The sequence below is a fragment of the Halobacteriovorax sp. JY17 genome (assembly GCF_002753895.1).
GTDB lineage: Bacteria > Bdellovibrionota > Bacteriovoracia > Bacteriovoracales > Bacteriovoracaceae > Halobacteriovorax.
Genome location: NZ_NJER01000001.1, coordinates 807,399 through 865,069, shown reverse-complemented (window position 1 = coordinate 865,069; position 57,671 = coordinate 807,399). Strand labels below are relative to the sequence as shown.

Annotated in this window: 52 protein-coding genes and 3 rRNA genes (2 of these 55 cut by a window edge); 35 read left to right on the top strand and 20 right to left on the bottom strand. The window is 37.8% G+C overall.

Annotated features, from left to right (window positions below):
* The 3 genes from CES88_RS03900 to CES88_RS03890 form a co-directional block, all read left to right on the top strand.
* On the top strand, positions 1-705 hold the 3' portion of the coding sequence (locus tag CES88_RS03900; protein WP_290731219.1) for a M28 family peptidase. The gene continues 429 nt to the left of window position 1, outside the view; only the last 705 of its 1,134 coding nucleotides appear in the window; its start codon lies beyond the left edge, outside the window; the stop codon is at positions 703-705.
* 45 nt (positions 706-750) lie between these two features.
* Positions 751-1,902 (top strand): tRNA 2-thiouridine(34) synthase MnmA, encoded by a 1,152-nt coding sequence (gene mnmA, locus CES88_RS03895; protein WP_290731216.1) that lies wholly within the window; start codon positions 751-753, stop codon positions 1,900-1,902.
* A gap of 68 nt (positions 1,903-1,970) precedes the next feature.
* Complete coding sequence (locus CES88_RS03890) at positions 1,971-3,293, top strand: M23 family metallopeptidase (protein WP_290731213.1); 1,323 nt, start codon at positions 1,971-1,973, stop codon at positions 3,291-3,293.
* Here the strand turns inward: CES88_RS03890 and CES88_RS03885 are convergent, their stop codons facing one another.
* From CES88_RS03885 to CES88_RS03865, 5 genes are all read right to left on the bottom strand, one after another.
* The gene (locus tag CES88_RS03885; protein WP_290731211.1) at positions 3,294-4,910 is read right to left on the bottom strand and encodes an alkaline phosphatase; all 1,617 of its coding nucleotides are present in this window, start codon (positions 4,908-4,910) and stop codon (positions 3,294-3,296) included.
* A 132-nt stretch (positions 4,911-5,042) separates the two neighbouring features.
* The gene (locus CES88_RS03880; RefSeq protein WP_290731208.1) at positions 5,043-5,537 is read right to left on the bottom strand and encodes a peptidylprolyl isomerase; all 495 of its coding nucleotides are present in this window, start codon (positions 5,535-5,537) and stop codon (positions 5,043-5,045) included.
* Between the two features lie 98 nt (positions 5,538-5,635).
* Positions 5,636-6,205 (bottom strand): hypothetical protein, encoded by a 570-nt coding sequence (locus CES88_RS03875; RefSeq protein WP_290731204.1) that lies wholly within the window; start codon positions 6,203-6,205, stop codon positions 5,636-5,638.
* Positions 6,206-6,241: 36 nt separating this feature from the next.
* Positions 6,242-7,165 carry a CoA transferase gene (locus CES88_RS03870; protein ID WP_290731201.1) on the bottom strand — a complete coding sequence of 308 codons (924 nt, stop codon included), beginning with the start codon at positions 7,163-7,165 and terminating at the stop codon, positions 6,242-6,244.
* The gene (locus CES88_RS03865) at positions 7,155-9,233 is read right to left on the bottom strand and encodes a DUF255 domain-containing protein (protein WP_290731198.1); all 2,079 of its coding nucleotides are present in this window, start codon (positions 9,231-9,233) and stop codon (positions 7,155-7,157) included. The genes CES88_RS03870 and CES88_RS03865 overlap by 11 nt, the downstream gene beginning before the upstream one ends.
* Before the next feature lie 224 nt (positions 9,234-9,457).
* Here CES88_RS03865 and CES88_RS03860 point away from each other — a divergent pair, with 224 nt between their 5' ends.
* The 10 genes from CES88_RS03860 (at position 9,458) to rrf (ending at position 23,183) form a co-directional block, all read left to right on the top strand.
* Positions 9,458-10,381 carry a lytic transglycosylase domain-containing protein gene (locus CES88_RS03860; protein ID WP_290731195.1) on the top strand — a complete coding sequence of 308 codons (924 nt, stop codon included), beginning with the start codon at positions 9,458-9,460 and terminating at the stop codon, positions 10,379-10,381.
* 85 nt (positions 10,382-10,466) lie between these two features.
* A complete protein-coding gene (gene cmk, locus CES88_RS03855) occupies positions 10,467-11,159 on the top strand; it encodes a (d)CMP kinase (RefSeq protein ID WP_290731193.1) in 693 nt (230 codons plus the stop codon).
* Positions 11,156-12,250, top strand: a complete 1,095-nt coding sequence (locus CES88_RS03850; RefSeq protein ID WP_290731190.1) for a glycosyltransferase family 9 protein — start codon at positions 11,156-11,158, stop codon at positions 12,248-12,250. Before cmk ends, CES88_RS03850 begins: the two co-directional genes overlap by 4 nt.
* Entirely contained in the window at positions 12,250-13,269 is a 1,020-nt protein-coding gene (locus tag CES88_RS03845; RefSeq protein ID WP_290731187.1) for a PfkB family carbohydrate kinase, read from the top strand. Before CES88_RS03850 ends, CES88_RS03845 begins: the two co-directional genes overlap by 1 nt.
* Positions 13,262-13,780 carry a DUF4416 family protein gene (locus CES88_RS03840; protein ID WP_290731184.1) on the top strand — a complete coding sequence of 173 codons (519 nt, stop codon included), beginning with the start codon at positions 13,262-13,264 and terminating at the stop codon, positions 13,778-13,780. Before CES88_RS03845 ends, CES88_RS03840 begins: the two co-directional genes overlap by 8 nt.
* Positions 13,781-14,199: 419 nt before the next feature.
* The gene (pheS, locus tag CES88_RS03835) at positions 14,200-15,264 is read left to right on the top strand and encodes a phenylalanine--tRNA ligase subunit alpha (RefSeq protein WP_290731181.1); all 1,065 of its coding nucleotides are present in this window, start codon (positions 14,200-14,202) and stop codon (positions 15,262-15,264) included.
* A 15-nt stretch (positions 15,265-15,279) separates the two neighbouring features.
* Positions 15,280-17,703, top strand: coding sequence for a phenylalanine--tRNA ligase subunit beta (gene pheT, locus CES88_RS03830; RefSeq protein WP_290731179.1), 2,424 nt, complete (start codon positions 15,280-15,282; stop codon positions 17,701-17,703).
* 495 nt (positions 17,704-18,198) lie between these two features.
* Positions 18,199-19,755: ribosomal RNA gene (locus CES88_RS03825) — 16S ribosomal RNA — on the top strand.
* A gap of 243 nt (positions 19,756-19,998) precedes the next feature.
* A 23S ribosomal RNA gene (locus tag CES88_RS03820) occupies positions 19,999-22,928 on the top strand.
* A gap of 138 nt (positions 22,929-23,066) precedes the next feature.
* A 5S ribosomal RNA gene (gene rrf, locus CES88_RS03815) occupies positions 23,067-23,183 on the top strand.
* The 16S, 23S and 5S rRNA genes sit together here, the layout of an rRNA operon.
* Before the next feature lie 167 nt (positions 23,184-23,350).
* Here the strand turns inward: rrf and CES88_RS03810 are convergent.
* Positions 23,351-23,755: a VOC family protein gene (locus CES88_RS03810; RefSeq protein WP_290731176.1), complete on the bottom strand. Its 405-nt coding sequence runs from the start codon at positions 23,753-23,755 to the stop codon at positions 23,351-23,353.
* A gap of 120 nt (positions 23,756-23,875) precedes the next feature.
* On the opposite strand from CES88_RS03810, the gene rimM reads away from it, so the two are divergent.
* The 7 genes from rimM to CES88_RS03775 all read left to right on the top strand — a co-directional run bounded on the left by rimM (position 23,876) and on the right by CES88_RS03775 (position 27,884).
* Positions 23,876-24,418 carry a ribosome maturation factor RimM gene (gene rimM / locus CES88_RS03805; RefSeq protein ID WP_290731173.1) on the top strand — a complete coding sequence of 181 codons (543 nt, stop codon included), beginning with the start codon at positions 23,876-23,878 and terminating at the stop codon, positions 24,416-24,418.
* Positions 24,418-25,167, top strand: a complete 750-nt coding sequence (trmD, locus tag CES88_RS03800; RefSeq protein WP_290731170.1) for a tRNA (guanosine(37)-N1)-methyltransferase TrmD — start codon at positions 24,418-24,420, stop codon at positions 25,165-25,167. The genes rimM and trmD overlap by 1 nt, the downstream gene beginning before the upstream one ends.
* Entirely contained in the window at positions 25,167-25,730 is a 564-nt protein-coding gene (locus tag CES88_RS03795) for an RNA methyltransferase (protein ID WP_290731167.1), read from the top strand. The genes trmD and CES88_RS03795 overlap by 1 nt, the downstream gene beginning before the upstream one ends.
* 210 nt (positions 25,731-25,940) lie before the next feature.
* Positions 25,941-26,303 carry a 50S ribosomal protein L19 gene (rplS, locus tag CES88_RS03790; protein WP_290731164.1) on the top strand — a complete coding sequence of 121 codons (363 nt, stop codon included), beginning with the start codon at positions 25,941-25,943 and terminating at the stop codon, positions 26,301-26,303.
* Between the two features lie 63 nt (positions 26,304-26,366).
* Entirely contained in the window at positions 26,367-27,044 is a 678-nt protein-coding gene (locus CES88_RS03785; RefSeq protein WP_290731161.1) for a ribonuclease HII, read from the top strand.
* Positions 27,025-27,321, top strand: a complete 297-nt coding sequence (locus CES88_RS03780; RefSeq protein WP_290731158.1) for a hypothetical protein — start codon at positions 27,025-27,027, stop codon at positions 27,319-27,321. The genes CES88_RS03785 and CES88_RS03780 overlap by 20 nt, the downstream gene beginning before the upstream one ends.
* A 32-nt stretch (positions 27,322-27,353) precedes the next feature.
* Positions 27,354-27,884, top strand: coding sequence for a hypothetical protein (locus CES88_RS03775; RefSeq protein ID WP_290731156.1), 531 nt, complete (start codon positions 27,354-27,356; stop codon positions 27,882-27,884).
* Here the strand turns inward: CES88_RS03775 and CES88_RS03770 are convergent.
* The gene (locus CES88_RS03770) at positions 27,875-28,261 is read right to left on the bottom strand and encodes an STAS domain-containing protein (protein ID WP_290731153.1); all 387 of its coding nucleotides are present in this window, start codon (positions 28,259-28,261) and stop codon (positions 27,875-27,877) included. The genes CES88_RS03775 and CES88_RS03770 overlap by 10 nt on opposite strands.
* Before the next feature lie 109 nt (positions 28,262-28,370).
* Between CES88_RS03770 and rsmI the strand changes: the two genes are divergently transcribed.
* From rsmI to CES88_RS03755, 3 genes are all read left to right on the top strand, one after another.
* Positions 28,371-29,189 (top strand): 16S rRNA (cytidine(1402)-2'-O)-methyltransferase, encoded by an 819-nt coding sequence (rsmI, locus tag CES88_RS03765; protein WP_290731151.1) that lies wholly within the window; start codon positions 28,371-28,373, stop codon positions 29,187-29,189.
* 70 nt (positions 29,190-29,259) lie between these two features.
* The gene (locus tag CES88_RS03760; RefSeq protein ID WP_290731148.1) at positions 29,260-30,423 is read left to right on the top strand and encodes an HD domain-containing phosphohydrolase; all 1,164 of its coding nucleotides are present in this window, start codon (positions 29,260-29,262) and stop codon (positions 30,421-30,423) included.
* A 31-nt stretch (positions 30,424-30,454) separates the two neighbouring features.
* On the top strand, positions 30,455-31,219 hold the full coding sequence (locus tag CES88_RS03755; protein ID WP_290731145.1) for a 3',5'-cyclic-nucleotide phosphodiesterase: 765 nt from the start codon (positions 30,455-30,457) through the stop codon (positions 31,217-31,219).
* Here CES88_RS03755 and CES88_RS03750 read toward each other — a convergent pair.
* Positions 31,216-33,546, bottom strand: coding sequence for a hypothetical protein (locus CES88_RS03750; RefSeq protein ID WP_290731143.1), 2,331 nt, complete (start codon positions 33,544-33,546; stop codon positions 31,216-31,218). The two genes, CES88_RS03755 and CES88_RS03750, sit on opposite strands and share 4 nt — an antisense overlap.
* A 241-nt stretch (positions 33,547-33,787) precedes the next feature.
* Here CES88_RS03750 and accD point away from each other — a divergent pair, with 241 nt between their 5' ends.
* The 7 genes from accD to CES88_RS03715 are packed head-to-tail and all read left to right on the top strand — an operon-like array spanning position 33,788 to position 40,989.
* On the top strand, positions 33,788-34,636 hold the full coding sequence (gene accD / locus CES88_RS03745) for an acetyl-CoA carboxylase, carboxyltransferase subunit beta (protein WP_290731140.1): 849 nt from the start codon (positions 33,788-33,790) through the stop codon (positions 34,634-34,636).
* Positions 34,637-34,642: 6 nt separating this feature from the next.
* The gene (locus tag CES88_RS03740) at positions 34,643-35,866 is read left to right on the top strand and encodes a Mur ligase family protein (RefSeq protein ID WP_290731137.1); all 1,224 of its coding nucleotides are present in this window, start codon (positions 34,643-34,645) and stop codon (positions 35,864-35,866) included.
* The gene (locus tag CES88_RS03735) at positions 35,823-38,213 is read left to right on the top strand and encodes an OstA-like protein (protein WP_290731134.1); all 2,391 of its coding nucleotides are present in this window, start codon (positions 35,823-35,825) and stop codon (positions 38,211-38,213) included. The genes CES88_RS03740 and CES88_RS03735 overlap by 44 nt, the downstream gene beginning before the upstream one ends.
* A 2-nt stretch (positions 38,214-38,215) precedes the next feature.
* Positions 38,216-38,788 carry an aminodeoxychorismate/anthranilate synthase component II gene (locus tag CES88_RS03730; RefSeq protein ID WP_290731131.1) on the top strand — a complete coding sequence of 191 codons (573 nt, stop codon included), beginning with the start codon at positions 38,216-38,218 and terminating at the stop codon, positions 38,786-38,788.
* Between the two features lie 8 nt (positions 38,789-38,796).
* Positions 38,797-39,462 (top strand): hypothetical protein, encoded by a 666-nt coding sequence (locus CES88_RS03725; protein WP_290731128.1) that lies wholly within the window; start codon positions 38,797-38,799, stop codon positions 39,460-39,462.
* A gap of 58 nt (positions 39,463-39,520) precedes the next feature.
* Positions 39,521-40,300: a 5'/3'-nucleotidase SurE gene (gene surE / locus CES88_RS03720; protein WP_290731125.1), complete on the top strand. Its 780-nt coding sequence runs from the start codon at positions 39,521-39,523 to the stop codon at positions 40,298-40,300.
* 35 nt (positions 40,301-40,335) lie between these two features.
* On the top strand, positions 40,336-40,989 hold the full coding sequence (locus CES88_RS03715; RefSeq protein ID WP_290731122.1) for a M23 family metallopeptidase: 654 nt from the start codon (positions 40,336-40,338) through the stop codon (positions 40,987-40,989).
* A 2-nt stretch (positions 40,990-40,991) separates the two neighbouring features.
* Here the strand turns inward: CES88_RS03715 and CES88_RS03710 are convergent, their stop codons facing one another.
* From CES88_RS03710 to thrS, 12 genes are all read right to left on the bottom strand, one after another.
* Positions 40,992-41,585, bottom strand: a complete 594-nt coding sequence (locus CES88_RS03710; RefSeq protein WP_290731119.1) for an exonuclease domain-containing protein — start codon at positions 41,583-41,585, stop codon at positions 40,992-40,994.
* 1 nt (position 41,586) lies between these two features.
* Positions 41,587-42,456: a hypothetical protein gene (locus CES88_RS03705; RefSeq protein WP_290731117.1), complete on the bottom strand. Its 870-nt coding sequence runs from the start codon at positions 42,454-42,456 to the stop codon at positions 41,587-41,589.
* A 60-nt stretch (positions 42,457-42,516) separates the two neighbouring features.
* Positions 42,517-42,765: a 2Fe-2S iron-sulfur cluster-binding protein gene (locus CES88_RS03700; RefSeq protein WP_290731115.1), complete on the bottom strand. Its 249-nt coding sequence runs from the start codon at positions 42,763-42,765 to the stop codon at positions 42,517-42,519.
* On the bottom strand, positions 42,753-44,006 hold the full coding sequence (locus tag CES88_RS03695; RefSeq protein ID WP_290731113.1) for a hypothetical protein: 1,254 nt from the start codon (positions 44,004-44,006) through the stop codon (positions 42,753-42,755). Before CES88_RS03695 ends, CES88_RS03700 begins: the two co-directional genes overlap by 13 nt.
* Positions 43,999-44,364 (bottom strand): hypothetical protein, encoded by a 366-nt coding sequence (locus tag CES88_RS03690; RefSeq protein WP_290731111.1) that lies wholly within the window; start codon positions 44,362-44,364, stop codon positions 43,999-44,001. Before CES88_RS03690 ends, CES88_RS03695 begins: the two co-directional genes overlap by 8 nt.
* 235 nt (positions 44,365-44,599) lie before the next feature.
* Complete coding sequence (locus tag CES88_RS03685) at positions 44,600-45,220, bottom strand: 3-oxoacid CoA-transferase subunit B (RefSeq protein WP_290731107.1); 621 nt, start codon at positions 45,218-45,220, stop codon at positions 44,600-44,602.
* Complete coding sequence (locus tag CES88_RS03680; RefSeq protein WP_290731104.1) at positions 45,220-45,915, bottom strand: 3-oxoacid CoA-transferase subunit A; 696 nt, start codon at positions 45,913-45,915, stop codon at positions 45,220-45,222. Before CES88_RS03680 ends, CES88_RS03685 begins: the two co-directional genes overlap by 1 nt.
* On the bottom strand, positions 45,915-47,099 hold the full coding sequence (locus tag CES88_RS03675; RefSeq protein WP_290731101.1) for an aminotransferase class III-fold pyridoxal phosphate-dependent enzyme: 1,185 nt from the start codon (positions 47,097-47,099) through the stop codon (positions 45,915-45,917). The genes CES88_RS03680 and CES88_RS03675 overlap by 1 nt, the downstream gene beginning before the upstream one ends.
* Before the next feature lie 9 nt (positions 47,100-47,108).
* Positions 47,109-48,212, bottom strand: coding sequence for a C45 family peptidase (locus CES88_RS03670; RefSeq protein WP_290731097.1), 1,104 nt, complete (start codon positions 48,210-48,212; stop codon positions 47,109-47,111).
* Positions 48,212-51,268: an aminotransferase class III-fold pyridoxal phosphate-dependent enzyme gene (locus tag CES88_RS03665; RefSeq protein ID WP_290731093.1), complete on the bottom strand. Its 3,057-nt coding sequence runs from the start codon at positions 51,266-51,268 to the stop codon at positions 48,212-48,214. The genes CES88_RS03670 and CES88_RS03665 overlap by 1 nt, the downstream gene beginning before the upstream one ends.
* Positions 51,269-51,301: 33 nt before the next feature.
* The gene (locus CES88_RS03660) at positions 51,302-52,291 is read right to left on the bottom strand and encodes a D-alanine--D-alanine ligase (RefSeq protein ID WP_290731090.1); all 990 of its coding nucleotides are present in this window, start codon (positions 52,289-52,291) and stop codon (positions 51,302-51,304) included.
* Between the two features lies 1 nt (position 52,292).
* Positions 52,293-54,047: a threonine--tRNA ligase gene (gene thrS / locus CES88_RS03655; RefSeq protein ID WP_290731087.1), complete on the bottom strand. Its 1,755-nt coding sequence runs from the start codon at positions 54,045-54,047 to the stop codon at positions 52,293-52,295.
* Positions 54,048-54,277: 230 nt separating this feature from the next.
* Here thrS and CES88_RS03650 point away from each other — a divergent pair, with 230 nt between their 5' ends.
* The 5 genes from CES88_RS03650 to nusA all read left to right on the top strand — a co-directional run.
* Positions 54,278-55,552: a winged helix-turn-helix domain-containing protein gene (locus CES88_RS03650; protein ID WP_290731084.1), complete on the top strand. Its 1,275-nt coding sequence runs from the start codon at positions 54,278-54,280 to the stop codon at positions 55,550-55,552.
* A 7-nt stretch (positions 55,553-55,559) separates the two neighbouring features.
* Entirely contained in the window at positions 55,560-56,105 is a 546-nt protein-coding gene (locus CES88_RS03645; protein WP_290731081.1) for a hypothetical protein, read from the top strand.
* 17 nt (positions 56,106-56,122) lie between these two features.
* The gene (locus CES88_RS03640) at positions 56,123-56,545 is read left to right on the top strand and encodes a GNAT family N-acetyltransferase (RefSeq protein ID WP_290731078.1); all 423 of its coding nucleotides are present in this window, start codon (positions 56,123-56,125) and stop codon (positions 56,543-56,545) included.
* Between the two features lie 180 nt (positions 56,546-56,725).
* A complete protein-coding gene (locus tag CES88_RS03635; RefSeq protein WP_290731075.1) occupies positions 56,726-57,244 on the top strand; it encodes a hypothetical protein in 519 nt (172 codons plus the stop codon).
* A 27-nt stretch (positions 57,245-57,271) separates the two neighbouring features.
* A protein-coding gene (gene nusA / locus CES88_RS03630; protein ID WP_290731073.1) for a transcription termination factor NusA crosses the window boundary here: on the top strand, positions 57,272-57,671 show its start. The gene runs 1,004 nt beyond the window's last position; the window shows 400 of its 1,404 coding nt (coding positions 1-400); its start codon is at positions 57,272-57,274; its stop codon lies off the right edge, out of view.

The following is a 57,671-nucleotide window of genomic DNA, read 5'->3' as shown; positions in this document are numbered from 1 at the left end:
AAGGGAAAGAATATTATCTGGGAAAAGAAGGGAAGTATTGCTCCTAATGAAGTAATTCTTCTAGGGGCCCATTACGATACAATTAGTTACGATAAAGAAAATCTGGTCATTGATTTTTCTGCGCCACAGCCAGGTGCTGATAATAATGGATCAGGTGTCGCGACACTTCTCTCTCTCATTGAAATACTTACAGAAGTGAATACGCCAAAGACTGTTAGAATAGTGTTCTTTGATTATCAAGAATTTGCTTTTCTTGGGGCAAGGGCCTTTGTAAGTAAGTATAAAGAATCTTTAAAGAAAGAAAAATTCGCGGGCTTTGTAAATCTTCTCATGCTTGGTTATGACTCTAAGAGAAATGATAAGAGCTCTAAATTTAATAACTTTAAAGTTTACACGAGAAAAGAATCAGATCCTCTTTACGGACTTGATTTAAAGCTTGCCAATAAATTAGTAAACGCAGGAGATAAGTCTCTCTCGGGAATGCGCTTTGAAATTAGCGCAAATGGTTTTAATAGAAGTGATCATGTGAGCTTTTGGGAGGAGGGGTTTCCTGCTGTGACTTTCTCCGAGAATTGGGAGGACGACCCAAATAAGAAGAATCACACGTCGAATGATTTTGTTGAGACTTTAAATTTCAAAAGCTTAGATAGGGCATTTCGCTTCATTAGTGCCAGTATTATCGCTTGGACATACGATATAATTTAATCATACTCCCTTTTCCTAATGGGGTTTTCTTGGTAGATAGACCCTATGAGTACAGGAAATATATCAAATCAAACAAAGAGTAATGAGGAGACAACCATTATTGTGGGAATGTCTGGCGGAGTTGACTCTTCTGTATGCGCTGCTGTTCTAAAAGAGCAGGGCTACAATGTTATTGGTATGTTTATGAAGAACTGGGAAGAAGAAGACGAAAATGGTGTTTGCCAATCATCTAAAGAGTACGCAGATGTAATAGCTGTCTGTGAGAAATTAGATATCCCATACTACTCTGTTGATTTTGTAAAAGAGTACCGAGACAATGTCTTTAAGTATTTCCTTGAAGAATATGAAGCGGGCTTTACACCAAATCCAGATATTCTCTGTAATCGAGAGATCAAATTCAAAGTCTTTTTAAATAAAGCTCTAGAGCTTGGGGCCGATTACTTGGCCACAGGTCACTATTGTCAAAATAAAATCATTGCTGGTGAGAATAGATTAATAAAAGGAAATGATCCTGGAAAAGATCAGACTTACTTTCTCTACACTATGAAAAAAGAGAAACTTGATCACGTGGTTTTCCCTATCGGACACTTACCAAAAACCGAAGTGAGAGTCCTCGCTGAAAAATACGATCTGGCAACTAAGCATAAGAAAGATTCCACTGGCATCTGCTTCATTGGCGAGAGAAATTTTAAGAATTTTCTTTCAAATTATATTCAAATAAAGCCTGGAAAATTTGAAACTCTAGAGGGAGAAGTTGTAGGGGATCATACTGGTTCTGCTTACTATACGATCGGACAGAGAAAGGGACTAGGTCTCGGTGGCCCAGGTGCTGCGTGGTTTGTGGTTGGTAAGGATACCCAGAGAAATGTTGTCACCGTTGAGCGCGGTGAGGACCATCCAGCGCTCTTTTTTGACGAGCTTTGGGCAAATGAAATATCTTGGGTGGAGAATGAATTTTCGCTAGATTTACCACTTAAATGTAAGGCCAAGATTCGTTATCGCCAAGCAGACCAGGATTGTACGATTCTAAGTATTGAAGATGGTGTAGCGCATATTCAATTTGATTCTCCTCAAAGAGCTGTGGCCCTTAGGCAATCCATTGTTTTCTATACCACAATGGAAGGTGAGGAAGTTTGTCTTGGTGGGGCCATGATTTCAAGAGCAGGTAAGTCACACTATGAGCAGTCAAAAGTCTAAGTAATCCATAAAATTCTTATAAAGTTATTCTTTCAAAATCCGATAATTTTGTTATGCTATTTCCTAATATGATAAAAATTCTAATCTTCATTCTAGTATCTAGTTGTCTCTATAGCTGTGACAGTGCAAAGAGCGTCGAAGCTACTCCATTTATAAGCCCTTTGAGACCTCTACAAATAGTAGACACTGTAAGAAACGGTGAAGTTAAAAGAGGACAGGGACTCTATCAAGCACTTAAGAGTGTATCTATTGATAATGCTCAGTCTCTTAAATTAATTAATGCCTTAAGAGATGAAGTGGAATTTTCAAAAATAAAAGTTGGCGATCAGCTTCAGGCCACATTCGATCATAATGAAAACCTAAAGAAGTTTTCATTCTCTCAAAACCTTGTCGAGACTCATACTGTTACCCTAAATGATTTAACTGGTCATTGGGATTACTCCCTAACGACTCTAGATACTTTCTGGAAACCAAGAACAATAGAGGGAAGTCTTCAGCCAGGGTCAACTCTTGAAGAAGATCTCATTACACAAGGACTTCAACCCTCTGTCGTTAATGAAGTGGTAAATGTTCTTCTGTGTAAAGTGAACTTTAGAATGAATGCTAGAAAGGGAGATCGCTATAAAGTTCTTCTTAGTGAGAGAATGTATAAAGACAAAATCGTAGGAACGAAAGTCCTCTTCACATCTTATGAAGGAATTAGGGCCGGAAGTCATCAGGCCTTCTTCTACGAAGATGAAGAGAAGGGATCTACTTACACGGCCCACTATACTGAGGACGGACAGGCCCTCATTAATTCTGGACTTAGATACCCGCTTTCAAGATTACATATCCGTTCAAGTTATGGATGGAGAAGACATCCTGTTACAGGGCATAGAGCTATGCATAGGGGAGTTGACCTTAGAGGAAGAACTGGAGAGAGAGTACATGCTGTCTCTGCTGGAAAGGTTGTCATTTCAAGCTTTAATGAATTTGCTGGAAATAAAATTGGTATTAAGCATAGAGATGGATCAACTTCTTTCTACTATCACCTCTCTACTCGAGGAGTAAAAGTAGGTGACTGGGTAAGATCTCATCAAGTCATTGGAAGAGTTGGAGCGACGGGGAGAGTGACGGGGGCGCACCTTCACTTTGGTTTTAAAAGGCCAAATGGAAAATGGATGAATCCATTAAATAAGAGAATGATCGCAACACCTAAGCTTACAGGTGATAAATTTACAAATCTTACTCATCAAATAGCTCTAACTAAGGGAACACTGGCGGATCTTGAAGTGAGTAAGAAGTCTCAATACTTGGTCGCGAATTTAAATAAAATTAGAAGAAGCCCTAGTAATGAAGAGCGTCTTCTAAGTTCAATAACAAATTCCTTTCCTGAATATGAGTATCAATAATTACTTTATAACTGTCTTATAATCTTTCTTAAGTCCAAGGGCTTTTATTGTCTTTCGTCCTACTTCCGTTGAGTGAAGAAGACCGTTAAACTCATCTGTTAAACTTCTAGGTCCTACTGTGATCATGGTGACAGGTGTTGAAGTATGAGAACCTGTGGCCCAAACAGCATTTTGCTTATGCCCAAGAATACGAGCAAAGATATTGGCCCGTACAATATTTCCATAAGTATAGAAGGCCGCAAAGTCTTCTATGTGAGGAACTTCTTTTAGGCTAAGGTTTCCATGATCAGGTCTATAGAATTCGTTCTTTGAACTTCTCATTAATTGATCAATATCTTTGTCTGAAAAGGCATAACCCATGTGAGTCTCAAAATACTCTCTCATATTCTTCTTTGTTTGCTTTTCCTTTGGCCATCCTTTCACATCTATCATTAGATCTAGTGTTGATCTAGATTGACGGTAGAGCTTGTCTAGAGTTGAGAAATCACCATAGTTATACTTAGGCCTATAGTCTTCACCTTTGAATTTTTCCCCCGTAATTTTTACTGGTTTTAAAACATCGTATCCACTATAGCTAAAACCAAAACCACCTGTTTCATGATCAGCTGTGACAACTAGGAGAGTATCTTCTCTTCCTTTCATCCACTTATGAAGAAGCCCAAAGAGTTCGTCCGCTCTAAGCATTTCATGAAGTAGAAGTCCCGTGTCGTTTCTATGTCCGGCCCAATCAATTTGACCCGCTTCAATCATAAGAAAGAATCCTTTCTCACTACCATCAAGATTATCTAGGGCAGTCTTCGCCATTTCAGTAAGAGTTGGAATCTGTCTCTCCGCTTTATCTTTATTCTGTGTATTCCAAATTCCATCAGGCATTGAAGAACTTTCAAAGAGCCCTAGAACTTTTCCCTTTTCTGCCTTTGATAAAGACTCTCTATCAAAAACCAGTTGATAATTCTTATCACTGGCAAAATTAAGTAAATTCTCTTCATCCTTTCTCTTAGAATTTAGAGAAATATAAGAGGGAACGAGGTTTCTAAGTTCTTCGTCTTTTTCTGCACTCTTTGGAATAAAGTATCTAAGTCCACCTGAGAGCATAATGTCTGGGCCAACTTCTAGCATCTCTTTAGCAATTGCGCTCTCATCGCTTCTTGAAATATTATGAGAGGCGTAAGAGGCCGGAGTCGCGTGAGTGAGTCTTGTATCTGAAACGAGGCCTGTGCGAAGACCTTTCTCTTTTGCTAATTCTAAAATTGTCTTAGAAACTTCTCCGTTGTCATCAAGACCTACAACTTCTGGAAGGGAGTATTCCCCTGTTGAGTACTGAGTCGCTGAGCAAGATGAGTCTACCACTAAATTCTTTCCAGGATTTGTCATAACAGAGCTTGTTCTCCCCACAGACATAAGTCTTTCAAGATTAGTCACTCTATTTTTAAAGTGAGGCTCTTTTGAATGTTTGGCAAAGAGTTGTAGCATTGAGAGTTGTTGAGGTCCCATTCCATCACCAATGACAAAGATGACATTCTTTATTTTTCCGTTCTTTTGATAGTAGTCTTGCTCTTCTTTTTGACAAGAAAGACATAGAAGTAGAATGAGTGAAGCTGCGAATACTCTTTGCATTAGTAGTCCCTTAGTAAGTAATTTTCTACTATTCTACTAAAGATTCTTAAATTTTCTATAGGTAATATATATTGATTTGATTAGGGAGGAGTGTTTGCCCTCAAAAGTGAGTTTTTTTGAGGGCGAATTTTTTTAGTGTTCGTGACCGCAACCTGAACCTTCTCCATGTACGTGACCATGAGTAAGTTCTTCTTTAGTTGCTTCTCTAATACTTACAACTTCAACATCAAAGTTAAGATTGATCCCTGCAAGAGGGTGATTACCGTCAAGAGTAAGACCATCTTCTTCTTTTTCAATTACTGTTACAATTAGTGGGTGTCCACTTTCTGTTTGAACTTGAAGTTGTTGACCAATTGTCATTTCATCAAAATTAGGAAATTGAGACTTATCAATTTTTTGAATAAGTTCTTCTTCTCTTTCCCCATAGGCTTCTTTTGGCTCAACTCTTACGCTTACTTTATCGTTTAGAGACTTACCTGTTAGGGCATTTTCAAGTCCTGGAATAATATTTTGCTTACCGTGAAGGTAACAAAGAGGTCCACCTGTATCAGAAGTATCAATCGTTTCACCTCCGTCAGTCTTTAGAGTATAGTTGATTTCTACTACGTGATCGTTTTGAATTTTCATAATTTACCTTCCGTTACAATTTTTTTATTTATATCAAATTTACAGCAAAATGACCAACTGTGTTCGGCTTTCCCTGTACAGATGCTGAATATTTGAGGTTAGTACTTTCTAAGTAAGTCTCTAATTTTGATAATATCGGCCTTTCTAGAGTGTCTATCTAGAAAAATGGCCTTTCCTTGACTATTTTTGGCAAATAATTCGAAGTAACCTTTATTTTCAAAGCCTCTAAGCTCTGGTTGAGCTCTCATTTTGGCTACATTGGGAGAGTCCATGAAGTGGTGAAGCTCAATAGCATCACGATTTTCTAAATGAATAACTTTCTTCATTACTGGAATCCAGAAAACTTTATGGACAACTGTAATGAGGGAATCTTTTTTGATGATTGATTTCTCATAGAAATAGAGTGCCAATAGAGTGAGAGGAAGTCCGTAAATTACAACAAGAACGGCATAGGCCAAGATCATATTGATCTGATCACCCGTTGCTATGAGTTTATTAATTGGCGCTGCCACAGCAAGATACATGGCCCCAATAACCACGAGTATCGCTACTAAATAGCCCCAGAAAATCATAGGAAGTCCATAGGACTTTATAGTGATGGAGGCCTCTTGAATTTTTACTCTATCAGTTTCTTCTTCAGAAACTGGAAACATATACATTAATCCCATGGGCGAAGATTAGTTAAAACCTAGTAAATTGGCAAGTTAAATCAATGATAGACAGAAGTCGTGGCGCTCAGTAATTTTCTTAATTTCCTTTTGCGTAAGAGATAGGAAGCACTTAGAGATCGCTCTAAACACTTTGTCATCTTGATGATTAAATCTCTCTTCTTTAGGAATATTAAGTTCGAATACTTCACAGAATTCTATCCAAAATTTTTCTTCCACCGCAGCAAGGGCCACATACTTATCATCAGCTGTTTTATAGAGAGAGTAACAAGGGTAGAGTCCGTTGTGGAGAAATTTTGTGCGAAGATGTCGACTTGATCTTGGCCAAAAAGCATTGAAGATCTCTTCGGTACTTTCAAGTAAGTAAGTTGTATGAAAGATGCTCTTCCCGCTTTCCCTGACCTTTAATAAGACAGCAAGTAAATCTGTCGCAACTTTGTGTCCAAAGTTAATCCCAGCAATAGGAAGAAAAGGAGGATCAACAATATTTTTAGTTTTTCCTTCGACATATAGTGAGAGAAGGCCCGTCATCGCCAGAGCATTAAGGTCATGCATGGCCGTTTTAGATTCTTTAGAGGCCTTCATGTCGACAACTGCGATTGGGCGCTCTAGCTTTAAGATTGACTCTGAATCAATTCCTAAACTCTTTTGAACTTTTTCTGGAAGTCCATTGATTATTCCCGAAGACTTTTGAAGGAGAAGTCTAATTTCTTCTTTTATCGTAGGAGATTTAAAGTCTAGGCGAAGAATTTCTTTCTTGCCGTTTAATTCTTTATACCAATCTTTAAAACTTGCATCGAATTCTGCAAAAGCGCCTGCACAGAAAGGATCTTGAAAAATATGATCTTCAACTTTGATCACTCTTGCTCCAAGTCCTGCGAGAATTTTTCCCGCAAGTGGACCAGGGAGTCTGTGACCAAAGTCTAAAATAGTAATGCCTTCTAAAATATTATTCGTCATCGCTCTCAGCTTCGTCCGGAGAACTAGTAGGTCTTAGAGTTTCAATAAATTCCTCAAGCCCTGTTCCTGTAATCTCGCACTCTGTTAGATTACAAATTTCCCACTTATCTTCACTATCTTTTCTATAGTCTAGAACAAAGCGACTAAGGAAGTATGGCATGAAGTTTATGTACTGAGGATTTTCTAACCACTCCACAGGAAGTTTAACTACTCTATAAGCGCTATCTGGATAACTAAGCGCCCTTAGGGCCTCGCCGCAACTGAGTGGATTCTTTAAGGCCTCGTGAGTGAAGTCTTCTTGAATATCTTTAATCTTGTCTAAGTACTCTCTATCACCAAGGAGAATAGCGGCTCTTCTTACAATATGAATAAGAGTTGAGGCAGCAGACTTATAGGATTGATCCATGGAGTTTACGAGTTGATTTGGATAGAGTTCGTGCTCACTAGAAGAGATTGCTCTTGTATAAACCTTATCACCATCGATAAATTCTTTAAGGACATACTCCAATGTATCTGTGAAGTTCTGTTTGAAAACAGGGTTGCCAGTCATTTCATAAACTCTAAGTTGAGTCTGAGCGAAGTTTACATAATCTTCTAAGTAAGGAAGACTGGCCGCTCTTGTTGTCGAATGGCGAATTCTCATTCCCTTCTCGTCTTTAGAGACTAGAAAATTGGTGTAAAGTCCTTCAAGAGTAGTGTTAAAGAGTGAAGACGCTTTTTGGCGAATAACATCGATTTGGCAGTATTGCATGACATCGACTAGAGCAGAAACCATCATGAAGTTCCAGCTGGCAACACCCTTGTTATCAGTCATTGGTGGAATACGCTGCTTTCTTTCATTTTGCAGAGACTTCTTCACTTTTCTAATGGTGTTCCAACCTTCTTGAGTAAAGAATTCTGAACGTAGGTCATAATTTAAAGAGATAACATTAAGGCCTTTATCAAAATTTCCTTCCTTCGTAATATTAAACCACTTCTTAATAGTTTCACTATTGTCGATAAGACTTTCATTTTCATCTTCAAAGTTTTTAAGAGCATCTTCAAATTCTTCTAAAGAAAAAGTGTGAAAGAGTCCTTCAACACCTTCTGCGTCGGCATCTTGAGCGGTAAGAAAGTGTGACGATTCTCCGAGCATTTCTGCTTCTAGGTAGTCTAGGGTTTGAATTAAACTATCGAAGATAATCGGAGAAGGGTAGAGAACGCTCGCTTTGGAGAGAAGTCTTAAAAGACCAGCTTGATCGTAAATCATTTTCTCAAAGTGAGGTACAAGCCATTTTTCATCTGTCGAATATCTGTGAATTCCTCCGCGTGCGTGGTCATAGATTCCACCCATGAGCATTCGTTCAAGAGATTTAATAATATGCTCACCCTGATCTTTTTGAATCATACCTTCAAGCATTTGCTCGATGGCCCATTCGTAGAAAGCAAATTGAGGAAATTTAGGAGACTGTCCATATCCACCATTCTCTTCATCCGCAAATTGCTTAACGGCGTCCATAATTGCTGCTGGAGGTGGGAAGTGTCCTTGATATTCAACCTTATCTTTTGGAATAAGACCTTTCGCTATGGCCTCAGTGACATTTGTTGCATTAGTTTCAATCTGCTCATGCTCTTCATTAAAAGCTCTAAGTAGTTCTGCTGTTAATTCTTTAAAACTTGTTTGACCTTCAACTGCATTCTTTGGAAAGTAAGTACCCACAAAGTATGGTCTCATATCTGGAAGAAGAAATGCCGAGAGAGGCCACCCACCACTTTGAGTAAAGAGGTGACAGGCCTGTTGATAGTAATTATCAATATCTGGTAATTCTTCTTTATCTACTTTTATATTGATAAAATTCTCATTCATAAAGTCAGCGGTCTCTTGATCTCCAAAAGACTCCGCGGCCATGATGTGACACCAGTGACAAGTTGAATAACCTACGGAGAGAAAGATTGGCTTATTCTCGTCCTTGGCCCTTTGAATAGCTTCAGGTCCGTAACTAAACCAGTGAATCAAATTATCTTTATGTTGAAGTAGGTAGGCCGATTTCTCTTCAGATAATCTATTATATGTAGTGTCTTGCGTCATTATATTGGTCTCCATTTATAAACTAGAAAGATATTTTAAAGGATAAATTGGCTCAAAACCACCTAAAATCTCGAAATTTCGTTAGCGATGTGCGTTTCCTTCGATGAACACTGGGTAAATTCTATGTACTGGGCTAGACAGACCAATTTAGTGGGGGGTAAAAGCCTCTGCGTATGTTTAAGAATTCACAAAAAGTACATTCCTTTCTAGACGAAAGTCTGCAGATGCTTTCTCGCGTTATGAGTTCAGGGGCAGCCAGATCATCTCTTCGCTATTTAAATACTCTGGCAATTTTCATTGTAGTGGGAATTATTTTTTCTAAAGAAGCTTCTCTTGAGTCTCAAAGTCAAAACTTAGAAATGAAAAAGCCAAAGAGTGAATCAGCTTACTTCTTAGATGAGAAAACTTTCTATCAATTTCCAATGGTGCAAGATTCTTTTGGAGGAATTCCTCTCGATCAAATGGAGCTCTACTCTAAGAAAGAAGCGAGAAGTTTGATTCTCTCTGCAGTAAAAAGTGGTCGTCTTAAAAAGAGGCTCGCTAGATATATTACAAAGACTATGGAGATCTGCGAGCAGTATCAAATAGATCCTTTTTGGGCGCTTAGTGTGATGTGGACGGAGAGTCACTTCAACTTAAAGGCCACCAGTTCAGTTTCGGCAACTGGACTTATGCAAATTATGCCAGCGACGGGAGTTTTCTTAAGCAAACTTTTAAATATGCCAGTTAAAGAAACTGTAGTTTATGAAAATATTAAAGATCCACATCTAAATATTGAAATGGGTGTTTTCTATTTAAAGCGTCTACTCAAAATGTTTAAGGGAAATTACCGGCTCGCCACTGTGGCCTATAATATGGGGCCGGGAGGCGTCTATAGAAGACTTAGAAATAAGCAAGAAGTTGGTGTGAGAAATCTCTACCTCGATAAAGTGAGAAGGCATTATAAATTAATTTCAAAGAATTTCTCAAAGAAGTCGTCTAAAAAATATCTCTCACTGAGAAAGACTTTAGTAGTCGAAAATCCAAAAACAGCCTACTTATACACACGATTATACGAAGTTGATCAAATTTTTCACTTTGTTGAACTCCCAAGCTTCGATTACCGTTTGGCCCTTAACTCAATTGGTCAATCTCAGAAATCTCTCTAAATTCTCACATAGCGTCTAGTTTTGCTCTGACTAAAGTGGTAGATTATTTACCCGTTGTGTCTTAATTTTCAAGGAAGTAGAAAAAATGTCTTTTTCAAAAGTCATTGCTATAGATGGACCTTCTGGTAGCGGGAAGTCGACTATTGCTAAAAAATTAGCTGAAACGCTTGATGTTCTTTATATAGATACTGGCGCCATGTTTAGAGCGCTTGCATATTGTTGTGATCAAAGAAATATTTCATTAACTGCTGGTCCTGAAATGGATGAGTTTCTATCAAGTATTAATCTAGAGTACGGGAAATCCTCTGACTTTCTGATTGGAATTGATGGGGAGAACCTCTCTCTTAAAATCAGAGAGCATAATGTTTCTAAACTTGCTTCAATCATTTCTCAAATTCCAAAAGTCAGGGAATATCTCTTAAATTTTCAAAGAGATCTCGCTAGCCGAGTGGTTTGCGTAATGGAGGGGCGAGATATTGGAACAGTTGTTTTTCCAAATGCCTTTTGTAAATTCTTCGTGACTGCCTCAGTTGAAGTCAGGTCTAATAGGAGACTTAATCAGCTTCAAGAAGCTGGTGAGTCAGAGCTCTCTCTCGAGCAAATAATGATAGATGTAAAAAAGAGAGATGAGAGTGATATGAACCGAGAAGTTGCTCCTCTAAAGATGGCGGAGGATGCTGCTCTTGTTGACACTAGCGAAATGGAGTTAGTAGAAGTTCTAAGTTCGCTTAAAAGCTCTGTTCTAGATAAGGCCAAGGGGATAGGAATCTCTTTGTGAAAATCTTAATCAATAGAACAGATGCTCTCGGCGATACTATATTGACTGAGCCTATAGCAGCTCTTCTTAGGTTAAAGTTTCCAGAAGCAGATATTAGATTCTTAATCTCTCCAATCTCAGCTCCGTTATTTGAAAATCATCCCTATGTTGACGGCGTTTTTCTATATAGAAAGAAAGCTTCACTACTCAATAGAATGAAAACCCTAGGAAATATTATTAGAGGCTTTAGGCCTGATATTTATATTTTTGTAGGCGGTGATCAATTCGTCAGCCTCTATATGTGGCTTAAGAGAATTGAAAAGAGGGCAGGGCTTATTTCTAAGTTACCTAGTTTTTTATTTTTAAATGCTGGAGTCAGGCAAAAGAGATCTCTCGTGACGATGCATGAGAGCGAGTATAATTTAAACCTTCTACGTGGGCTTGGAATTGAGCACGATGTAAAAAAAGAATTCGATCTCTCTCCAAAGATTACGATTAATGAAAAGGATAGAGACACTTCTCTTGAAAACTTTAAATTAGCGATTGAAAAAGAAGGGCTAGACTCTTCCCTTGAAAATATATTTATTCATCCAGGAATGACGGGACATACTCTTAATTGGTCTTCTAGGAATTACGGAAGACTTATCGATAAAATGGAGAGGCGCTTTCCTAAGAAGTATAATTGGATTATCTCTCACACCGCAAGTGATCAACAATTCCTCTCGGGATTAAAAGACCATATTGATAAGTGTGACCACCTAAGCGGAAGAGTCTATCTCTTTGATGGTGGTGTAAACGGTCTTACTGACTATATGAATATCCTCTCTAAAGCAGCAGCATTTATTGGACCTAGTACGGGAACAACTCATATTGCCAATACTCTCGGAGTAAAAACAGTCGGTATTTATTCTCCTATTAAAGTGCAAAGTACACTTCGCTGGGCTCCGTTCAATAGAGAGGAAGAGAACTTGAGACTAGTCATTCCTGATGTTGTATGCGGGGAGAGATTTAAGTGTGCAGGAAATGCTTGTCCATACTATGAGTGTATGTCTAAAATTGAAGTTCAAGATATAATGAATGAATTAATTGATTTATTAAATTTGGAGAAATAGTGAGCTCAATAATCACAAAAGATAATTTTAAGAAAGTTACGGGTAAATTTAATGAAATTGGACCTGTTCTTGTCATAGGGGATATTGGTCTAGATAAGTATACTTTCGGAGATGTAAAAAGAATTTCTCCAGAAGCGCCAGTTCCGGTTCTAGAAGTAACTAAAGAGTGGACAACTCTAGGTCTTGCAACAAATATCTCAAATAATCTCTCGGCCCTTGGAGTTTCATCAACTATTTGTGGAGTAGTCGGAGAAGATATGCAGGCCAGTAAACTTGAAAGTTTATTAGAAGAAAATGAACTCTCTATCTGGGGAGTGGTGAGATGTAGTGAGAGACCGACTATCTTTAAAGAGAGAGTCACTACCTCTACTCAACAAATTTGCCGCGTTGATTATGAAGATAAATCTCCGCTCTCTGTGGCAACTCAAGAGAGACTACTTGAGAGAGTAAATGAATTTATTCCAACTCATAGTGGAATTATTATTGAAGATTATGGGAAGGGAACTCTTTCAAAAGAAACTATTGCAGAAGTTGTTTCTCTTGCGAGAAAGCATAAGAAGAAAGTCTTTGTTGATCCTTCAAGAACAACTCCTCCCGAATTTTATAAAGGTGTTGATCTTTTAAAACCCAATAGAGCTGAAGCTGAGATGATGGTTTCGATGCTAGGGCACAATACAACTGATGTTTTAGAGATGGCAAAAATACTTTCAGAGTCTTTAGATATCTCTGAAGTTGTAATTACTCTAGGTGGAGAAGGGATGGCGATCTTCACAAGAGGTGATGAAAAGGTTCGCATTATTCCAACTGTTGCCAATGAGGTCTTCGACGTCTCAGGAGCAGGAGATACTGCGATCTCTCTATTAAGTTCTTCTCTACTGGCCGGTGCAACTCTTACTGATGCCTGTTGGATCGGTAATTGTGGCTCAGGTGTAGTGGTTGCTAAGAAAGGAACAGCAACCGTTAACTTAGAAGAACTTGAAAAATTCTATAATAATATTTCAAAGAACTTTAATGAGTAAATTGAAAAGCCCTTCTAAAGGGCTTTTGATTGCAAGTATTCTCTACCGAAGTGATCTTCACCGGGAATTAGAAATTCTAGAAGCCGTTGCTCTTAAGTTTGGAGAGTACGTCACTTTCCACCATACTTATTTTCCCATGAAAGAATACTATTCTAAAGAAATGGGGGATGAGTCTCTGCTTGCTCGAGTTTTTGTCGTCTTCACTAAGAATATTGAAAGAGAGAAGCTTGTCTCTGCCAAAGTCTGGGCCGAAAGCTTTGAACAAGGTTTTGCTTTCAAGGGAGCGAGAGAAATTAACTTGGATATGGGACTTCTGACATTAGAGAATCTCACTCTCGCAACTGGCAAGAATTTTTCTCACCGCCCTTATCTCGGGGAAGGGGTGTTCGCAGATTTGACACTAATTATGAAAGACCAGTCATTTCAAACGACACCTTGGGCCTATCCCGACTATTCTCACCCCGATGTGATTGATTTTTTTACATGGGCCCGTCAATTTATTGGGCAATAATAAATCTTAAAAATATGAAGATTTTTTAATTCTTGAATTGCTGTTGTGTGTTATATTTATTCCATAGCTCTTGATCTGATGATCAATCTATTCTGTGCTTTTAAGGAGGCGTCTCAGAGTTAGACTTTAAGACTTTGATTTCTAAAATTCACACATTCTTGGCCACGGAAATTGTTCCAGACTTTTTCTTTGTTCTCTTTCTTTTGGACAATTACTAGTCATTACTTTTTTGGCCATTAAAAAATTAGGCTTTCATGCCTTCTAAAACCGTTAGTCTTGCGGGGGATTTGCCCCCGCACAATTTTCTTCTCATTTATCTCCTTTTACCCGCTTCGTCTTGATCATTTTCTATTCCTATGACAAAATGCGACGTTTAGAATAAACGTTCTAGCAAGCTAGAATTCAAGGGATATAATAATATGATCAAAAAACTTGATGAACTCTTCTCTCAATTTGAGGGAAAGATCGAAGGTCTTGCCAATCAGGCAGATATTTTAAATTTAAAGTCGGAGTATCTTGGAAAGAAAGGACTTATTTCAGAAGTTCTAAAATCTCTAAAAGATGCGACTCCAGACGAGAGGAAAGCGATTGGACCTAAGGCCAATGATATTAAGAATGATATTACCAAAATGGTCGCCGATAAGTTAACTGCAATTGAAGCACAAGAGATCAACGAAAAGCTAGCTTCAAGTCGAATTGATATCACTCTCACAGATGATGTGAAGATTGGTAGCTCTCTCGGAGGTGGCTTTCATCCAAGAACATTAATTCAAAGAGAGATTGAAGATATTTTTCTTTCTATGGGATTTGATATTTTAGATGGGCCACATATTGAAGATGAGTTTCACAACTTTGAAGCACTAAATATTCCAGGTGATCACCCAGCAAGAGATATGCAAGACACTTTCTGGTTTCACGACCCAAATGTTGAAAGTGATGAGAAGAAGCATCTCTTGAGAACTCACACTTCAACAGTTCAAGTTCATGGTATGCAGTCGAGAAAGCCACCATTTAAATTTATTGCTCCCGGAACTGTTTTTAGATGTGAAAGAACAGATGCTTCTCACGAAATGGTCTTCAATCAACTTGAAGGAATGATGGTTGGAGAAGATATTTCAGTAGGTCACTTAATTTACTTCATGAAAACGATTCTGAAAGAAATTTTTAAGAAAGAAGTCGAAGTTAGACTTCGTCCTGGTTTCTTCCCATTTGTTGAACCTGGTTTTGAACTAGATATTAAATGTCTTATTTGTTCAGGTAAGGGCTGCTCTGTTTGTAAGCAGGTCGGTTGGGTAGAGCTATTACCTTGTGGAATGGTTCACCCTAACGTTTTAAAGTCTGGAGGAATTGATCCTGAAAAATATAATGGATTTGCTTTTGGTCTAGGACTTGATCGTCTTGTTATGATGAAGTACGGCATCGATGACATTAGACACCTGCAAAGTGGCGACCTTAGATTTAACACTCAATTTAAAACGTTTTAGTAGAAGGAATTATATATGTTAATTAGTACAGAATGGATTAAAGACTTTGTTTCTATTCCAGATATTTCACCAAAAGATCTTGGTGTTAAATTTACTCTCGGGACGGCCGAAGTTGAAGAGGTTATCGTTGTTGGTGATCACCTAGAGAAAATACGTGTGGCCGAAATTGTTTCGATTGAAAGTCACCCTGAAGCAGATAAATTAAACCTTGTAACATTTAATTACGGGGATAAAGAAAATAAGAGAGTTGTTTGTGGAGCTGCCAATGTGAGAGTTGGATTAAGAACTGCTTACGCACCTCTTGGAGTCTCTTTGCCAAATGGTCTCGTCTTAGAGCCTAAGAAAATTAGAGGCGTGCTCTCAGAAGGAATGCTCTGTTCTGAAGAAGAGCTTGGTTTCGCTGAAGAGTCTGCTGGAATCTTAGAATTACCTGCAGACGCTCCTATCGGTCAAAATATGATCGACTACTATAACGAAACAAAAGATATTCTTTTAGACGTAGATAATAAATCTCTTACACATAGACCTGATCTTTGGGGACATTATGGACTTGCTCGTGAGTTCGGAGCAATTTTTGAACAAGAGTTAAAAGTTCCTTACGATGATAAGTGGGCCAGTAATCTAAAAGCAAAATTTACAACAGATAATTCACCTATAGTTCCAAAACTTGAAGGAGAGAGTGCTTGCAAGGCCTACTTTGGTTTATCGATTGATAATGTAAAAGTTGAAGAAGCTCCTCTTTGGATGAAGAAGAGATTGCTGGCAGTGGGACTTAGACCGATAAATAATATCGTTGATATCTCTAACTACGTTATGCTCGAACTTGGAATGCCTCTTCATATTTTTGATAGAGAATTAATCAAGGATGAGAAGATCATTATTAAATCTCTCGGAACTGAAACTGAGTTCATTACTCTCGATGAAGAGAAGAGAGATCTTATCGCAAGTGATACTGTGATCTGCGATAGTGAAAAGCCTCTTGTCATTGGTGGCCTCATGGGAGGTTTAAACAGTGGTGTAACAGAGACTACGAAGAAGGTCTTTATCGAAGTTGCCAATTGGCAGGCGGCAATGGTTCGTAGCACTTCGACGAGACTAGGACTAAGAACAGATTCTTCTCAGAGGTACGAGAAAACTCTAGACTCTAAACTTTGCGAGAGAACAATGCTTAGAACTTTAGAGCTCATTCTCGAACTTTGCCCTGAGGCAAAAGTCGTAGGGAAGATGGAGTATGACGGAGAAGATTTAGATTCAATTCCAACTCTTAAAATCAATACTTCAATTAAGAAAATAAATACTGTTCTTGGGCTTCCTGTTAGTGAAGAGAAAATACTTTCAATTTTCTCTGCTCTTGATTTTGGAATTGAAAGAAATGGAGATGATTTAGAAATAGCTATCCCTAGTTATAGATCTACTAAAGACATTGATTGCGAGGCAGATCTCGTAGAGGAGATAGGACGTATCATAGGATATGATAATATTACTCCGAGCTCTCCTAAGCTTACTATAGAGCCTGTGAGACTTACTCCTGCTCAGGAGCTACACAGGAGGATTAGAGACTTCATGGTGTATAATGCAAATTCATTTGAAGTGAATTCATATCCACTTGTTGGTGAGAAGCTTTTAGAAAAATGTTCATGGCCTACTCGTTCTGGTTTAGATCTTTTAAATTCTATTTCAAAAGATCATTCTATTATGCGCGATTCAATTATTCCAAACGCTCTTGCTATCACAGCTACGAATGTTAAAAACTTTAATAAGTTTTCTTTCTTTGAACTTGGAAGAACTTATCATAAGGGACAAAAGAGTTTTGCGCAGGAAAAGAGTGAGTTAATCATTGCTATGTACTCCAAGGAAGAAACTCCTTTTATGGATCTTGTAAATGATACGACTAAACTTTTAAGTGCAACGAATATTCCTTATGACTTAAGTGAAAAACATCCTAAGTTTAAGAATGAAGTTGTTAGTGAAGATTGGGTGGGAGTACATCCATTTGAGTTTTATAACATTCGTATTATGGGAAAAATGAAAGGTGTAATTACTAGTATTCACCCTCTTATTCTTAAGCAATATAAGATTAAAGGACATTTAAGTATCGCTGTAGTTGATTTAACTCAAGTAGAAGCACGTCCTCTTAAGGACAAAGTTAAGTATAGTCCTTTAGCTAAGTTTCCTGGCTCTACTTTTGACTGCACAGTAGTTGCAAATGAGCATACTAATGTAGGAGAAGTTCTAAATTCTCTTCAAAAGTTAAAAATTAAAGAACTTCAAAGCACAAAAATCGTAGATATCTTCAGTTTAGAGTCTGGAAATAAGGCCATAACCCTTAGATCTGTCTTTATGGACCCTGAAAAAACCCTAGATGGTGAATTTATTACACAATCTTCGAAGAAAATTGTGGATGAGCTAGAAAAAGCCGGTTTTCCGCTAAAGTCTTAAAATTACGTTGAATGAGGGTCGCTTTTGCGGCCCTTTTTAATGTCCGCCTAATATCGTCCATTAATCTTACTTAAAAACACCTAACTTCCTGAAATACTTTTTATTTTGCTGAAAAAAAAAGTGATAATAATTAAAAAAAGGTATTGACCTTTTTGTAGCACATGCGTAGTATCCGTCCTGTTCCCAAAACGAAACAACTGACAAGCAAAGCGAACGTCGCTTTACTAGGTTCTTTTGACCGTTTTTTGGAAGCTCTTTAAAATTCGAATAATAGTTAAAGATATGAAGCTTCGGCTGAATATCAAGATGAGAAGATCCCAAAAATAGTATAAGTGCTAATTAAAGTCTTGGCGTAACTAAATCTTGGATGCTGTAAACAGTTGAAGTTAGTAACGTAGAATTCCAAAAGCCAAGAGCCAAATTTATTTGGAAGATTTAGAGCACTGTATATCAATTTTTAATTTTTAAATTTTAATGAAGACAACAGTTCATATTTGCTTGGAGAGTTTGATCCTGGCTCAGAACGAACGCTGTCGGCATGCCTAACACATGCAAGTCGTACGAGAAAGCTTCTTCGGAAGTGATTAGAGTGGCGCACGGGTGAGTAACACGTAGGTGATCTACCATTTGGCGGGGGATAACCAGAAGAAATTCTGGCTAATACCGCATACGTACTGCAATTTTGAAAGTAGCAGTAGAAAGAGTGCCTCTCCTTGGAAGCACTTACCAAATGATGAGCCTGCGTAGCATTAGTTTGATGGTGAGGTAATGGCTTACCATGACTACGATGCTTAGCTGGTCTGAGAGGATGATCAGTCACACTGGAACTGAGACACGGTCCAGACTCCTACGGGAGGCAGCAGTGGGGAATATTGCGCAATGGGGGAAACCCTGACGCAGCAATGCCGAGTGAGTGAGGAAGGCCTTCGGGTTGTAAAGCTCTGTCAGAAGGGAATAATGGTATAGGGTCCAATAGGCCTTATATTTGAAGGTACCTTCAAAGGAAGCACCGGCTAACTTCGTGCCAGCAGCCGCGGTAATACGAAGGGTGCAAGCGTTGTTCGGATTTATTGGGCGTAAAGCGCGCGCAGGCGGATTGTTAAGTCAGATGTGAAATCTCGGGGCTCAACCCCGAAACTGCGTCTGAAACTGATAATCTAGAATCTCGGAGAGGGAAGGGGAATTTCGCATGTAGGGGTAAAATCCGTAGAGATGCGAAGGAACACCAGAGGCGAAGGCGCCTTCCTGGACGAGTATTGACGCTGAGGCGCGAAAGCGTGGGTAGCAAACAGGATTAGATACCCTGGTAGTCCACGCCGTAAACGATGTGCACTAGATATTGGAGGTTTGACCCCTTCAGTGTCGTAGCTAACGCATTAAGTGCACCGCCTGGGGAGTACGGTCGCAAGACTAAAACTCAAAGGAATTGACGGGGGCCCGCACAAGCGGTGGATTATGTGGTTTAATTCGAAGCAACGCGCAGAACCTTACCTAGGCTTGAAATCCTGAGAATCTGATGGAAACATCGGAGTGCTCTTCGGAGAATTCAGTGACAGGCGCTGCATGGCTGTCGTCAGCTCGTGTCGTGAGATGTTGGGTTAAGTCTCGCAACGAGCGCAACCCCTATCCTTAGTTGCCAGCATTAAGTTGGGCACTCTAGGGAGACTGCCCGGGCTAACCGGGAGGAAGGTGGGGATGACGTCAAGTCCTCATGGCCCTTATGTCTAGGGCTACACACGTAATACAATGGTGCATACAAAGGGACGCGACCTGGCAACAGTGAGCAAATCTCAAAAAGTGCATCTCAGTCCGGATTGGAGTCTGCAACTCGACTCCATGAAGTTGGAATCGCTAGTAATCGGAGATCAGCACGCTCCGGTGAATACGTTCCCGGGCCTTGTACACACCGCCCGTCACACCACGGGAGTTGGTCTTACCTGAAGTCGTGGCCCTAACTGCTTGCAGAGGGGAGCGCCTACGGTCGGACCGATGACTGGGGTGAAGTCGTAACAAGGTAGCCGTAGGGGAACCTGCGGCTGGATCACCTCCTTTTAAAGGAATTGAACAGCTTGCTGTTCTATGACCGGTCAAGGAGCACTTATGCTTTTGGGATCTTTTTTCATCTTTCAACTCTTATAGTTGTTATTTTTCAAAGTACTTTAACGAGTATTTTAAAAAATAACAGCATAGATCTTTAACATTCTCATAACAGAATCAGATAGAAGACGAGAACCTAAAATAAAAATAAAATTCAAACCAAGAAAATTTAAAAACTTGTGTAAAAACTTTAGATAGATAAAAGCTACTAAGGGCATATGGTGGATATCTTGGCAGCAAGAGGCGATGAAGGACGTTTACTAGGTAACGATATGCTAAGACGAGTGATCAAGTACGCTTTGACTCTTAGATTTCCGAATGGGGTAACCCCGCTAGCAGAAATGCTAGTGACTACATGGTGAGTAAAGTAGCCATGATAGAGTGAACGCAGGGAACTGAAACATCTAAGTACCTGCAGGAGAATAAATCAATTGAGATTCTGCTAGTAGCGGCGAGCGAACGCAGACCAGCCCAAACCGGCCAGTTTACTGCCCGGGGTTGTAGGACCTCATTTAGGATTCATGAAGGCTAGGGGAACGTGTTGGGAAGCACGACCAAAGAGAGTGAAAGTCTCGTACCCGAAAGTTTGATTGACCGAGAGGTATCCTGAGTAGGACGGAACACGAGAAATTCTGTCTGAATCTGGGAGGACCACCTTCCAAGGCTAAATACTCCTTGCTGACCGATAGTGAACTAGTACCGTGAGGGAAAGATGAAAAGAACCCCGATAAGGGGAGTGAAATAGAACTTGAAACCATATGCTTACAATCGGTGAAAGGGCTATTGTAAAGCCTGATCACGTACCTTTTGCATTATGAGCCGCCGAGTTACGGTGTGTAGCAAGGTTAAGCCGTCGCAGGTGTAGCCGTAGGGAAACCGAGTCTGAATAGGGCGATTAGTTGCATGTCGTAGACCCGAAACGGGATGAGCTTGCCATGAGCAGGTTGAAGCGGAGGTAATACTTCGTGGAGGACCGAACCCATATAGGTTGAAAACTGTTGGGATGACTTGTGGTAAGGGGTGAAAGGCCAATCAAATTCCGTGATAGCTGGTTCTCTCCGAAATGCATTTAGGTGCAGCGTTTGATGATTACTGACGGGGGTACAGCACTGAATTGGCTAGGGGGTTTACCGACTTACCAAACCATATCAAACTCAGAATACCGTTAAGTACAGTCAAGCAGTGAGACTATGGATGCTAAGGTCCATGGTCGAAAGGGAAAGAGCCCAGATCGACAGTTAAGGTCCCTAAATCGTATCTAAGTGGGAAAGGTTGTGGAACTACTCTGACATCCAGGAGGTTGGCTTAGAAGCAGCCATCCTTTAAAGAAAGCGTAATAGCTCACTGGACTAGTGGTTCTGCGCCGAAAATGTAACGGGGCTAAAGATACGTACCGAAACTTCGAAATTACTTCGGTAATTGGTAGGAGAGCATTGTGTTTACTGATGAAGACGTACCGGCAAGGAGCGTTGGAGGCATCACAAGAGCTGATGGCGGCATGAGTAGCGATAAGAAATGTGAGAATCATTTCCGCCGAAAATCTAAGGGTTCCTGGACCAGGTGACTCCGTCCAGGGTTAGTCGGATCCTAAGGTGAGGCCGAAAGGCGTAATCGATGGACAACGGGTTAATATTCCCGTACTTGGTATTTGTCGCTTGACATGAAGGAGTGACGGAGAAAGGTAGCAAAGCCAACTGTTGGATGTTGGTTTAAGAGCGTAGGAGGAGATCTTAGGTAAATCCGGGATCTTGTTAACTCTGAGACTTGATGACGAGGGCCTAGCCCGAAGTTTGTGATCCTATGCTTCCTAGAAAAGCTTCGCATGGAGATAGATATCAATCCGTACCGTAAACCGACACAGGTAGATGAGAAGAGAATTCTCAGGCGCTTGGGAGAACTCTAGTTAAGGAACTCTGCAAATTGGTGCCGTAACTTCGGGAGAAGGCACGCCTTGCTTGGTGACATCACTTGCTGGTGAAGCTGAACGAGGTCGCAGTGAAGAGGGGGTAGCGACTGTTTATCAAAAACATAGGTCTATGCAAACTCGTAAGAGGATGTATATGGACTGACGCCTGCCCGGTGCTGGAAGGTTAAGAGGAGAGGTTAGCTTTCGGGCGAAGCTTCGAATTGAAGCCCCAGTAAACGGCGGCCGTAACTATAACGGTCCTAAGGTAGCGAAATTCCTAGTCGGGTAAGTTCCGACCTGCACGAATGGCGTAACGACTTCCCCACTGTCTCAACTAGAGGCCCAGCGAAATTGGAGTGCGCGTGAAGATACGCGCAACCCGCGGAAGGACGAAAAGACCCCGTGAACCTTTACTGTAGCTTGACATTGGGTTTTGATTAACATTGCGTAGGATAGGTGGGAGTTTTTGATCCCTGCATTCCGGTGTAGGAGTAGACATCCTTGAAATACCACCCTTTGTTAATTGAAATCCTAACCTACGATCCTGATCGGGTCGGGGGACAATGTCTGGTGGGCAGTTTGACTGGGGCGGTCGCCTCCTAAAGAGTAACGGAGGCGCACAAAGGTTCGCTCAAGCCGAATGGAAACCGGCTGTAGAGTGTAAACGCATAAGCGAGCTTGACTGCAACACATACATGTGGAGCAGGGTCGAAAGACGGTGTTAGTGATCCGGTGGTTCCGAGTGGAAGGGCCATCGCTCAACGGATAAAAGGTACTCCGGGGATAACAGGCTGATCTCCCCCAAGAGTTCACATCGACGGGGAGGTTTGGCACCTCGATGTCGGCTCATCGCATCCTGGGGCTGGAGCAGGTCCCAAGGGTTAGACTGTTCGTCTATTAAAGCGGTACGCGAGCTGGGTTCAGAACGTCGTGAGACAGTTCGGTCTCTATCCTCCGTGGGCGTAAGAAATTTGAGAAAATCTGACCTTAGTACGAGAGGACCGGGTTGGACGAACCTATGGTGTACCGGTTATGTCGCCAGATGTACCGCCGGGTAGCTAAGTTCGGAAAGGATAACCGCTGAAAGCATCTAAGTGGGAAGCCCATTTCAAGATAAGATTTCTATTAGACAGCTTGTAGACCACGAGCTTGATAGGTTGGGGGTGTAAGTGCAGTAATGCATTGAGCTGACCAATACTAATTTGTCGTTTTGCTTTTATCTATTTTATTTTAGGTTCACTTCTATTTGGTTTTGTTTTGAGAATGCCAAAGATGATTGATAAAATTTTCGTGGTGGAGTTGACTCTGTTTGCCACGAGTAGTATTAAAGAGTCCATATCTAAATTGTTAAAATCAGTTTGGGTGTGTCGATAGCGACGAGGAAATACCTGATCCCATCCCGAACTCAGAAGTCAAGCTCGTCAGCGGCGAAAGTAGTGCCAGGGGGACTTGGTGTGAGGCTAGCACGATGCACCCATTATTTAAAAAGCTCATCTTCGGATGAGCTTTTTTTTTGTCTAAAGCATTTGCAGGAGCAAATGATTCTAAGTAATGCAGCGAGGGCAGGAGCCCGAGTCGTGTAAGTCTAAATTCTCTTCTTTCAATTTAAAATAAGAAATTAGTGGCTTGTTTTATAGTAATATCCTAGGAATCCATACATTTTAAACCTCCTGCAAAGTTCTTTGTTAGTTCAATTTCATGTCCTGAAGGGTCCTTTAAGTAGATAGAGGAAGAGCTCTTCCATGGAATTTCTCCTCCGTAGAGAATTCCAATATTCTGTTCTTCAAGAATGCTTTCTATTTCCGAATAATTATCAATATTAAGGCCAAAGTGTGCAATTGGAGCAGTGTTGAAACTAATTTCATCTACTTCATATAAGCAGAGGGCCACTTTATTTGGTATCCCAATTACTTTAAATGGATTGCCACTTTTGGCACTTTTTCCATCTTCTAGGAGAGTCATTCCAAATAGCTCTTTGTAAAACTCTTCGCTCTCTTTAAAATTTAGAACATTCATATTTATATGATCAATTGCTTTTATTTTTAACATTTCTATTTCCTTGTTAATGTTGAACACATTATGAACTAAGAAGAGTTAAAAGAAGAATAGATTGTATCTATATGGCCATAGAGATTGACCCCCTGACCAATCTATTCTAAAAAGGCAATTATGAAAAATGAACAATTAGTAGAAATGGGATTCTGTGCAAAACCACACGGTATTAAAGGTGGTTTTACTTTTAATCTTAGTAATCTAGAAGATAGTGTTTTAAAAAAGAAAACTAAGGTAATTCTCTTTCCAAAAAATGGTAATAGCTCTCTAAGTGAAAAGGGAGAGACTTATACGATTCAGTCCATTGCATTTGGCAATAAGGTTATCGTTTACCTAGAAGAGGTTACGGATAGAAATAAAGTAGAAGAAATTATTCCTTTTGAAGTTTATGTAGAAAGAAATTTATTTCCAGATCCTGAAGATGATGAGTTCTATATTTCAGACCTAGTGGGTCTTGAAGTGAGGGTAAATGGACTAGATGAAGTTTATGGAAAAATTTCTAGCTTCTATGATAACTCCGCTCAGATCGTTCTAGTCGTAAAAGGGGCTGGAAATCAAGTACAAGAGCTTCCATTTATTGAAGAGTTCTTTCCTGAAGTAAATATTGAAGAAGGTTATCTTACTATGATTTTACCTAGCTTTATTGAAGGCGAGAAATAATGGCGAAGAAGATTTGGATCATCTCAATGTTTCCAGATTTCTTTAAACCACTTACTGAAGTAGGAGTTGTTGGACAAGTCTTTCAAGGAATGAGGGGGGAAAAGTTTGAAATGAACACTCTCTATCTTCCCGAATTTTCTGAAAAAGGCTTTAAAGGCGTAGATAGTGCTCCTTATGGTGGAGGACCAGGCGTCGTCATGCGAGCAGATATTCTAAAGCGAGCATTAGATGAAGGGATTATTAAGTCTGGAAATTATAATCCAGAAAATATTAAGAATGAATTAGCAGTTATTTTTACGGCGCCTAGGGGAGAAGTTTGGAATAACTCTACTTGTAAGAAGTTCGCAAAGAATTATTTTAATTCAGATTCCACCAAAGACCTCGTTTTTATCTGTGGCCGATATGAAGGAATCGATGAGAGATTTATTGAAAAATACGTAGATGAAGTTTACTGTATTGGCGACTATGTCCTCTCTGGTGGAGAGATTGCCGTTATGGCCATTATAGATTCTGCGATGAGATTTAGTGAAGGTGTCCTTGGGAACGGGGAAAGTGCTGTGGAAGATAGTTTTGAAGTAAATCTCTTAGAGCACCCGCAATATACTAGACCTGCTGAATTTGAAGGAATGAAAGTTCCAGAAATTCTCACGAGTGGGGATCATAAGAAAATTGATATTTGGAAAAAAGAAAAACAAGTTGAAATGACAAAGAAGTGGAGACTTGATTTATTAGAAAAGGATAGAAAATAGTGCAGAATTTATACTTGGCCCTGGTTCATCACCCTATTAAAAATAAGAGAGGGGATACAGTTACAACTTCGGTAACAAATTTAGATATTCACGATATCGCTAGAAGTTGTAAGACATTTGGTGTTTCAAAATACTTTATTGTTACTCCCCTTAAAGCTCAGCATGAACTCGTAAGTAAAATTTTGGGACACTGGGAAGAAGATAAAAATGGTGCTTATAATCCTGATAGACAGAATGCTCTTTCTATAGCAAAGCTTGTGGATTCTGTGGAAGATGCTCTGGCCGCAATTGAAGAGAAAGAAGGAAGAAAACCTCTCTTAGCAGTTACTGGGGCAAATTTTGAAAGCTTTCATGGAACAACTAGTGATTTAAAGAATAAAATGTCAGATTCTGAAAGACCTTGTTTATTACTTTTTGGAACTGGCTGGGGTTTACACGAGTCTATCCTAGAGAAGTCTGACTTTATGTTGGACCCTATACTTGGCGCAGATCAAGACGGATATAATCACTTATCAGTGAGAAGTGCTGTGGCCATTTACCTAGATAGATATATTCAGAAATAAGACATAAGTCATTGATTACTTAAAGTAAAAGTAGATTGACTAGCAAAGTTATTTCTGGTAATTTTGCAGCTTCGAACTGAATGCTATTTGTGTTTTTTGGGCCAATTGGTCTAATTAAAACGAGCCTATGAGTTTACAGAATAGAACTTGTCCAAGAATGACATATCGTCAGTCCTCTAGAAGGTTCAAAAAAGATTAGGGAGTTGACCCATGAATTTAGTTGATATTGTAGAACAAGATCACTTATCAAAAACAGTAGAAACATTTCCAGAATTTAGAACTGGTGACACACTTGCTGTACACGCAAGAATTAGAGAAGGTGAAAAATCTCGTATTCAGGTATTCCAAGGTGTTTGTATCGGAATTAAAAGTAAGAACGATCTTAATGGACATTTCAGAGTAAGAAAGATTTCTTCTGGTATGGGTGTTGAGAGAGTATTTCCATTTCATTCTCCAAATGTTGAAAAGATTGAAATCGTTCAACGTGGTAAATCTAGAAGAAGTAAGCTTTACTACCTTAGAGATAGATCTGGTAAATCTGCAAGAATTGCTATCGATTACGATAGAAAGTAATTCTTTCAAAAAAAGTTTAATGAAAGGCTCCTTAGGGAGCCTTTTTTTTTGTGAGCTGTATTGATGTTTGATTTAGAAAACTTAGGATCTAAAGAAGTTCTTGCTGGTTGCGATGAAGTTGGCAGAGGCCCACTTGCTGGTCCTGTCGTAGGCTGCTGTGTTGCAATTGAAAGGGAGTTTTTAAATAGAGAAAACCTAACATATCTTTTAAATCTTGGGGTTACTGATTCAAAGAAATTATCTACCAAGAAGAGAAAGAAAATCTTAGAAGTCTTAGGAATTCAAAATGTGAATGTGAATCAAAGAAATATCCACACAATTAACAAAAAATTTCCTATTACCTACAGCGTGCGTGAATTATCTAATACTTTAATTGATGATTTAAATATCCTTCGTGCATCTTTAAAAGCAATGGGAGATGCGTTTCTAGATTGTGATAACGATAAGAAAGTTTCTAAAATTCTCATTGATGGAAATAAAATGCTTGGTCTTGATCTTGAGCATGTGACCGAAGAATGTGTTGTGAAGGGAGATTCTAAGTCGGTAGTTATTGGACTTGCTTCTATTATCGCCAAAGAATATAGAGATGATTTGATGATAGCTTTCTCTAAGCAGTATCCAGGCTATGGTTTAGAGAATCATGCGGGTTATCCAACAAAGGCCCATCGTGAGGCCATTGTTAAGCTTGGTGTCACACCAATTCATAGGAAGAGTTTTAAAGGTGTTAAAGAATATTGCTAATAATTATGTTAAAGGTGAATCTTTTGAAAAAGAGGTGAGTGAGGGCTTTCACCGAGACTCTACTCCAGTTTTAATATCTTCAAAAATATTGCGACAATTTGGAATGGGCCAGGTGGATTTGGCGAGAATTAAGAGTGGAATTCTCGAGATTGCTGAAGTTAAGTACTCACAACGTTTAGGGGTGAGACAAGCTAAAAGACTCTTTGCGTCAGCAGATTATATAGGGAAGGTTCTAGGCCTTAGTGTTAAATTTAATTTTATTCATAAGGAAAATTGACAAGAGTTCTAAAGCACCGTTATTCTATATGTATGAAATTATTTAAAATTAAAACGACAATAATTATTCTAACAATGGCCCTAACTTTCGTTATTGGGACTGAGAAATCATATGCAATGGATGCTAGGGCAAAGGCCTTAGGTTCAATGGCCCTCTATGGAACAGTTGGTGGAGCCTTACTTGGAGCTGCTTCTTTAGCCTTTGGTACTAACGGTAGAGCGATAGCGCAAGGAGCTTCTCTTGGACTCTATGGTGGGATTATTTTTGGAAGTTACGTGGTCATTTCTCATTCAATGAGAAGTAATCGCTATAATTCTCCAGCAACTCCACCGGCCAATAATAATTACTATCCTGAAGATGGAAACACTCCCTATAATGAATCAGCTCCGGCAACTGGCACTGGTAGTGATGATGATTCTTGGAGTTTTTATAATAGAATGGATGTAATGAAAGAGCACAGTATGGACTTCGGTTTAGATATGCAGTCATTAGATAGACTCCAAAAAAAGAACGGGCCAGATAGACCCGTGTTCTTTATGAATTTAGTAAATTATCAGTTCTGAAAAGTTTTACGACGATTACCGTATCTTGTATTAAGAGTTTCTGTGTCGTCGTTTTCAAAGTCCATAATAAGGGCTTCCATAGCATCATATTCAAATAATTTAAAAACTTTTAGAAACTCTGTTTTAACATTTGAAAGTTTAATCTGACTTTTTTTCTCGTTAAGAGATTTTAAGGTTTCTACAAAGACACCAATTCCAGATGAACCAACAAAGTCTAATCCATTCATATCAAGAGTAACCGTTGATAAAGGGTTATCACTAATCAGAGATTGGAGTTCTTTTCTAAATGGTAGACTATTTTCAAAATCTAGACCACCTTCCATGTGAACAGTGATATTTCCAAGTGAATCTGTTCGTACTTGTGCTTTTAGACTCATATATGTGACTCCTCGTTGAATCTTCGTTAGAACTAATCTATTCTATCATTTCATATTTATTGAATTAAGCCGGAATTTATTTCACTGCGTTATTAAAAGGGGATTATCCTTGTCTACATTAAAGCTTGTTACTCTTCCCATAGGGAATTTGTCGGATATTACACCTAGGGCCTTAGAGACACTTAATAGCGAGAGGTTATTCTTGGCCGAAGATACGAGGAATTTGAGAAAGATCTTCGACCTCTTGGGTGTTGATGGTTCTCATAAGGATGTAGATTCTTTTCATGATCATTCAAAAGATAAGATTGACTACTATGTCTCCAAGTTAAAGAGCGGAAATAATTACGTTCTAGTCTCCGATGCTGGTAGTCCGGTAATTTCTGACCCGGCTTTTCCTTTGGTGAAGGCCTGTATAGATGCAGGTATAACAATTGAATCTTGTCCAGGTGTTAGTGCTGTTATTGCGGCCCTTGAGCTTAGTGGGTTACCGCCACAACCTTTTACTTTCTATGGTTTTACTCCAAGAGAGGATTCTAAAAAGAAAGAGACTTTCAAAAATCTTCTACAGTATAGCGGAACCTTTATCTATTTTGAGAGTCCTCATAGACTAACAAAGACACTGAAGGTTCTAGCTGATGTGCTACCTGAATCTAATATTGCAGTTGCTAGAGAGCTGACTAAGAAATTTGAAACAGTTTATAGATTTAAGGCAAAGGATTGGGAGAGTGTTGAAATTAAAAGTGTAGGGGAGATTGTTCTCTTAATAAACCACCAATCAAGTGAGAAGTCTGTGGAAGGAAAGAAGCTTGAGTCATTAGCTCTCGAATATTTAGAGAATAAGCAGAGTAAGAAGAATTTAGCTAAAATCTTGGCAGAAATTCTTGACGAAAATCCTAAAGTTATTTATCAGCAATTAAATCAAGAATAACTGGAAAGGATAAAGTTTTTTCTTAAGAAGTCGATAAATTCTATGTGTTTATGAATTTATTGGACTAGCTATGAAAGAGAATAAACAACAATTTTCTAATACTGAAATTGATGATGGGTTAGATGAGCTTGAAAAGTCTCATCGATTGAACCGATTTGAGTCAATGCTAAAATTTTCAAGGGTTATTTCTGGCTCTTTGTCTTTAAAAGATATTATTAAAAAAGCGCAAGGCCATACTCGAAAATTACTTGAGAGTGAGCATGTTTGTATTTATTTAAAAGATAAGAGTGCAGACTATCTTTCTATGACTGATCAAATGGGTGAAGAACACTCTATTGCTATTGATGAAAATTCCGTTGTAGGTAGTAGCGCTTATTTACAGGCCACTTTAAAGATTGATAAGGGTGTGAGCGATATTCGCTTTGCTAGAGAAGTCTTAGCAATCAAAAAGCTTCGTCCAAAGTCAATGCTGGTTATTCCTATGGTTTTAAATGGAGAGTTATTAGGGGTAATTCAAGCGACAAATTCTTTAAATAATAATTTCAATGAACAAGATATTCAATTTGGTGAAGCGGTAGCAACTCAGCTAACGCCTGTCATACAAAATGCTTATCTCTATGAAGAGCTTCATAAGCAGTTCATACAAGTTGTTGAAGCGCTAGCAGATACAATTACAAAGAAAGATTCTTATACTGGTGGACATACTAAGAGAGTTTCTCATTTTGCTATGAAGATTGGATCGAAGTTAAATCTCTCATGGGAAGAAATGAACGATCTAAGACTTGCCGCAGTTTTACATGATATTGGAAAAATTGGAATTGAAGATGCGATTTTAAAAAAGAAGGCGCCTCTCACTGACGATGAATTTGCTGTGATGAGAGAGCACCCACGACTTGGATATGAAATTTTAAAGAATGTTGATTCTCTAAGCCGGGTTGTAGATGGAATGAGATTTCATCATGAGAGACCTGATGGCACAGGATATCCTTATGGACTCAAAGGAGATGAGATTCCTATTATTGCAATGATTATCTCCGTGGCCGATACATTTGATGCCATGATTAGTACTAGGCCTTATAGGAAAGGTTTACCACCGATGGTTGCTTATGAAGAGATTCGTAAATATAGCGGAACTCAATTTAGCAGTAACGTAGTGGAAGCTTTTTCAGAGTGGTTTGAATCAACTAAAATGTATTCAGTAAATAGACTGGATTCTAAGAAGAAAGCAAGTTAAAATAATTTATATAATTTTTTAAGGAAGAAAAATGTTAGTACGAATTATCGGTGGTCATGGTGGAGTTTCACCAGGCTATAGAGCGACAAGTTACCTAATAGATGGCAAACTACTTATTGATGCAGGCTCTGTGGCAAGTGGTATTCAAATCCCTGAACAAACCATGATCGATAATATACTTATTTCACACTCTCATTTAGATCATATTTCTGATTTAGCTTTCCTTGCTGATAATTGTTTCGGGCAAAAAGGGAGACCTTTTGAGATACATACGGTTAAGGGAGTAAAAGACTCAATTATGACTCACTTATTAAATGATGTCATTTGGCCTGATTTTACAAAACTACCAAGCGCGAAGAATCCAACATTACACTTTAATGAATTAGAATCAGAAAAAGAAGTAACAATTGGAGAATATACAGTTACACCAATTCCTGTTAATCATGACGGTCCTGGGCATGGATTCATAATAGAGAGAAATGGATCGTGTATTGTCTTTACTCAAGACACTGGGCCGACTGATAGAATCTGGGAAATCGCTAAGACGAAGAAGAATCTAAAAGCGATATTTACTGAAGTGAGCTTTCCAAATAATATGATGCAAGTTGCTCTTGATTCAAAACATCATACTCCAAGCACAATGATTGAAGAGATTAAGAAAATGCCTGGTGATGTTCCAATATTTCTAGGACATCTTAAGCCAAATTTTCAAACTCAACTTTTTAAGGAAATAGAACTCATTGGAAATGAGAGGATATCTATTCTAGGCTCAGATGATACTAGTTATGTTTTCTAATTAAAGCCTGGTGTAATATAAGGCTGTGATGGTGGTAGAATTAGTGGTTGCTGCATAGGTGGCATATACTTTGGAGCAAAAACTTTCTTTTCTTCCTTAGGTGTACAATCTTTTTTCTTCTTTGAGCTAAATGGATCGCTGTCCTCGTCTTCATCTTCTTCACAGTCCTCATCTTTCTCTTCTTTCTTTTCATCTTTCTTGAGTTTCACAATTCTATATTGAGCAGATACGAATTCTTTGTCTCCAACTTTAAATGTTGCAGTGATTTTAAAGTCCTTATCTTTCCTCTTTGTTTCAAGTTTGTCTCCAGATGCACCACAGCTTTCTCCGTCGCACTTCCAGCTATATTCGCCTTTTAGGTCTTTGAAAGCATCAGTAATTGAGGCCTTGAGTTTTACAGTTTCCTCTGTCTCTTTATTGTCACCATCTTTTTCAATATTTACTGCGAGTTTATTTTCAACCTTTCCAGTTCCACAAGTCTCTTCTGCACAGACTTCGTAGGATATACTATCAAACATATTGACGATTATTTCTTCTCCAGTTTGCTCGCTTGCAGTCTCGCCAGTTTTTATTTTCCACTTTATCTCAGGAGGTTGACTAAAGCCTGAGACTGTTGCTGTAAGTTTAGTTTTTACAGCTGCAATATCATTTGTAGTTGCGACTTCAATTGCTCTTGCCGGTAATTCTTTTAATATGAGATCTACTTCTCCTGGAGTTGGAGCAGTTGCAGTATCCTCTGGAATACTGTGCTCTATTAGTGCGAAAGATACTTTCGTAGGCGATGTTATTTCAGTTGTAATTTTACAGCTTAACTTAAATGTATCCTCTACATTTTCTTCACATGCAATACCTTCTGGAAGAGTCCACTCAACTTTTGCATTTTTAAGTTCTTCACTATTTAAGTTGGCCGCTTCTCCGTCTTTATTAAGGGAGAGAGTGATGTGATTCTTGTCATTTGCAACTGAGAAAGCGTATATAGCTTTTTCTACAGGAGCTGGAGCTATAAGAGGTTCTTCAATTGGTGGCTCACCACACTTTATATTGTACTTGGAACCATTTCCATTTAAATCTCTTTCGTAGCCAGGGCTTCCAATTGTAAACATCTTGACTTGTCCTCCAGATTTATTTGTAAAATCAAGAGCTAGTGGAAGCTTTAATTGCTCTGGAGAAAGTTTAACTTTATTGAAAGTTACTTTTTCAGAAAAAGTTTCGAAAGTTTTATTTGATTGCTCATCGTCTGAGAAGTTTTCATTATTTATAATATCGAATTTATGACCACCAAAGAGAGAGACTGACCAATCTTCGTTATCTGCTCCTGGAATATATTTAAAGTCCATATCCATTTTTATAGAGTACATTCCAGGTTCATTTTCATCAGGAATGATCTTACAACTCGGTATACTAAATTGAGCGCCAGCATAGTGAACTGAAATTGGATTTTGTATGAAAGTTGCATCTGGGTCTTCCATTTTTGAAAGAATCGTTTCCGTGTTTAAGATTAAGTCTTGTGAAGGAGAGTCGAATGGATTTAGAAGACTACACATTCCTGTGTTCACTCCTGTTGGGCGAAGAAATTGATGGCAGTCTTTAGACATATTCTTTGCCATTGCGAGTATTTCTTCTTTTACATCTTTGATGGCCGCATTAACATCAGAATTATAGATAGATATTTTCTTTCTAGAAAATTCCTTATCGACATTAACTTGATTATCATTTCTATCGAAGAATCTTCTCTGATAGAAATTTCTAGCAACATCACCTACAAAGAGTCCCCAGCCATCAACTTTTCTTCCATGTGCTCTGAAGTTAAATTTTGATAGAGCGTCTTTTTCATAATCTTCAATATGGTACTTCTTATCTTCAAGGCCCTTAGAGAAGAGAATGAGAGCATCTAGTTTTCTCTTTGTGGCATTCTTGGACCCGGCCATTGAGGACTGATCTTTATTAGTAGCGTTTTGAAAAGGAGTACTAAAGTCTTTAAGTTCCTTCATCACATCGCTTGCACTCATTGAGTATTTAAGGTTTTCATTTATATAGCTATCAATTCGTCCTTCTAGCTTCTTTAACTCTTCTTCATTTCCATCAGCGAAAACATTATGGGCGTAGGCAAGTTTTTGAAAACTTTGACCAAGTACCTTTTCCGCAAGGTCTTTAGCTGAGGAGTTCTTTTCATTTAAGAGTTCATTTACTTTTGACTGATATTCTTGGCTACATTGCTCTTTAGTCGAGGCGTGTATATTAAAATTAAGTAGAGAAAATAGAGAAAGAATTAAGCTTGCGCTTAATAATTTATTAAAATTAATAGGATTTAATAAAATTCTCTTCATTTCTTTGATTCTACCTCAACATACTTATCGGCTTAAATGAGAAATAGTTTAGTTAAATGATCAGTTTTATATTCGTTATAAATTAAGATACTTGGAAGCTTTAAGGGAGGACTTCAAAATTCTACTAAGTAGCCAAAAATAGATGGCATTGTCACTTAGCGTCTAAAAAAAACCTTGTCTAAAGAGCTAGCAGATATCATCATGCCTTATCACTATATGAATTAAATACGGAGATTCCTTTATGGGTTGGTTTGATACGGTTCAAAACCCGAAACTTAAAAGTGCTAAGAAAGTTTCAACGAATACGCCTTCAGGGCTTTGGAAGAAGTGTACAAATTGTGCTGAAATTGTTCAGAGTGACAAGTTAGATGAAACATTCCAAGTATGTCCTTACTGTGATCATCATTTTAGGTTAAGTGCTCATGAGAGAATTAATCTTCTTATTGATGAGGGAACTTTTGAGTATCACTTAGAAGACATCACTTCATCTGACCCTCTAGAATTTACTGATAAGAAATCATATAAGAATAGATTAAAAGAAGCCTATGATAAAACTGGTCTCTATGATGGAACACTCTGTGGTACCGGAAAAATTGACAAGAAAGAGGTCGCACTCTGTGTGATGAATTTTCAATTCATGGGTGGCTCGATGGGAGTAGTTACAGGAGAGAAAGTTGCTCACGTAATGGATATTGCTCTTGAAAAGAAAATTCCAGCTATTGTTCTTTGTTCGTCGGGTGGAGCACGTATGCAAGAAGGAATTCTCTCTCTCATGCAGATGGCGAAGACTTCAGCGGCCAGACAAAAACTTAAGAATGCAGGTATTCCTTTCATTTCAATTCTTACAGATCCAACAACAGGTGGGGTTGCGGCTTCGTACGCTATGCTTGGAGACATCAATATTGCAGAACCTAAGGCCTTAATTGGTTTTGCTGGACCTCGTGTGATTGAACAATCGATAAGACAAACATTACCACAAGGTTTTCAAAGATCAGAGTTTCTCTTAGAGCATGGTTTTGTGGATAGAATTATTCATAGACATAAGCTTAAGGAAGAACTTAGCTACTTTATAGATTTCTTTCAAAATTAAGAGTTGATGAGTTACGATAAACTCAAAGATGATTCAATAGATGAGCTGCTTCAAGGTTTTTTTGGAGCAGAGTTCTTCAATCCCAAGCATGCTGAAGTTAGTCAGTACTTCGTAGACTTTAATAAGATAATTAAAGCATCAAAATGTAAGATCATTACAATTGCCGGAACAAATGGAAAGGGACAAACTGCTCATTATATAAATGACTATTTGACTAGTATTGGAAAGTCATGTGCTCTTTGGACTTCTCCCCATGTTTTGAGCGTGACAGAGAGATTTAAGTTTGGTTCAGAATACTTATCTCACCTTGAGTTAGAGGAGACTTTTAAGAAGTGCTATGTTGAAGATCAGAAGATGAGCTACTATGAATTTCTTCTCTTTAGCTTTTGCTCTCTCTGTGTTGAAAGAAATCTAGATTATATCATTTTGGAAGTAGGACTGGGGGGTAGGTTAGATGCAGTTAATTTCTTAGATGCTGATTACACTTTACTCACATCAATCTCAAAAGATCATGAAGAGTTTCTTGGAAGTAGCCTAAGTGGAATTCTAAAAGAGAAGTTGGGTATTTGTAGAGAGAATTCTCCTCACTTCTCTTCTCTTGAGCAAGCATATCTTCGTAGTAAGCAAGTAAGTTATCTCTCTAGAAAGAAGAATCTTATAGATTTATTTAAGAGCGGAACTATAAGGGAAGAAGATAATTACTTTCTTAGAAATAAATTACTCGCATCATACTTTATAAATACTCTTCTTGGCCGTGATCTCTCTAGGGAGTCCTTGCTTCTGCAAATTAATGAATTTGTGTGCAGTGTGACAAAGGGGAGACAAGAAGAAGTGACAATTGAGAATATTAAGTTTATCTTTATAGGTGCTCATAATGTTGATGGAATTAGAAAAATGAGAGATTACTTTCTTTCCCAAAGAAGTGGGAATAGAAGTAGTATTCTCTGTGCTTTTTCTAAGAGAAAGAACGAAGATATCATGGCCAGCTTAGAGATTATTAAGTCAGCACCCTGTCTCTTTGAGTCGATTAACGTTACGAGCTTTGAACATCTAAAAGCACTACCTCTTGAATCAATTCCAAATGTTGAAGAGGTTACAATCACTGAGGATTGGAAGAGCTATTTAGATAGCATATTAAATTGTAAGAAAGGGCAATGGATTGTCACTGGTTCATACTACTTCATTGGTGAAGTTCAAAAATATCTTAATTCTCGCTATAGTATTCTTTAGCCTTGAATCTGCATGCGCAGAAAAACGCGTTAACTTCTCTTTTGGAAATAAAGTTCAGGTTCTTTCTGACAAAGCTTATAGGCGAACAAAGAATAATGAATTTGAAGCGGTTGGAAATGTCATCATTAACCACGAAACGAATTCTATCTATGGAGAAAAAGCTTCTATTTCTTTTAAGACTGGAGATGCAGAAGTCTTAGGTAATGTTCGCTATATCAGTAGTGATATGACTGTCTTTGGCTCAAAGATGGAGTACAATTTTACGACATCATACTTAGGCGTTTATAACGGAAAAATAATTAACTCTAATTACACTGTTGTTGGGAAGTATCTTGCTAAAATTTCTGAAAATGTCTTCATAGGAAGAGAGGCCGAGTACACTACATGTAGAGACTGCCCAGAGTCTTGGAGTATCTTAGGGAAAGAAGTCGAAATTACAAAGAATGAATATATTAGAATCAAGCACGCTTATATAAAAGTTAACGGCGTTGTTGTGATGTATCTTCCCTATATCGTTCTTCCCATAAAGAAGGACCGTGAGAGTGGTCTCTTATTTCCAAAAATTAAATTTGATTCAGACGAAGGGGTTCACTTTGGAATACCTTACTTCTGGGCAATGAGTGAGCATAATGATTTGACTTTTACGCCAATGATGCGTGGAAAGAGGGGAGTCAGTGGTGAGTTGCAATTTAGACAGGCCCTTAGAGGAGAGTCGTGGTTAGAGCTCAATAGTATTGGAGTAAATGACAGAGTCTGGGCTCCTAGAAAAGATGATTATAAAGTAAGTGGGGGGCATTCTCAGAGAATTGGCGGAGACCTTGAAGTTCACTCTTTCTTAGATAATTTTGTAAATTTTCACTCTTATATTAGTGGCATGAGTGATTTAGACCAGGCAAGAGATTTGCAAAGTTTCTATGATGACCGCATTAGAAGCTCTGATCTTGGAATTGAATCTTTTTTAAATATCTATAATTCCTACTTTGATTTTGGTGTTGAAGTTGATTTTAAGAGAAACCTACTCTTTGATAATTCAAAAGGATTTGATCATTCCTATATTCAAACACTTCCAAGGGTAAATTTTAACTCTATACCATTCTATCTTTGGCAAGGAGATTTCTTTGGTGGGAAGAGTTTAAGTTTTCAGTGGAAGTCTGAAGGCGCCATCTTTAAGCAAAATCATTTCAATGAAATAAATAATATTCGAAATGCAACTCGTATAAATATGAAGCCAAAAATCTTATGGGACCTTGGATATTTAGGTCCTGTGAATTTTAAATCTTCTGTTTCTATGGATAGGCAAGAATATTGGTTTTCGAAGGAGAAAACAGATAAGAGATTTGTAAAAAGTGGTTTTGTTTATGAGAACGAAGCATCCTTTGAAATTAGTAAAATATTTGGTCTCTCTTATGATGAGAATATTCCGCTCGAGAGAATTGATCTTAAGAAATCGGAAGGACTTAATATTGAAACAAAAAATGAAGATATTAAATTTGAAGGACACGTTGGCAGTGTTCCAAGGATTAATGAATCCTTCACAGAGGATCAGTATAAGATTTCAAGAAATAGCTATCGTTACTCACAAGTATATAAACTAAAACACTACTATCTTGCAGATCAAAAGCAAAAGGGAAGTCAGAAGTTCGCTAACCAAATTGAAAGTGGTATTGGACAATTTGATTCAAATGACTCTGTTCGAGAAAAGGAATTTGAACTCTCACATGTTTCTTCTAGAACATCACTTCCTGTTTCAAATACTCTAGAGTTACAGTGGTCGAATGCTCTCATAAAGAAGTACCCAAAGAAGTTTAATGTCTTTAGTGATGGCAAATACCTAAGAGATAATTTCTCTTATAGTAAGATCGCCTATTTTGATGTTTCTCAGGGAATTGATTTAAATGCAAACACTGAGAATACTTTAGATAAGCTTACTCGTCTGTATGTGGGAACGGGATTTTCTCTCAGTAATTTCTCCTTTTCCTTATCAGAATACTTCTATCATCAAAATAATGAACATATTTTTGATCTTGGGCTAAGCCATTCCTTGGAAAGATTAAATTATGGAGTCTCTTTTAGATACGATTCATTTACAACACCAATTAATAAGACAGTAGATCTCACTGGTGGAATTAAGATAAGTGATTTATTTGATCTCAATACAAGATATAGTTACGACATTGATCAAAAGAAAGTGAAAGAAACTTATTTTCAGCTAATTTATTCACCTCTTAATAATTGTTGGAAATCTGATATTTCTTATAAGACGACAGAGATTGAAAATTCTATTGCTTTTAATTTCTATATTAACTTTAACGAAAATAAATTCTATTCCTTCTCTGGCGGAGAGTAATCTTGAGAGTTGTAATTATTGATTTTGAAGATAGTTTCACTTTTAATATTTACTCAATGATTAAAGAGTTAGAGATAGAGGCCTATGTTGTTAATTATAAAAACTTTAACGTTGATCTATTATCTGAATTTTCACATATTATTCTAGGTCCAGGACCCGGAAGTATTCTTGACTACCAGGGATATTTTCCTTTAGTAGATAAGCTTATTTTAGATGCTCTTGGGCAGAGGATAAAGCTCATTGGAATTTGTCTGGGTCACCAGCTTATTCACAATAGACTTGGTAGGGAAGTTTCCCGTTTAGAAAACCCTATCCATGGGCAGAGTATCGAGTTCAGTTTTCCAGACAGTAAATACTTGACTAAGGGGCTCCGGAACAAGAATGTTTCACTCCAGTTCTATAATTCGTGGGGCGTGGTAAATGGCCCGTGTAATCTAGACTTTGAACTTGAAATTTTTGGGACTTCTGATGAAATACTGGCCAGCTTCTCTAAGAATATAACTACTTATCAATTTCACTGTGAATCAATTGGAACTTCTTTCCAGAAAGAGTTATTCCATCAATTTCTTGTATAATAGATGAGATGGATAAAAAAGTTAAGGTCTGCGGGATCTATGACAAGAGAACTATTCAAAGATTAAAAGAAATTGGCACAGATCAATTCTCTTTTGATTTTCGCGCGCGAAGCTTTAATTTCCTTCAGCAGCATTCCTTTATGAGTCTCCAGGAAGAACTTTCCTTAGATGAAGGCCTTTATCTACAATTTGAAAATGAAGCCGATTTTGTCATAAAGAAAATTTTAGATGATCTCTCTAATAAGAGAAATTTAAAGAATATTTTCTTAGAATTTTCAGATCTACAGAGCGCTGACTTCTATGATCAATTTGAAGTGCCTTATATTTGGCATTACAATTTTGAGTATAAGAATTTTGATTCAATCGTTAACTCTAAGTATGCCAGCGGACTTGTTTTAAAGTTTTCAGATCTCTTGAAGCTTCACGAAGACGGCGTTCTACATAACTTCTGCAATAATTTTCACTCACAGTTTATTAAGCATCTTTCTAGAGATGACTTCAGCCTTATCCTGGAGCTGGACTGGGATAGTAATTTATTTTCATCGATTTCAAAATACTTTGATTTTGATCTCATTTCTATTCCGATTAGTAATAAAGTTGAAATATGTTATAGAAATGTTGACTTAGCAAAAGTTCAAACTCATGTTCAATACTTAAAGACTTTATCCCTCTAGTCTCCCTTTACAAATCATAGATTATTAGCAATATTGCTCCTAGATTTAGGAGATCATAATGAGTTTAAATATTGTAATTAGTAATGATGATGGAGTTTACGCTCCTGGGATAAATATTCTCTTTGAAGTTTTATCTGAAATTGCAAATGTCACGATGGTTGCTCCTCTTGAAGAGCGCTCTACTACAGGCCATACTCTGACTCTTGATCATCCTCTTAGAGTTGTAAAGATTAAAGAAAATATTTACGGTTGTAGTGGTTACCCTGCGGATTGTGCTTTAATGGGATTTGGTCACTTGGTAGAGAAGTCTAAAGTTGATCTCTTTATTTCTGGGATTAATAGAGGCGCAAACCTGGGACAAGATATTTACTACTCTGGAACTGTCGCAGCAGCTAGAGAAGCAACTTTCCACGATATTCCAAGCATCTCTGTAAGCTCTGCTATGGATTTCGCTTCAATAAAGAAACCTAACGATGAGTACTTTTATACAGCAGCTAGATTTATTAAGAAGTTAGTACTAGCTAATATCCATGAATATATCTCTCCTATGACAGTTATTAATGTAAACGTTCCAGAGGTGATGGAAGAAGAAATTAAAGGAGTAGAAGTTACTCATCTTGGATTTAGAAAGTACTCAGAGAACATTGACAAGAGAACTGATTTTAGAAATAGAGAATACTACTGGATTGGTGGTAACTATAGCGGTCATAATAATGACATCGGATCAGATTGTTCAACTATAGATGAGGGAAAAATTTCCCTCACCCCCCTAAATTTACTAGCACAAAATACCGAAGAGCCTAAAAAGTGGAGAGAATTCTTAGAGTCAATGGACTAAGTATTCGAAATCTCATAACTTTTTAGGAGAATGTTTTGAAATTTTATGTCATTTTAATGGCGCTCGTAGTTCTCAGCTTTTCTTGTTCCCACATGGGAAGTGGACAATATGTCCAAATAAGGAAAGGTGATAATTACACTAAGCTCGCTAAAGAATTCAATGTGGATAAATGGCTTCTAGAAGAGGCCAATAATAAGAAGGCACTTCGTGTAGGCGAATGGTTCTTTGTTCCATTAGAACGTGGGCTCATGGGAGCTAAGAGCGTTAGAATGCCTGCTAGTACGGCCCAGTATATGGCCAGTGGAAGATATATATGGCCTGTACCTTCTAGTTCAAGAATTAGTTCTGGTTTTGGGAGAAGATGGGGAAAACATCACGATGGAATAGATATTCCTGCTAGAAGTGGCGCTCACATTGTTAGTGTCGATGCTGGAGTTGTTGTCTATTCTGGTAAAGAACTTGGTGGTTACGGAAATATTACTGTCGTTGCACATAAGAATGGATTGTTTTCAGTTTATGCTCACGCAGCAAAGAACTATACAAATAAAGGCCAAAAGGTTCATAAGGGACAAGTTATTGCCCTGGTAGGAAGTACTGGGCGCTCAACTGGCCCTCACCTACACTTTGAAATCAGAAGAAACTCTAGGGCACTAAATCCAAATAGTTTTGTAAGTTATAAGGCCAAGTAAGACTACTTCTTTACTTGCTCCATTATCAGTAGATAGAGCTTAGCCGTGTTGACAGCATCTTCAAGTGCAGTATGAGCAACATCACCCATCTTAAAGTGTTTCATCAGGCCTGAGCCACTATGACAGGCCTCTGGAAGAAGGTTCATATCACATAAGCTTCTTACAACACTAGATAGGTCTAGCACTTGGTGATGGAAGTGTTCACGCATAAAGTTCCAGCCTAGGTCTCTATTTAAGAAAGGAAGATCGATGGCATTCATAGACTTTCCAAAGAGAACAATTTTATCCCTTTCTGATTTACCAAAGTACTCGATAACTTCTTCATCGTGTAAGTATTGTTCTAGATCATTCTTAAATACTTGAAGATCTTGTCCTTCCTCATGTGCTTTCGTTATCAATTCTTGATTGTGGTCGATAACCCATTTGTCTAGTCTTGGTTTTAGCTCTTCAAAACTTGGACACTTGATATACCAATTTCTCTCTAGGTGGTGGGCGATCTCCCCTGTTTCTGAGCAAAAAGGAACCATTCCAAATTCTATCATATAGTCATTTTCAGCAAGACCTGTGGCCTCTATATCAAAAGATAAGTATTTCATTCTATTTCCTTTTTAATTCAGCTCTAATTGGGCAGTGGTCACTTACATTATTAAAGCTATCCCCAAGTTCTGATTCGCTAGAGATATGGCAGGTATTAATTTTACAGTGCTCTCTATTTGAAAAATCAATTCTCTCAAATTTATTAGCAAGCTTTGTAGAGATGAGAATATGGTCTAATAAGCTTGGATAGTAGAGTCCGTCAGAGATACCACCCCACCAGTAGCTTGAACACTCAACTTGAGATGATGAATGAGTAAGCTTATTTCTCTCAACAAAATTTTGAAAATACTCACCACTTTCTTCAAAGTATTGTGTTGTATTAAAGTCTCCAAGGATGAAGTAATTATCTAAGCTTCTAATAACTTCTTGAATATAATTAATTTGTTCTTTTCTAAAGTTGATATCACTTATATTTGCTCCGGCCTTTAAGTGAACAAGAAGTGCCCAAGTTTTTTCAGATGTTTCCCTACTTTCAATTCTGATTTTTAGAAGAGGACGAACCCCTGAGTTACAATTCTCACCACCAGTTATACCCAGGTCTTCTTTTGAATCTAGGACTTTAAATTTTCTTGAATCATAGACAAAGTTTAGCTTCTGTCTGCCGTAGCCTCCACATTTAGAAATAATCGATTTGTGATTGGGAAGATTTCTTTGAAGGATTCTTTTAAAATTTTCAGTATCAACAATTTCTTGGAAGGCGAAAATATCTGAGATGTTTTCTTTTAGAATTTTCTCTAATGAATTTGGATTCGTTGAGTATGGTCCATCAACTTCAAAATTTCGAATATTGAAGCTAGATATTGTCATGGCGTCTGTTATGTTAATACAGAACAGAGATATTGTGATTGCAATAATCCTTAACATTTTCAAAAAATACATCCTTGTATAAGGATATTCTAGAGAACTTAAAAACTATCTGCCAAGGGATATTTATAAATAACTGATGTAAATAGTGGGTTTTTCCCAGTTGTAGATATCTTTTACTAGCTTAAAGCAGCTTAGGATATTCTCATTGATGACGCACTTCTTACAAATACCTTCTCCCATGCAAGAACTTGCAACGGGGATTTTATTTTCTTGTAGAAATTCGAGAATAGTTTTTTCTAAATCACTTTCTTTGAGTGTAATTTTCTTTATTTGTGTATGTGAGGCCTGGCCGAAAATAATTACTTCAAGCATGATTTATAATTTGGAACTCTGTCATCAATTAAAAGAGAGCTTTCTTTCTTATTTTTATAGTGAATCCATACATTGCCTAGATTGGATTTATGATAAATTGGAAAGCTAGTGTTCAAGAAAGTTTGTGTCTGTAGAGTAGTCGATCTATCTGATTCATAGACCATTCGTTCAGGGTTTAAAAGAAAGAGATATCTTGGAAATTCTAACATCGCTAAGACTTCGTCAACTGTACTTGCTCCGGCAATATTATACTCAATCATATTAAATAAATGCTGACCACTGTCGCGACCTTTGGTGGAGATCATTGTGAAGTTGGAGTTAGGTGTTTTAATGAAGCAGACAGCTTTCTGCGTTCCTAGGTCTTTTGGTGGGAATGTGTAAGTCGTAGAATAATTCTTTTCTAGATTAGGTCTTTGAGAGCTGATTCCAAGAAATGTTTCTCCCTTGTAAGAAATAGAATATGAATGAGAGTCATTACCTGCATTCTTATCAATGAGATAGACTGCATTTTGATAAATACGCATATCAAAATTACAATTTGCAACTCTTCCTTTTCCGATAGTGAAAGAGAAGAGGTGAGTATTAAATGAATTATTCTTATAAGCCGCTTGACTCACTATTGGCCAAATTTTGAAAGTTCTAAGACCTTCTCCTGGTCGAAGGACTTGATCTCCCTTAAAGAAGTATGTCTCTAGAAGTTTGTTACTTGAAAGGGCTCCCTTATTATTTGTTAAAAGAGTGGCAAGTTCTTTGTCAACAGATGTTTGGTAGGGAGAGAGGTCATCCGTTACTCTGGCTAAATACTTTAGAGACCTCTTGGATTTATATTTTTTAAGTAAATCCTTTAAAGAGTTTAAAAAGAGATTTGGATCTTTATTAATATTTAAATTATAGCTGCTATAAAAAGGCTTCTTTGAATTAGAGTCAATAAATTGTAGGTTTGATCCAGGAGAGACTTTGTCGGGTCTGATATACATTTGAACAAGAGACCAAATGACGAAGACATCTATTGGCTGAAGTCTATGTTTTTTTGCCGCAATTACTATTCTTTCTTCAAATAAGTTTTGATCACCACTGGTTGAAGTCGCAAGAGTTAGTTCATCATTTTTTAAATGGCAAATCCTGTCTTGTAAGTTCTTTTTAAAAACTATTTCTTCATCGGGCTGATCTAGTTTTATAAAGAGTCCGCAACTAGTCAGTAAGGGGAGAATAATAAAGAGGCCGCTAAATTTCTTAATCATTTAAATGGTAGAGACCATCAATTACTTCCTGGTCCGCTTCTTCTTGTTGGTTGATAGAGAACTCTGCCAGCTCATCTTCTACGAAATTTAGAGAAGCCGATTGTTTCTTAAGTGACTTTACAATAACAACTATCCACATTCCCGACTGTTTTGAGTTGGTATTGGCTTGAGTTGAGAAATTTATTATTTGAAAACCTCTATTAATAAAGGTGTAGAAAATCTTATCAAACTCTTTCTCTCTATAGCCAATCTTTCTCATAGGAGGAGAGGGGACATAGAAGGTAAACGATTGTATTTTGTAGTGACTTGGAAAGAATAGTTCTCTGATTGAATGATAGAATTTTTGGAATGGACCCATAATGACACTACTTATTTAATTTGTTCTTACCTTAATAGAATAGTAGGAATTTAATTTTTGTCAATATGATCAGACTATTTGATGCTACTCTCTGGAAAGAATTGCCTAGAAAAGTTTTTACTTATTTTTTTTTGAAAACAGGTTATACTTAATTTGTAAATGACAGGAAGTCAATTACGTATGAGGCAGGATGCCGAAAGAAGGGGCCACTTTGCAGGGGGCCCCTTTTTTATTTCTACTGATAAATTTCTAAATCTTTCAAGTCTTCTCTTTTTACACCATTAGCTAATTTAATAATTTCAAATTTTCCACCAATCGGTTTAAATATTCCAAAGTCTGTAACGACTATATCAACAACATCTACACCTGTAAGGGGAAGCGAGCATGTTGAGAGAAGTTTAGATGATCCAGTCTTACTAAAATGGGACATCATGACAATAACGCAGCGAGATCCGTTAACAAGATCCATTGCTCCACCCATTCCAGTTACTTTCTTCCCAGGGATCATCCAATTTGCAAGAGATCTCTTTGTATCGACCTCCATTCCTCCGAGGACACAGTAATCTATATGGCCACCTCTAATCATTCCAAAGCTGAGTGAGCTATCAAAGAAGCTTGCTCCTTCTTTTATTGAAATCGTTTCTTTTCCAGCATTGATAAGTGTAGGTGAGACCTCGTCTTTTTTCGGGCGACCTTTAACACCAAGGACTCCATTTTCAGAATGAATCATTATTTCTAATTCCTTCGGAATATATTGGGCCACAAGAGTAGGAAGACCAATTCCTAGGTTTACAGAACTTTGAGGTTCGAATAATTCAATTACTTCTTTTGCCATTTCATCGTTAGTCCAAGTCATTACTCTTCCTCAACTTTTAAAAATTCAATATCATTCTTATAATTACTTCCTTGGAAAATTCTCTGAACAAAAATTCCTGGAAGGTGAATATCTTCAGGAGGAATTTCACCAAGTTCAACTAATTCTTCAACCTCTACAATTGTTGTCCTCGCGGCCATGGCCATAAGAGGAGAGAAGTTTCTCGCCGTTTCTTTAAACCAGAGGTTTCCGTACTTATCTCCCTTTTGCGCCTTGATAATGGCAAAGTCTCCATGTAGAGCTGTTTCAAGAATACAAGGCTTATCAAAGTCCTTAGTTTCTTTACCTTCTGCCACAAGAGTTCCATATCCTGTTGGAGTGTAGAAGGCCCTTATTCCAAGACCTGCTGCTCTAATCCTCTCACTAAACGTTCCTTGAGGGACTAATTCTACTTGAATACTTCCATCTAACATTTGCTTCTCTAAATCAGGATTACCTCCGACGTAAGAGCAATATGCCTTAGATATTTTATTTTGAACTAGAATTTTAACTAGGCCTCTTCCAGAGTTTCCAATATTATTTGAAATCACTGTGAGGTTATTGATATTAAGCTCTGCTATGGCATCAATGCAGTTCTCTGCAATTCCACAAAGACCAAAGCCTCCACTCATAAGGCTTGAGCCTGAAGAAATATCAGCGCAGGCGAGAGCTGCGTTCTCATATACTTTTGTTTTCATCAATTTACTTCCTTTAAAATGGTGTAGATTCTTCCTAGGAGAGTTTTTAATTTACTAGGAGAAATGATAAAAGGGGGAGCAAGGACTAATCTATTTCCTACCATGGCCACAAGAATTTCTTTTTCTGTAAACTCTAAGAAATTAGGTTTTTCTTTTAAGTCGATTGCCATAAGTAGACCTACCTGTCTTACTTCTTGTACGTTGCTTAGTTTTTCTAGTTTTTCTTTACTCTTTATTAATTCATTTTCAAGCAGATTAAATTCTCTTTTAAAGCTTTCTGTTTCAATCGCATCCATCACAGCATTCATGGCCGCTAGACCTAGAGGGTGAGCGTAATTAGTGAGTCCACAAGAGAGTATTTTATTGTCATAGAGTTTTGAGATCTTCTTTGATGTCCAGACAGCTCCAAAAGGAATGTATCCTCCAGTAATAACTTTTGCCATGCAAATGAGATCAGGTCTTATAGAGAAGTGCTGAAAACCAAAGTGCTTTCCTGTTCTTCCAAACCCACAAACGACTTCATCAAGAATTACTAGAAATTGATATTTAGACTTTAGTTTATTTAAGGCCTTCCACCAAGAGTTTGGGGCACTGAAAACACCATTGCCCCCAATAATTGTTTCAATACAAATGGCCGCAATCTTCTCAGCTCCAATCTTTTGAATTAATTTTTCAAGGGCCTCTGCCTTTGGATCATCTATTGGATCAGGAATTCTCTTGGTCCAATTATCAATTGTTCTATGTTCTTTATTTCTCCAGTCTCCAGTGACACTGAGTGCTCCTAGGGTTGCTCCGTGATAGGAATTTTCTCTGGCGAGAACGATACTCTTTCCCGTAATTTGCCTCGCAATTTTTAAGGCGTTTTCTACACTCTCTGCTCCCGAAATGGTGTAGAAGATCTTACCTGGAAGGCCTATGAGATCGAGTAGTTTATTAGTCGCATTGACTTTTAAATCAAAAATACCTTTAGGGGTTGAAATAGGTAGGCTGTCCAATTGCTTCTTTATCGCGTTTGTAATTGGTTTGTAGGAGTGACCAAAGGCTGCTTGATAGCTTGTTGATGAGAGATCATATAATTTCTTATCACTACTTGTTATATAGTATGAGCTCTTTGCGCCCTTAATATCTATCTTGAGAGCATTTTTCTGAGCTGTCCATGTAAGATAGAAGGGATAGTTATTCATTTCTTTTACTCAACTTTGTTTTAAAGTGAAGGATTTTTCTTCACTATTTAATTGATAAGTGTACTCTTTGTAATTTGAATCATACTCTGGGCATCCACGCCAAAATTGAATTTCACCAGAACTTAGATCGGCCATTCCACCGCCACAGGTCTGTGAAGGATCTCTGGCTCCACTATCGTAGTGAGAGCAAATTGATAATGGCATTCCTTCGTGACATTGAAGGAGTTTCTTTAGTTGAGCACTATCTGTTACATTCTTAACTTTCTGTTTTAGAATATCGTATCTTGCATGACTTGTAGCACTTACATTCTTAGCACTCTCAATCTTTGAGACATTTGCTCCTAGGCAATGATTTGTGTGGAAGGAAGAGCCAATCTCTCCGTCTCCATGGGCATGAACAAGGTCTTTTTCGGTTGGAGTTATTTCCCAGTGTTCTGCACCTTTAGGGGTGGAGATTAAGTAATTATGTCCTGAAGTTATTGGAGCATCTAAGAGAATGTCGCGCATTTGACCAAGATTCTTTCCTTCAAGAGTTTTTCTTACAAGGGAAGGCCAAATTAAACCAACCTCTGCTCTTGTGGTGTTAATATTATTTACACCAACCAGACAATTATCAGTATTAATTCCCATCAGTCCTACGCAACCAGTAACAGTTAAAATGAGACTCTTACTTGCAAGTTCTGTTTCTGGTACTTCGATGACACAGAGATAATTCTTAGCACTTGAATGCATATCCCAAGTTTGGCCACTTAGAATGTTTGATTCATTTTGAACTTGGATTGTTGAACAGCCTTGATCGGTGAGTTCTATATCTCTAAAGTCAGTATAATTATTTAGTATTACTATATCAGTGAGAGAGAGATTACTGCCTTTGGCTATTCCCTCTAATTCTGTCGCAGCATCACCACAGTATTTAAGCGTTTGCTCATACTGTGCTTGTGCCATTGGAAGTAGGTGATTAATTAAAGAAGGATTTCTCTTTAACATTAACTCTTTTCTAATGAGAAATAACTCACCAATGGCCTCTCTATATTCTTCTCCGTGACTTATACCCCAGTCCTTGTAAGAATTTCCTTTTTGATAGTGAAGTATTGGAAAGTCGCAATCTTTCATTAGATATCTTCCTTGATAAATTCCCTCATCGCAGAATAGCTTGGGTTAACAATGAAGCGGTTGCCTTCTCTGGTGAAGTATCTCTTTAATTGTACTGAAATATTTCCAATGAAGTATCCACATCCATTTTCTATTTCCATTTCTTCTATTTGATATTCTTCAAGAAGCTCCGTTAGTTTATTTGTAAACTCAAGACGTGTTTGAATAAAACTTGAAAGATCGTTGTTAATACTGCTTACGGCCTTGTTGTAATTAGAAAGTGAGAACTCGTCTCCGTCCCAAGTACTTATGAGCATAAGTGGCTTTGCTAAGAAGTTTTCCTTCTTCATGAAGCAAAGTCCGGCCTGTCCTCCTAGAAAGGCCATGGCCGCATCAGGCCCTATAGTTTTATTCTTTGAAGCAAAGAAGCTTTCTGAAGAATAACGATAGAAGCTAGAGGCCGTTTCATTGAAGATAACTTTTGCTCCATATTTTCTCGTTACTGTAATGATTTTCTCTATGACCTCTTCTGACAGCTTTGTCATTGTTAGTTGAGTGAGAGGCTCTAGCCACACTGCCATGGTCTTTGTCTTCTTTAGTGTATCTTCTAAGGATTTAAGCACTTCTTCGAGATTATCTTCTGTTGGTTGCTCTAGGTGAGTAACGTTAAAGAAAGTATCACAAGTAGAGCTAAGAGATCTTGCGAGAAAACTTCCTTCTCCAAAATAGTGTCCTTTAAAAGTCACCATATGGTTTGTTTTCTCTTCTTGATTGTACCAAATACTTTTTGCAAGCTTATCTACACATTCTGATTGTCCTGATGTTGTGTAAATATGCTTGAGTTCTTCTGGTAGCTCTGTTTTTAGGGCGCTCAATTGTTCTAGGAATCTTGTTGAAACAAAGTTTGAAAGACATACCTTATTTACGAGGTAGGGGAGTTGTTCAGTTACGTACTCATTTGTGAGGTCAGAACTTCCAAGAGGAGAGTTGATAGCATCACTGAGAACGAGAGAATCTTTCTTGAAAATCGTAGGGCAACTATAATAGAGAACATCTCTGTATTTTTCAAAGTCAGGATAATCTTCGCTCATATACATGATTTCATGAGCCCCCAGAGATAAGTTAATATTTAACATACTTGCGGCCATTCTATCTCGATTTCTTCCATTGATTTTTTCAATATCTTCAATCATCGCAAAGCAAGTGAGTGCATATTTTAAATATCTTCCAACTCCTTTTCCTTGAAGTCTTTTTCCTACAGTAGAGTCAACCATATAAAGAGCATTAGAGTTCTTAAAGTCAGGATCATTTCTTACTCCTCTCTCAAGTGGATTTAAATCAAGAGGGGAACTAAAGCTCATGGCAAGTAAGCTCTCACCGTCAACAATCGCTACAGCAACACCTTTTTCACTAAGAGCACATTGCTCAAACTTCATGATTTCAGTTTGTCTTGCAGGTTCATAAATATCAAGCTGCATTTGGTGAACTTTGTCTTTCCATTTATCAAAATTATTTTGATTAATTCGAAGAATCTGGTATCCAGTCGTTTTCTTAAATAGTTTTTGAATTTCTTCAATGAATACCTCTCCACTTAAATCATCTCCTTGAAAGAGATTTAATTTAGTGAGAAGAAGAAGTTCTTGCCAGTCGTAGATGCTGTCATTAGATCTATTTCTTGTTTCGATTTCACAAATAGCAGCAGATGATTTTCCTTCAAGGATTTCTTGGGCCATCACTTCAAGGCGATTAAAGAGATATTCGATATCTTTCTTTGTAAAACTTGTATTTAGCCTGAATCTAAGAGTCTTATCTCCGGCAGGATAATAGAGTAGTCCGTGAGCAAATCTCTTGTTAATAAATTCAGTGGTAATTTCTGAACTTGGAAGTTCAAAGCCAAAGGCCATTCCATTTGCACGAGGACGAGTGATTTTCTCTGGAAATTTTGCACATAACTTACTCAGTAGATCTCTTGAGGTTTTCTCTAGTGCTTGAATTAACTCTTGAGATTGATCAAGGGCCACCGCGTGGAGATAGCCTCTTATAACTGAAGCCACTTGAAGTTGTTCTCTCTTTTTATGATTTTCTTTTGATAGGACAAGGCCTACTTGAGCTTTTTTAGCGCACACAACGTAGTCTGGAGAAATCTCTTCTCCGAGATCATTTCTTAGTTTGAATTCGCGGTGCCAGAAGAATTCTTTCCCAAGGTGAAAACCTGTTTGCACTTCATCGTGAATAACTGGAATATTGAAGCTGTGTGAGAGTAGAATTAAGGCCTCGTTGAATCTTCCTGAAGCGTATCTATCTCCACCTTCACACTGCATAGGCTCAACGATGACTGCAAAAATATCTCCGGCCTGAAGCTTCTCTCTAACTTCTAAGAGGGAATCAATTTCTTTTGCCACTTGTGAGTCTTTCTTCCAGTCATTTGGAACTTCTAAATCTTTTAAGCTAGCATCGGCCCAAAGGGATTGCCAGCCTTGTGGTGCAAGAGGATTCATCTCATCAGTTTCTAGTTCAGGAAAAGTACAATACGTCGTTTCATGACCTGGCCATTCAAATGGTTCTCTCTTTGTTTTATTCCAAGTACTAGAGAGAGTAATCATCATTCTTCCGTGAAAACTTCCTTCAAATGCGAGAACTTTATTGGCCGACCTATTAACTCTCTTCTCATAACAGTAGCCAAGGGCTATTTCATTGGCCTCTGCTCCTGAATTACAAATTGTTAAATCTAGGTTTTCCCAATTTATTTTTCTCTTTAAAATTTCAGTAAAGGCCTTTCTGATATTTTTAAACTCTGATGAGTTACTGTCATTTGTCCAACTGGATAGGTAGTGTGCAGTCCCAAAGAATACTGAAGGAGAGAAACCAAGGCCTAGTGTTGCAATTTGAGAAGCGGCATCCATTAAGTACTTTGTCTCACCGTTTTCGTCATCAATTGCGAGGAATGGACCAGTAGACTTCTTTAAGTCGGTTAAGTAGTTCTTCTTCTCTGCAGGTATAAATTCATTGTCATAGAATTTATTAAGTAATGCTTTTGAATATTCTTCAGTCTTTGTATTTATTATTGGAAGCTTCATGATGTCCGCCTTAGATAAATATTTTGATAAATATTATATAGATTCTTCGATTATATTTTTTAGAAATTGAGAGAACTTAGTCCCATGGTTTTCCATCATCTTTGGAAACATTGAGATTGGAGTCATCCCAGGGAATGTGTTGATCTCATTTAAGTAAACTTCTCCAGTATCGGTGAAGAAGAAATCAACTCTTGAGAGGTGGCGAAGTTTTAGCCCTTTGAACGCTTCTAGGGCATAGCCTTGAATTGAGTTGATAACTTCACTGGATAAGTTCTTTGCTTCGATATCAGTTTTCGTCTTACTTTCATTTGAGTATTTTTGATCAAAGTCGTAGAAGCCGTCAGGACAAATAATTTCGCCGGGAAGGCTCACTCTTATTTCGCCATTGAATTCATAGACACTGACTTCAAGCTCTCTTGCTTTAATTGTCTTCTCTATTAGAACGTAATCTGAAAAAGTAAAGGCCTTTCGAATCATATTATCTACTTCTTCTCGACTTGCTACATGATAGCATCCTACTGAAGAGCCTTGGCTTGCGGCTTTTATATAGACGTCTTTGTGAGTTTGGAAAAAATCTCTCGCTTTAGTAAGAGACTTTTCACTGTCATCACTTAGATAGACATAGGGTGTATTCGGAATGTCTAAAGTGTCCAACCACAACTTTGTAGTGACCTTATTAAAGCAAGTTTGACTTGGCTCTGGTCTACAACCTAAGTAGGGGAGCCCCATGAGTTCAAAAATAGATTGGATAATGCCATTCTCTCCTGGAGGTCCGTGAATACAAGGAATAGCGAAGTCTAGGTTTTCCGTTGTTTTAGAATTTGGAAAGTGAAGCTCTCCTGCCTTTCTAAGCTCGCATAACTCGCCATTTTGATCAATTCTATCTCCGTTATGTTTGATCTCTACTTTGAAAACTTTATAGAGATTTAAACTTAAAAGTTCGTTGTAGATATAATCCGCGGAGCGAAGTGAGACATCGTGCTCACTTCCACCGCCACCACAAAGGAGAAGAATATTTTTCATATTAACTCTGTCTAAGCTTCGCCGGAATAAACTCAGCATTAAGCTCTGTAAATAGTTTCTTTAGCTCTTCAATTGTCATCGATTCAGTTTTCTTTTCACCGTGCTTTCTAAGAGAGACACTGTTATTTTCCATCTCTCTGTCTCCGATAACAATCATATAAGGAGCTTTTGATTGTTGAATCTGTCTCGTCTTGTAGCCCATCGATTCATTTCTATCGTCAACTTTTACTCTAAGTCCTTTGGCGAATAATTCTCTTTGAAGCTTATTGGCAAAGTCTAAGTGAAATTCATTATTAACAGGAACGATGACCGCTTGTTCAGGGGCTAACCAAAATGGGAAGCATCCGGCAACGTGCTCAAGGTAGACTCCAAAGAATCTCTCCAGAGATCCAAGTAGGGCCCTGTGGATAACAACTGGTTTTTCTTCATTACCGTCAGCTGTCGTATAATGTAGTCCAAATCTCTCAGGAAGTTGGAAGTCTAATTGGATTGTTCCAAGTTGATAGTATCTTCCAATGGCGTCAGCAATCTCTACGTCAATTTTTGGACCGTAGAATGCTCCGTCTCCTTCTTTGATAAAGTATTCATGACCACTCTTTTTAAGAGCGTCCTCAAGGGCCGCTTCTGCTTTGTCCCATGTGGCATCATCACCAGATTTCTTTTCAGGTCTTGTGGATAAGTTGACCTTAATTCCTGTAAATCCAAAGTGATCGTAACAAATGAAGAACATCTCCATTAGTTTTGTGATCTCATCTTGGATACCATCAATATCGATAAAGATATGGGCATCATCTTGGCAGAAAGTTCTAACTCTTGTGAGCCCTGTAACTGCTCCAGCTTTCTCGTATCTATGAAGTCTACCAAAGTCAGCATATCTCATTGGAAGGTCTCTATAAGAATACTTATAATGCTTAAACATAAGCATGTGACATGGACAATTCATTGGCTTTACGGCGTACTCTCTCTCATCAATTCTTGAGAAGTACATATTTTCTTTATAGTGTTCATAGTGACCACTCGTGTGCCAGAGATCAGAGTCAAGAATTTGTGGTGTGATCACTTCTTGATAATCGTAGATTCTATAGAGCTCTCTCATAAACTCGATAAGCTTATTATAAACAAAAGCACCTTTTGGCATAAAGAAAGGAGAAGCTTGTGCCACAGGATTAAAGTGGAAGAGCTCCATGTCTTTTCCAAGCTTTCTATGGTCACGCTTTTTTGCTTCTTCTAAGAAGTTTAAATGGGCCTTAAGCTCTTTTCTATCACTAAAACTTGCCGCATAAATTCTTTGAAGCATTTTATTATTTTCATCTCCACGCCAGTAGGCACCGGCAATATGGAGTAGTTTAAAGAATCTTGGAAGCTGTCCTGTGCTCTCAACGTGAGGACCACGACAAAGGTCGATAAAGTCTCCTTGTTGGTAGCAAGTTATTTCGGCGTCTTCGTCAAAGCTATTAATGAGGTCTTGTTTGAGTTCATCATTTTTGTCTGCGAAGAACTTAAGGGCTTCAGTACGAGACATCTCTTTTCTTTCGATTGATAGATTCTCTTTTATAAGATTCTGCATTTCAGCTTCGATTTTTTCTAGATCTTCGTCAACAAGACGATGTTCCATATCTACATCGTAGTAAAATCCGTGTTCTATTACTGGCCCTATCCCAAATTGAATATGGGTGTCTGGAAACACTCTGGAGATGGCCTGAGCCATTAAATGTGCAGTTGAGTGTCTGATTGTGTCTAGGTCAAATTTGGCCATGAGTTAAAGCTCCGAAATTACTTCATAATTTTGTTTTATAATAATTTCACACTTTACCAACGGGAATTCCATTTATCAATGAGTTAGAGGGAGAAAAATTACATCTTTATAATCTCTTTTTTGACTTATGGCGCTATAACGTGATATGAACTTGCAAGCTCAATTCTTAAGTGCTTGAATAGGCTGCGCAATTGACCAAGGTTTTAAACCAACTTTTCGGGGAATGAACTATGATGAACGACAATCTAGAGATGAATATAAGGCCTACAGAAGCTGAAACATCCATCGCTTTTTACGAGTTCAATGACCAATACATACCTACAGAAGACTCACTTTCTAAAAGAGAAATTGGTAGATCTTTTTATCAACTAGGAAAGCTTCACTACGATAAATCTGATTTAGATGCAGCGGAAGAAAACTTTCTTAAGTCTTTAAAGTGTGCAGAGAGACCAAGAGATATCTTCTCAATTTTTAAAATCCTAGGTTTCCTGATTAGAATCTCTTCTGAGAAATTAGATGATGAAAAAGCGACAGCTTATATTGCTCACGCGGAAGAGTTAGTTGATGACTTAACTAAGGTTTTAGGAAGTTTAAATTCAGAATATTTCTATAACGTTGGAATCGTAAAAAATTACGGTGGCAACTTTCAAGAGGCTTTTGAGAACTTTCAATTTGCCTATAAGAAATCTAAAGAAGAAAATGAGCCAGATATTCTTGCAAAAACACTCTTGGCCCTTTCAAATAATTGCTATAATAGAAAAGACTATAAAGGTGCACTTGATTACTTAGGGCAACTTAATCAATTGCTGGCAATAATTAAGAAAGACTACTTAAGTGGTGCAATGTACCTCTTTTCAGCGAAGGTTTATCTAGAAGTTGAAGATTTTGAAAATTCTCTTAAATTCTTCAAGCTTGCTAATGAAACTCTTCAGACTAAGAAGTGCTGGAACCTATTTGGATATATCCTCTTAGGCAAAGGAAATGTTTATAAGAATATGGGAGATTTCGACCGTGCTCTTGAGTATTTCAAGCTTGCAAGTGAGTCAAATGACCCTTCTGTTTTTAGAAGACTTTCAAATTTATTAAATACTGAAATCGAAGAAGTTAACGATTCAAGTGTTGATCTCTACTTAGATAGAAATAATAGGAAAATTAAAGAGAGAACTCTTGGAACTATTGATTTCAAGCACCGTTTTGTTCTTTTAGAAATTCTTTTCTTACTCGCCAAGAACCCTGGTGAATACTACGATAAGGAACAGTTGGCCAAGTCTATCTGGAAAGATGAGTACAACCCTCTTATTCACGATAAGCTAATTTATACAAGTGTTTCTAGGCTGAGAAAGCTTATTGAGCCTAAAGCGGCTAAGGCAGAAAAGAGAAAGTATATTATCCGTGGGAAAGACGGTTATACCTTTAATCCATCAGCTAAAATTAGATTCCATATGGAAACGAAGAATGTTGACGATAAAACTATTGCTAACGTTGAATTGAGTTCTCCTGTATAATAAACCCATGAAGTTTATTATATCTATTTTTATTTTAATCTTTGGGCCAATTTCGTTGGCCCAAAATATTTCTGACACAGCTCTTTTTAAAATTGAAGAACAAACTTTCTATCTCTCTGATGTAAATAAATTCCTATCTCCTTTAGAGGTTTTTAGATGTGTCGGGGATAAGAGTTACTTGATTAGAAGCCTTGAACTTTCAAAGAAAGATTACGAATCTCTTCCTGCATTCTTGTCGGATTATACCGTATTAAATAGAAGGCAGGAGCAATTACAAAAGATTCTCCTTTTAAATAAAATTTTAATGTATTCAGCAACCATCCAGGTCGAAGTTACTGGTGATGAGCTTAGTGGTATTAATTTTACGAAGTGTCATAAATCTAAGAAAATTACGGATGTTTTAAAATTATTTATTAAAAGTGAATTCTTGCTTAGAGATCGATTTCTTAGAGAGAGAAGGCCTGTAAAACTAGACGAACATCTTAAAGAGAAAATTCGTATTTTCTACTCTGGTATTGATCGAAAACTTTCGTCTCAGGTCTACTTCTTGTGATTATAAAGTCTCTCGTATTGGGTGAAGTTTCAGCTGAAAACTTAGAACACTTACAAGAGTTAGATGAATCGTATTTTCCTTTTCCCTGGAGTGAGCAGCTTTGGGAGAGAGCAAGGTTAAATAAAGATTATTTTGCCTTCTTTGATCCTCAGTGTCATGGTTTTGCAATATTTCTACTTAGTCCTCTAGATAAATTGGCACATCTAACAAAAATTGTTGTGAATCCTAAATTTAGAAAAAAGGGGTATGGGGCGGCTATTTTAAATGCTTCGCATAGTCATTTTAGAGTTCTAGGAATTGAGAGATGTATTTTAGAAGTAGAGGTAGGGAATAGATCGGCTATCGCACTCTATGAGAGGCATGATTATAAGAAAATTCATCTAAAGAAAAACTTCTATTCAAATGGCGCAGATGCCCATATAATGGAAAAACACTTATAAAGGGTTTCATTATTTGCCAAATGCTTGTAATCCTGATATTAAGTTATTAGATTTCAATTGATATTAAATACTGATCTCGATTGTTAATCTATGGTTTCAATTAATTTTGTGAAACTAGGGAAGATTTAATCTTCCCTTTTTTATTGCCGCAATTTATTTTGCGCGCTTTTAGTGAGAAGTATGGTTTTAAGAGAAGAGAGTACAGGTATCGAAAAGAAGTTCTATGAGCTGTGTTCGAAGCTTTGTTTAGAATTAAATTTAGAAATATATGATTTAGAATATCTCAAAGGGTCTCATACTCTTAGAGTATTCATAATGGATCCTGCGACTAAAACAGCTCTAATAGAGGATTGTTCTAAACTTGATAAGGCCCTTACTCCTTTTATTGAAGAAGAAGAATGGATGCCAAGCGAGCTTACTCTTGAAGTTTCTTCGCCGGGGATGTTTAGGCATCTTACTACTGTTGAACACTTCAAAATGTCTTTAGATCAAGATATTCAATTCACAGTTAAAACAAGATTAGTTAATGATAGTTTTCCAGGTATTCCAAAATCTCTACAGGGTGAGAGGAAGTTGATTGGAAAGCTAAAGACTGTAAGTGAAGATGGGATTTGCGTCTTGGCCGATAGTTTTGAATTAAATTTAAAATACGATGATATAAAAAAAGCAAATTTAGAACCTGCTCTTGATCTTGAATAGAGTAAGTTGAGCAAAAGGAAGGTAAAAATGTTTTCTGAACTAGGTAGGGTAATTGAAACTCTCGGTAAAGAAAGAGGGATTGAAAAAGACATCGTTATTAAAGCGGTGGAGCAAGCTTTCTTAGTTACTGCTAGAAAAAAGTACGGGATTCAAGGTGAATACGAAACAAGATATAACGATGGTGACGATGATATCGAAATCTATCAATATAAGAATGTTGTCGAAGAAGTAAGAGACTCAATTGTAGAGATTACTTTAATTGATGCTAAAGAATTAGATGAAGATGTAGAGATTGGTGATCAAATCGGTATAAAGATTGAAAACCCTAACTTTTCAAGAGTTGACGTACAAACAGCACGTCAGATTATCTTCCAAAAAGTAAGAGATGCTGAAAGAGAGATCCTCTTTGCTGAATTCAAGCACAAAG

What these genes read in the sequence shown, in the direction of transcription:
- mnmA (WP_290731216.1), top strand. Translation starts at nt 751, where the DNA reads ATGAGTACAGGAAATATATCAAATCAAACAAAGAGTAATGAGGAGACA.
- CES88_RS03890 (WP_290731213.1), top strand. Translation starts at nt 1,971, where the DNA reads ATGATAAAAATTCTAATCTTCATTCTAGTATCTAGTTGTCTCTATAGC.
- CES88_RS03885 (WP_290731211.1), bottom strand. Translation starts at nt 4,910, where the DNA reads ATGCAAAGAGTATTCGCAGCTTCACTCATTCTACTTCTATGTCTTTCT.
- CES88_RS03880 (WP_290731208.1), bottom strand. Translation starts at nt 5,537, where the DNA reads ATGAAAATTCAAAACGATCACGTAGTAGAAATCAACTATACTCTAAAG.
- CES88_RS03875 (WP_290731204.1), bottom strand. Translation starts at nt 6,205, where the DNA reads ATGGGATTAATGTATATGTTTCCAGTTTCTGAAGAAGAAACTGATAGA.
- CES88_RS03870 (WP_290731201.1), bottom strand. Translation starts at nt 7,165, where the DNA reads ATGACGAATAATATTTTAGAAGGCATTACTATTTTAGACTTTGGTCAC.
- CES88_RS03865 (WP_290731198.1), bottom strand. Translation starts at nt 9,233, where the DNA reads ATGACGCAAGACACTACATATAATAGATTATCTGAAGAGAAATCGGCC.
- CES88_RS03860 (WP_290731195.1), top strand. Translation starts at nt 9,458, where the DNA reads ATGCTTTCTCGCGTTATGAGTTCAGGGGCAGCCAGATCATCTCTTCGC.
- cmk (WP_290731193.1), top strand. Translation starts at nt 10,467, where the DNA reads ATGTCTTTTTCAAAAGTCATTGCTATAGATGGACCTTCTGGTAGCGGG.
- CES88_RS03840 (WP_290731184.1), top strand. Translation starts at nt 13,262, where the DNA reads ATGAGTAAATTGAAAAGCCCTTCTAAAGGGCTTTTGATTGCAAGTATT.
- pheS (WP_290731181.1), top strand. Translation starts at nt 14,200, where the DNA reads ATGATCAAAAAACTTGATGAACTCTTCTCTCAATTTGAGGGAAAGATC.
- pheT (WP_290731179.1), top strand. Translation starts at nt 15,280, where the DNA reads ATGTTAATTAGTACAGAATGGATTAAAGACTTTGTTTCTATTCCAGAT.
- CES88_RS03810 (WP_290731176.1), bottom strand. Translation starts at nt 23,755, where the DNA reads ATGTTAAAAATAAAAGCAATTGATCATATAAATATGAATGTTCTAAAT.
- rimM (WP_290731173.1), top strand. Translation starts at nt 23,876, where the DNA reads ATGAAAAATGAACAATTAGTAGAAATGGGATTCTGTGCAAAACCACAC.
- trmD (WP_290731170.1), top strand. Translation starts at nt 24,418, where the DNA reads ATGGCGAAGAAGATTTGGATCATCTCAATGTTTCCAGATTTCTTTAAA.
- rplS (WP_290731164.1), top strand. Translation starts at nt 25,941, where the DNA reads ATGAATTTAGTTGATATTGTAGAACAAGATCACTTATCAAAAACAGTA.
- CES88_RS03785 (WP_290731161.1), top strand. Translation starts at nt 26,367, where the DNA reads ATGTTTGATTTAGAAAACTTAGGATCTAAAGAAGTTCTTGCTGGTTGC.
- CES88_RS03775 (WP_290731156.1), top strand. Translation starts at nt 27,354, where the DNA reads ATGAAATTATTTAAAATTAAAACGACAATAATTATTCTAACAATGGCC.
- CES88_RS03770 (WP_290731153.1), bottom strand. Translation starts at nt 28,261, where the DNA reads ATGAGTCTAAAAGCACAAGTACGAACAGATTCACTTGGAAATATCACT.
- CES88_RS03760 (WP_290731148.1), top strand. Translation starts at nt 29,260, where the DNA reads ATGAAAGAGAATAAACAACAATTTTCTAATACTGAAATTGATGATGGG.
- CES88_RS03755 (WP_290731145.1), top strand. Translation starts at nt 30,455, where the DNA reads ATGTTAGTACGAATTATCGGTGGTCATGGTGGAGTTTCACCAGGCTAT.
- CES88_RS03750 (WP_290731143.1), bottom strand. Translation starts at nt 33,546, where the DNA reads ATGAAGAGAATTTTATTAAATCCTATTAATTTTAATAAATTATTAAGC.
- accD (WP_290731140.1), top strand. Translation starts at nt 33,788, where the DNA reads ATGGGTTGGTTTGATACGGTTCAAAACCCGAAACTTAAAAGTGCTAAG.
- CES88_RS03740 (WP_290731137.1), top strand. Translation starts at nt 34,643, where the DNA reads ATGAGTTACGATAAACTCAAAGATGATTCAATAGATGAGCTGCTTCAA.
- CES88_RS03725 (WP_290731128.1), top strand. Translation starts at nt 38,797, where the DNA reads ATGGATAAAAAAGTTAAGGTCTGCGGGATCTATGACAAGAGAACTATT.
- surE (WP_290731125.1), top strand. Translation starts at nt 39,521, where the DNA reads ATGAGTTTAAATATTGTAATTAGTAATGATGATGGAGTTTACGCTCCT.
- CES88_RS03710 (WP_290731119.1), bottom strand. Translation starts at nt 41,585, where the DNA reads ATGAAATACTTATCTTTTGATATAGAGGCCACAGGTCTTGCTGAAAAT.
- CES88_RS03700 (WP_290731115.1), bottom strand. Translation starts at nt 42,765, where the DNA reads ATGCTTGAAGTAATTATTTTCGGCCAGGCCTCACATACACAAATAAAG.
- CES88_RS03695 (WP_290731113.1), bottom strand. Translation starts at nt 44,006, where the DNA reads ATGATTAAGAAATTTAGCGGCCTCTTTATTATTCTCCCCTTACTGACT.
- CES88_RS03690 (WP_290731111.1), bottom strand. Translation starts at nt 44,364, where the DNA reads ATGGGTCCATTCCAAAAATTCTATCATTCAATCAGAGAACTATTCTTT.
- CES88_RS03685 (WP_290731107.1), bottom strand. Translation starts at nt 45,220, where the DNA reads ATGACTTGGACTAACGATGAAATGGCAAAAGAAGTAATTGAATTATTC.
- CES88_RS03680 (WP_290731104.1), bottom strand. Translation starts at nt 45,915, where the DNA reads ATGAAAACAAAAGTATATGAGAACGCAGCTCTCGCCTGCGCTGATATT.
- CES88_RS03675 (WP_290731101.1), bottom strand. Translation starts at nt 47,099, where the DNA reads ATGAATAACTATCCCTTCTATCTTACATGGACAGCTCAGAAAAATGCT.
- CES88_RS03670 (WP_290731097.1), bottom strand. Translation starts at nt 48,212, where the DNA reads ATGAAAGATTGCGACTTTCCAATACTTCACTATCAAAAAGGAAATTCT.
- CES88_RS03665 (WP_290731093.1), bottom strand. Translation starts at nt 51,268, where the DNA reads ATGAAGCTTCCAATAATAAATACAAAGACTGAAGAATATTCAAAAGCA.
- CES88_RS03660 (WP_290731090.1), bottom strand. Translation starts at nt 52,291, where the DNA reads ATGAAAAATATTCTTCTCCTTTGTGGTGGCGGTGGAAGTGAGCACGAT.
- thrS (WP_290731087.1), bottom strand. Translation starts at nt 54,047, where the DNA reads ATGGCCAAATTTGACCTAGACACAATCAGACACTCAACTGCACATTTA.
- CES88_RS03650 (WP_290731084.1), top strand. Translation starts at nt 54,278, where the DNA reads ATGATGAACGACAATCTAGAGATGAATATAAGGCCTACAGAAGCTGAA.
- CES88_RS03645 (WP_290731081.1), top strand. Translation starts at nt 55,560, where the DNA reads ATGAAGTTTATTATATCTATTTTTATTTTAATCTTTGGGCCAATTTCG.
- CES88_RS03635 (WP_290731075.1), top strand. Translation starts at nt 56,726, where the DNA reads ATGGTTTTAAGAGAAGAGAGTACAGGTATCGAAAAGAAGTTCTATGAG.